This is a genomic window from Mitsuaria sp. MSU3D (assembly GCF_056867975.1).
The window spans coordinates 6,348,337-6,404,240 of record NZ_CP200314.1 but is presented as its reverse complement, the minus strand read 5'-3'; the positions used below and the strand labels follow the sequence as shown (position 1 = coordinate 6,404,240).

The window sequence follows — 55,904 nt, the reverse complement described above, 5'->3', positions numbered from 1 at the left end:
GTGCAGCACGAGGAAACGCGTGATCTGGCTGCCGGCCAGGCGCTCGTCCTGGGCGAGGTCGGCGTTGACCTTCTCGACGCAGTCCTTGATCAAGCCGAGCACCTCCGCCTTGCCGGCCAGGTCGGTGTAGCCGGCGTAGGCGAGGTTGCGGCGCTCGGCCCAGTTGCCGACGGCCTCGAAGTCGATGTTGATGAAGGCGCAGACGCGGTCGCGGCCATCGCCGAAGGCCACCGCCTCCTTCACGAAGGCGAAGAACTTCAGCTTGTTCTCGACGTACTTGGGCGCGAACATCGCGCCGTCATGCGCGCCGCCGCGCAGCCGGCCGACGTCCTTGGCGCGGTCGATGATCTTCAGATGGCCGCCCGCGTCGAGGAAGCCCGCATCGCCGGTGCGATACCAGCCGTCGGCGCCGAGCACCTCGGCCGTCGCCTCCGGGTTCTTGTAGTAGCCCTGGAGCAGGCCCGGCGAACGCACCAGGATCTCGCCGTTGTCCGCGAGCTTGATCTCGACGCCATCGATGGGCACGCCGACGGTGTCGGACTTGGCCTCGTGGTCCGGCTGCAGGCAGACGAAGACGGCGGTCTCGGTCGAGCCGTAGAGCTGCTTCAGGTTGATGCCGATCGAGCGGTAGAAGCTGAAGAGATCGGGGCCGATGGCCTCGCCCGCCGTGTAGGCCACGCGCACCCGCGAGAAGCCCAGCGCGTTGCGCAGCGGGCCGTAGATCGCGAGGTCGCCGAGGCGGTACTTGAAGCGCTCCCAGCCGCCGACCGGCTTGCCGTCCATCAGCGCCGGGCCGACGCGGTTCGCCAGCGCCATCGCCTTCGCGAACAGCCAGCGCTTGGGCGCGCCGGCGTCCTCCATGCGGATCATCACGCTGGTGAGCAGGCCCTCGAAAACGCGCGGCGGCGCGAAGTAGTAGGTCGGACCGATCTCCTTGAGGTCGATGCTGACGGTGCTGGCCGACTCGGGGCAGTTGACGACGTAGCCGCAGGCCAGCCACTGCGCGTAGCTGAAGACGTTCTGGCCGATCCAGGCGCAGGGCAGGTAGGCGAGGACCTCCTCGTCGGCGCTGAGCTTGTCGAAGCGCGCGCCGGCCTGGGCGCGGTCGATCAGCGAGGTGTGCGTGTGCACGACACCCTTCGGATGGCCGGTGGTGCCGGAGGTGAAGAACATCGCCGCCACGTCGCCGGCGCGGCCCGCGTCGACTTCGCGTTCGAACCAGCCGGGATGCCGCAGCGCATGCGCGCGGCCGTCGTCGCACAGGCCGTCGATCGAGGCGAGTCCGTCCGCGGCGTAATGGCGCAGGCCGCGGGGATCGTCGAACCAGATGCGCCGCAGCGCGGGGCATTGATCGCGGATCTCGAGCAGCTTGTCGACCTGCTCCTGGTCCTCGACGACGACGAAGGCGACGTCGGCGTTCTGCAGCGGGTACGCGAATTCGGCGGCGACGGCGTCCTGGTACAGCGGCACCGGAATCGCGCCCAGCGACTGCGCCGCGAGCATCGAGGCATAGAGCCGGGGCCGGTTCTCGCCGATCACGACGAGGTGCTGGCCGCGCGTCATGCCGGCGGCGGCGAAGCCATGCGCGAGGTCGCGCACGAGCGCCGCCAGCGCCGCCCAGTCGAGCGTCTGCCAGATGCCGAGCTCCTTCTCGCGCAGCGCCGGCGCATGGGGGCGCTGGGCGGCGTGAGCGAGCAGCAGGCGGGGGAAGGTCTGTTCCACCGTCGTCTCCTTTGTGCTTCCCCGCTGTCGCCTCTCTGATGGAGGCGCTCTGGCCGCGGGGTTGCGCCGACTGTAGGCCGGCTCTTTGACGTCGTGTTGTCGTTGCGACGACAGTCCTAGGGAGACTTCGGGGGAGCGTTTTCCCGGATCAGGCGGGCGTTCTCTCGATGGCGTCCGCGCGTGCCTGGTGCCCGACGGGCTGTTGCGGCACGGACGCGATGGTCAGGGCCGGGAGTCCGCGACGAGGCCCGAGCCCAGGCCAGGAGAGCCCGAGAAGACGCGGGGCTTCGGCGGTCCGAATGGCGGTGCACAGCCCGCGGAAGTCTCCCTGCAGCTCGGCCAGAGCGTCCGGCTTCTTCAGGTCGACGCGCCAGCGATCGTGGAACGACCTGAGCCGGCGCCCGATGAGCCAGTCGTTGCCTTCCTTGCAGCGCTGTGTGAGTTTGCCGATCAGGTATCCGAACTGGGGGACGTTACCGGGAATGACGATCTCATCCGGACACGGCGACTCCGGTTGGGTCCCGTCGCTGGTCAAGTCCTTGACGGCGATCGACAGCATGCAACGGTTCAGGGACATCAATTCGTCGAGATAGCGCTGGCGCCTCTGCGTGGAAGCGCCGGGATCTTCACTTCGCGACTCCTGCGCCGCCTTCAGCAGCACCCCGGCCCGCTCCACGAAGAATCTGAGACCGCAGTGTTCGCTCTTCATGAGACGGTCGACCGTCTCCTTGACCACGATCGAGTGAGCGGCCTGCGCCTTGATCGCGGTCAGGACGTCCTCAGCGGAAGCGAGCAGCTTCGGGGCGTGCCGATCCAGCAGCGCGTCGGTCTGCCTGGTGATGTCATTCAGCTGCGAGCGGACCTCGGCGTGGTACTGGTCCTTGGCAAGCTGGTCCTCGGACGTCCACCGGCTGACCGGGATGGTGGCGCCAACAGCGATTGGAAAAGAAGGCGTCGTCGTTATTGCAGAAAACATCAGGCCACACGTCAAAAAGGTAAGAAGCTGCGCTAGTGAACTGGGTTGTCAAACAGGTTCCTGCTCCGTGTTTCCCCCAGGGCACCGCGTCAGGTTCCTGTCATGCGCCGGCGCGATGAACGGGGGATGGCCCCGACCCCCGACACCGTTGTCCACGCCGCGCCAGGTTCCCCCCTGCATGCGGCCCTGCAGACGCCCCTCTCGGGGGCTGTGCCGACGCAGCCGATCCGCTTGCGCGCGCGGGCCGCGAGCGCGCAGGAGATGAGCGCCATTCCGTGGCTGAAGGCGATCGAACCCGAACTGCGCGAACGCGTCGCCTCCAGCATCCAGGTGGCGGAGGTCGAGGTCGGCGAGCGGATCTGCCGCATCGGGCGCGAGGCCAACTTCTGGTTCGGCGTCATCGACGGACTGCTGAAGATGAGCAACGACGAGGCGGCGGCGCGGCAGGTCACCTTCACCGGCGTGCCGCCGGGCGGCTGGTTCGGCGAGGGCACGCTGCTCAAGCGCGAGGCCTACCGCTACAACATCCAGGCGCTGCGGCGCAGCGTGGTGGCGGGGCTGCCGCTGGAGAGCTTCCACGAACTGCTGGCCACCAGCCTGGCCTTCAACCGCTACGTGCTCAACCAGCTCAACGAGCGGCTGGGCCAGTTCATCGCCGCGCGCGAGATCGACCGCCAGAGCGACCCCGACCTGCGCGTGGCGCGCAACCTGGCGGCGCTGTTCCACCCGCAGCTCTACCCCGGGGTGAACGGACTGCTGCGCATCACGCAGCAGGAACTGGGACACCTGGTGGGGCTCTCGCGCCAGCGCGTCAACGAGGCGCTGCGCCACCTGCAGGAACAGCGCCTCATCGCCGTCGAGTACGGCGGGCTCAGGGTGCTCGATCTGGCGGGGTTGAGGGTGTATCCGCAGCAGTAGCGATGTGCTCGTCTGACCGGTCGACGATGGACTCGACAACGACGGTCGAGGCAGTCGGCCTCACGCCCCGAACGGTGTCGCTTCCGGCGGTTCCGGCGGCAGCGCCGCGTACTGGCCCGCGTTGATCTCGTAGAGCAGGCTCGCCGCCTCGCCCGGGCAGTCGGCGACCGAGCCGGTCAATCGCAGGCCGACACGCTCCAGCGTCTTGCGCGCCGCCGTGTTGCCCGGCGCCAGCAGCGCGTGCACCGACGTCGCATGCAGGCTCTCGAAGGCCAGCGTCAGCGCCGCGGTCGCCATCTCCGCCGCATAGCCCCGGCCCCAGTGATCGGACAGGAAGTGGAACTCCAGCAGCAGCGCCGGCGCGCCGCAGATGCGGCCCCGGCTCAAGCCGCCGAAACCGATCGCGCCCAGCGAGGGCTGCTCCCGCAGCGCCACCGCCCACGGCCCCAGGCCGTCGCGCGTCCACAGCGCGCGCCAGAGCTCCAGCCGCTCCGACGCGGCCGGACCACCCGCGTCGAATCGACGATTCGCGGGATCGGTCAGCAGGTCGCGGAAGGCGCGTGCATCCGCCGCGGCAGGCGGACGCAGGCTCAGCCGGCGGGTTGCGGTGAGCCGCTCGACGGCGGGGATGGAGATGAAGGGCGCAAGCATAGGGTTAACCCGCAAATTATGCGCCCAACCCGGATTTCAAGTGCAGCGTCGACCGGGCGGTCGGTGACAGGCCCGGACTTGCGTCACGAAACGTGACCAAGCGCATGGAACCGCGGAAGCTTCGAGCCCGTCGCGCGCCAATCGCCCACCTTGTGTCCGCATCACAGGGGGATGCCCCTCGCGAGGGCGGTGCCGACAGCCCGCGGACAGGTCGGACAGGCCCCGCTCGCATAGCATTCCCGGCATCCGCGGGTCTCGCGGGGGGACCTCTCCCCCAACGGGTCCCGTCCCTCAGGACGACGCGGCGCCCGGCGCCGCAGGAACGAGAGCCTCGTGATGAAGCTGCTGGTCATCGAAGACAACCCGGACATCGTCGCGAACCTGTTCGCCTACCTCGAGCCGATGGGCTACGCGCTGGACGTGGCCCGCAACGGCCTGGGCGGGCTGGCGCAGGCCGCCGCCGGCTCCTACGACGCGATCGTGCTGGACCTGACCCTGCCCGGCCTGGACGGCCTGGATGTCGCCCGGCGCCTGCGCAAGGACTTCCGCCGCCCCACCCCCATCCTCATGCTGACCGCCCGCGACACGATCGCCGACAAGGTCACCGGCTTCGAGAGCGGCGCCGACGACTACCTCGTCAAGCCCTTCTCCCTGGTCGAGCTGGAGATCCGCCTCAAGGCGCTGATGCGGCGCTCGCATGGCCTGAACCTCAGTTCGGCGGTCAGCTACGCCGACGTCAGCTTCGATCCCGACACGCTCGAAGCCACCCGCGCCGGCAAGCCGCTGCAGCTGACGCCCACCGGCTACAAGCTGCTGTCCGCGCTGCTGCGCGAAGCGCCCAAGCTGGTCCGCCGCGAGGACCTCGAGCGCGAGGTCTGGGGCAACGATCCGCCCGACAGCGACGCGCTGCGCACCCACATCCACGCGCTGCGCGCGGCGCTGGACAAGCCCTTCCCCGTCCCGCTGCTGAAGACCCATCCGGGCATCGGCTACCGGCTGGTGTCGCCCGATGCGGGATGAGCCGCGGCGCGACCCCGGCGATCCACGCGGCCACCCTCGTGGCGAAGCCCGCGCCGGCCGCTCGACGGCCGCGCCGACCACGCTGCGCACGCGCGTGGCCGCCGCCTTCCTGCTGCTGACGCTGCTGGTCTGCGGCGCCTTCGCGGTCGCCGCGGTGCGCATCGCCTCGAGCATCGAGGACCGCCTCGTCGACCAGCGCCTGGACCGCACCGCCGACGAGCTGATCGCCCGCGAGAAGCAGGGCCTGGAAGCCGACCTGCCGCCCAGCGTCACGCTCTACAAGGGCGATGCCATCCCGCAGGCACTGCGCGGCAAGCCGCCGGGCAAGTACACGCTGCCGCAGGAGGACGCCACCTTCACCGCCCTGGTCCGCGACGACCTCGGGACGGTCTTCGTGCTGACCGACCGCGACGAGGATTTCGCCAAGATCGAGGCGGGCGTCTACGGCCTGCTCGGCCTGGCCTTCGTCTGCTGCCTGGGACTGGCGCTGTTCCTGGCGCAACTGACCGCGAGCCGCATCGTCGCCCCGGTCACCGCGCTGGCCCGCGCCGTCGAGACCGACACCGCGCCGCGCGAATATCCGCTGCTGGACTCGACCGACGAACTGGGCGTGCTGTCGCGTGCGTTCGCGGCCAAGACCGAGGCGCAGCAGCGCTACCTGGACCGCGAGCGCTGGTTCACCGGCGATGTCAGCCATGAGTTGAGAACGCCGCTGGCTGTGATGCTGGGCGCCGCCGAAATCCTGAAAGCGCGGCTGCACGATCGCGACGACATGGTCGAACTGGCCGAGCGCATCCGGCGCACCGCGGCCGACACCAGCGAGCGCGTCGTCGCGATGCTGCTGCTGTCGCGCGACCCGGCCAGCATCGGCGCGCCGCCGACCGCGCTGCTGCCGCTGCTGCGCCAGGAGATGGAACGCTGCCGGCCGCTGCTCAAGGGCAAGGAGGTCGAGATGACGCTGCATGCCGCGTCCGCCGACGCCGGCCTGGAAGTGCCCGCGCGGCCCGAGCTCGCGGCCATCGCGCTGGGCAACCTGATCCGCAACGCCTGCCAGTTCACCGACCAGGGCCGCGTCGACATCCGGCTCGAGGCCGGCCGCGTGGTCATCGAGGACACCGGCATCGGCATCCCGCCGGCGGTGCGCGACCGGATCTTCGACCGCTTCATGCAGGTCGACCCGGCGGGCGCCGGCAGCGCGGGCCTGGGCCTGGCCATCGTCAAGCGCGTCGCCGAGCACCTGGGCTGGACCGTCAGCCTGGAAGCGCCGGCCCGTGGGGGTACGCGATTCGTACTCGCTTTTCCCACGTCGCCCGCCTCCGCCGAGGTGCCGGCCGGCCATCGGGACATTCTCCCGACTTGAGTTGAAACAGCCCTGGACGGGGCTGTCGTCCTCCTATACTGTATGCACATACAGTGATCTCACGCCGGTTCCTCAACCGGCGTTTTTGTCTCTCGACGACGCCCGCCATGCCTGCCCTGTCCGCCCCTCTCGCCCCACTTCCGCCTGCCGTGGCGGAGGCGATCTGGCGCGGCGACGCGCTGGGCCGCGGCACCGACACCGTCTGGCCGAGCGGCTTCGACGCGCTGGACGCCGAGCTGCCCGGGGGCGGCTGGCCCGGACGCCAGTTGACCGAAGTGCTGCTGCCGCAGTTCTCGCTGGCCGAATGGCGGTTGGCGGGACCGTCGCTCCGACGCGTCGTCGCCGACGGTGCCGCGGTGGCGATGGTCGGACCGCCCAAGCGCCCCCACCTGCCCGGCCTGATGCACCTGGGGCTGGATGAGCGCCACCTCGTCTGGATCGACGCGCGCGCGCCGTCGGAGCGGCTCTGGTGCACCGAACAGCTGATCAAGTCCAATGCCGCCGGCGCGGTGCTGGCCTGGCTGCCGCAAGCCGCGCCCGAGCAGTTGCGGCGGCTACAGGTGCTGGCGCAGTCGTTCGAAGGACCGGTGTTCCTGTTCCGGCCGCTGGCGGCCCGTCATGACCCGTCGCCGGCGCCGCTGCGGGTGCTGGCGACGATCGATGTCGACTGGGCCCTGGACGTCCAGATCCTCAAGCGCAAAGGCCCCGCCCACGAGACCCCGCTGCGGCTGGCCTCGATCCCCGGCGGGCTCGAGCATGTCCTGACCCCGCGCGTGATGCGGCCCAGCACGATGCGCCCGGTGGCGCCGATGACGGTGCCGGTCGCCGACGTGGCCGACACCGTCAACGAGTCGGCCGGCAAGGGCCAGGGCAGTGCCGGGCCCCTGCTCGAAACGGTGTCCGAATCCCTCCACGAGCCCGTGGCGCTCACCCTGTTCCCGGAGTTCTCCCATGTTGTGGGTCGCACTGATCCTGCCGCCTCGTCCGCCGGCACCGTTTGAGGACCCGTCGACCGCGCCGCCGCCGCATCCCTGGGGGATCTGCGCGGAGACGCAGGCGGGCCTGGCGGTGTGGTGCCTGCAGTTCACGCCGCGCGTGGCGCTGATGGAGGACGCCGTCGTGATGGAGGTCGAGGCCAGCCTGCGGCTGTTCCGCGGCCTGCCCGCGCTGAAGGCGCGCCTGAGCGACGAAGCGCCCGACCTGGGCGCCGTGGGCATCGGCTGGGCGCCGTCGGCCACCGCCGCGCTGGTACTGGCGCGTTGCGGCGTGCTTGACCTCGGCGGGCGGCTGTTGCAGGCGGTGCTGGACCCGTTGCCGCTGCAGGCGCTGAGCGCCGGCGCGGAACACGCGGAACCGTTGAGCCGCGCCGGCATCAACACACTGGGCCAGTTGCGGGCGCTGCCGCGCGGCGGCATCAGCCGCCGCTTCGGCGCGGCGCTGCTGACGATGCTGGACCAGGCCTACGGCCTGCGGCCCGAGGCGCACGCCTGGGTCGCGCTGCCCGAGGACTTCCACGCCCGCGTCGAGCTCCCCTGCCGCGAGGACCACGCGCCCGCGCTGCTGCTGGGCACGCGGCCGCTGCTGATGCGGCTGTGCGGCTGGCTGGCGGCGCGCCATGCGGGCGCCACCGGCGTCACGCTGCACTGGGTGCACGACTCGATGCGCGCCAAGGACGCCGGCGAAGGCGGTTGCCTCACGATCCGCACCGCCGAGCCGATCCGCGAGCTCGAACACTTCTGCCGGCTGATGGCCGAGCATCTGGCCAAGACCCAGTTGCTGGCGCCGGTCGGTGAACTGCGGCTGGAGGCGGTCGGCGTGCAGGCGCTGGTGGAGGACAGCGGCTCCCTGCTGCCCGACGTGGTGCGCACCGGCGAGACGCTGTACCTGACCCTGGAACGCATCGCCGCGCGGCTCGGTCCTGAGCGGGTGCAGCAGCCGGTCCTGGGTGACGATCACCGACCCGAATGGCAGACGCGCTGGCGAACCTGCGGCGACGGCCGGACGGCCTCCCGCCGCAAGGGTCGGCAGGCGGCGGTGCGCGCGCCGGCCGTGCCGGAGCCCGCCTTCCTGCTCGACCCGCCGCTGCGGCTGGCGGTGCGCGAGCACCGGCCGCACTACCAGGGCCCGTTGACGCTGCTGGTCGGGCCGGATCGCATCGAGGGCGGCTGGTGGGACCGCATCCCCGACACGAAGGCGCACCGCAAGGTCACCCGCGACTACTGGATCGCCGTCAACGAGAACGCCGGCGTGCTGGCCGTCTATCAGGAACGGCTGAGCGGGACGGGCAACGGCGACGACGACAAGTCCGCCGTGCAGGCGTGGTTCCTGCACGGGATGTATGCCTGATCAGGCACCCTCCGTTCGTACAGGCCGCTCACCATGTCCGCCCTCCCTGGCGCCTCGGTCCTTCCCGACTACGCCGAACTGCGCTGCCTCAGCAACTTCAGCTTCCTGAAGGGGGCGAGCTGGCCCGAGGAACTGGTCGTGCGCGCCAAGGAGCTCGGCTACGCCGCGCTCGCGATCACCGACGAGTGCAGCATGGCCGGCATGGTGCGCGCGCACGTGGCCGCGAAGCAGCACGGCATGAAGCTGCTGGTGGGCAGCCAGTTCCTCATTGAACCCAGCGGCGCCTCAGGGCGCGCCTCAGGCGCCTCAGGCGCCTCAGGCGCGTTGGGCACGTCGGGCGCGTTGGGCGCGTTGGGCGAGCAGGATGCGGGGGACGAAGGCCCGTTCACGCTGGTGGTGCTGGCCTGCAGCCTGAACGGCTACGGCAACCTGTGTCAGTTCATCTCGCGGCTGCGGCGCTCGGCCGAGAAGGGCACCTACCACTGCACGCGGGCCGACATCGGCCCGCAGACGCTGGACGACTGCGTCGTGATCGCCTGCCCCGACCGACATGCGACGCCGGCGCAATTGCTGTCGATGGCGCGCTGGCTGTTGTCGCGCTTCACCGGGCGTTGCTGGCTGGGCATCGACCAGCCCCAGCACGCCGACGACGAGATCCGCCTGCTGCGCCTGCGCGAGGCCGGCGCGCTGACCGAGATCCCGCTGGTGGCCGTGGGCGACGTCACCATGCATGTGCGCAGCCGCAAGCCGCTGCAGGACGTGCTGACGGCCACACGCCTGGGCAAGCCGCTGACCGAGTGCGGCCAGGCGCTGGACCGCAACGCCGAGCGCCACCTGCGCCACCGCAGCCGCCTCGCGCTCAGCTTCCCGGCCGACCTGCTCGCCGAGACGCTGCGCGTCGTCGAGTGTTGCGAATTCAGCCTCGACGAACTGCGCTACCACTACCCGTCCGAGGTCGTGCCCGACGGCCAGACGCCGGCCAGTCATCTGCGCCGTCTGACCTACGAGGGCGCGGGCCGTCGCTGGCCCGAGGGCGTGCCGGCCGCGGCCAGCGAGCAGATCGAGCGCGAGCTCGCACTGATCGAGGAACTGCGCTACGAGCACTACTTCCTGACGGTGGCCGACATCGTCCAGTTCGCGCGTTCGCAGGGCATCCTGTGCCAGGGCCGCGGCAGCGCGGCGAACTCCATCGTCTGCTACTGCACGCACGTGACCGAGGTGGACCCGGCGCGGATGCAGGTCCTGTTCGAGCGCTTCATCAGCAAGGAACGCAACGAGCCGCCGGACATCGACATCGACTTCGAACACGAGCGCCGCGAGGAGGTCATCCAGTACCTCTACCGCAAGTACACGCGCGAACGCGCGGCGCTGGCGGCGGTGGTGATCTCCTACCGCGTGAAGAGCGCGCTGCGCGACGTCGGCAAGGCACTGGGCTTCGAGCCCGAGGTGCTGGACACGCTGTGCGGCAACCACCAGTGGTGGGACGGCCAGACCATCGATGCCGAGCGGCTGCGCGAGTCCGGGCTCGAGGCCGACGACCTCGCGGTGCGCCAACTGGTCGAGATCACGTCGGAGCTGCTGGGCTTCCCGCGACACCTGTCGCAGCACCCGGGCGGCTTCGTGCTGACGCACGGGCCGCTGACGCGCATGGTGCCGGTGGAGAACGCCTCGATGCCGGACCGCACCGTCATCGAGTGGGACAAGGACGACCTCGACGCGGTGGGCTTGCTCAAGGTCGACGTGCTGGGGCTGGGCATGCTCACGGCGATCCGCAAGACGCTGGACTTCGTCGGCAAGCGCGAGCGCTATCCGTTCGAGCTGAAGGACATCCCGGACGGGGACGACGAGACCTACAAAATGATCCAGCGTGCCGAGACCATCGGCGTGTTCCAGATCGAGAGCCGCGCGCAGCGCAGCATGCTGCCGCGGCTGAAACCGAAGGAGTTCTACGACCTGGTCATCGAGGTGGCGATCGTGCGTCCCGGGCCGATCCAGGGCGGCATGGTGCACCCCTACCTGCAGCGACGTCAGGGCTTCGAGGAGGTCGTTTATCCGCAGGGACTGGAAACGGTCCTGAAGCGCACGCTGGGCGTCCCGGTCTTCCAGGAGCAGGTGATGCAGATTGCGATGATCGCGGCCGGATTCTCAGGCGGCGAGGCCGACGAACTGCGACGCTCGATGGCCGCGTGGAAGCGCAAGGGCAACCTGGACAAGTACCGCGCGAAACTGATCGACGGGATGCGGGAACGGAACTATCCGGTGTCTTTTGCCGAGCAGATCTTCGAGCAGGTGAAGGGCTTCTCGGAATACGGCTTCCCGGAGTCGCACGCGGCCTCGTTCGCGCTGCTGGTCTACACGAGCAGCTGGCTGAAGCGGCACCGGTCAGCCGAGTTCCTGGCGGGACTGCTGAACGCGCAACCGCTGGGCTTCTATTCGCCGAGCCAACTGGTGCAGGAGGCCAGACGCAAGGGTGTCGAGGTGCTGCCGCCGGACGTGATGCACAGCGACTGGGACTGCACGCTGGAGCGCGCGGATGGGCGTGTCATCCGCCCGACGCAGCGCGGCGCGGCCGCCGACACGATCGATGCGATGCCACTGGATGAGGACGGCATCGTCGTGGAAGACGATGGCGACCCCTACCTCGACGCAGAGGAAGCGCTCGCGGCCGACGCGGCGCCGGTGAAGGTGCGGCTGGGATTGCGGCTGGTCAAGGGACTGCAGCAGGCCTCGGCGGCGCTGATCTGCCGGGAGCGTCGGAACGGCCCGTTCAACGACGCGGAGGACCTGGCGCGACGCACCGGACTGAACCAGCAGCAGATGACGATGCTGGCGGCGGGCGATGCGTTGACCAGCATCAGCGGCCACCGCCGCCAGCAGATGTGGGATGCGGCCGCGCAGCATGCGCCGCCGCCGCTGCTGGCTTCTGCGCCGGTGCAGGAGGATTTCCTCGCGCTGCCGCAGGCGCCGGAGGGCGAGGAGATCGTCTTCGACTACGCGTCGCTGGGCCTGACGCTGCGCCGCCACCCGCTGTCGCTGCTGCGGCCGCTGCTGCGCGAACAGCGCTGGATGTCGGCCGAGGAACTGAACGAATTGCCCGACGGCCGACCGGCACGCGGCTGCGGGATCGTGACGGTCAAGCAGCAGCCGGCGACGGCCAAGGGCACGATCTTCATTTCCCTGGAAGACGAGACCGGCGACATCCAGGTCATCGTCCACCGCGCGCTGTGGCAGCGGCAGCGGCACGTCATGCTGCACTCGCGCCTGATGGCGGTGAAGGGCAAGTGGCAGCGCAGCGGCGACGTGCGCAACCTGATCGCCGGACACCTGCAAGACCTGACCCCGATGCTGGGACGGTTGAGGACGGAGAGCCGGGATTTTCATTGATCCGGCTCCGCCAGCATCCTCTCACCGGATGGACTGTCCACGGCATTCCCCAACGAAACGAGCTTGCGCATGGCTTGCTTGTCAAACGTCATGAACACTTCACCGCCTGCAAGACGACCTTCGCAAGCAATGGCGCCGTCAGCAAAATCTCCGCCCAGATCAAGCATCGACAGACCTGCGGCGACAGCCAGTCGATCCACCTTGACGGCGGGTTTCTCCACGACGCTACGAATCGCTTCGGCGATGTCCTCGCACGCGAACTTGTAGGATCGTCCCAGCACCCAAGCGAATTCGCAGAGGCATGCGACGGTCACGATGACCAATTGCGCCTCAACGAGGAGTCTTGCAGCGGCACGAGCCTGATCGAGATCATCCAGAACAGCGATCCTCACCAGGACATTCGTGTCCACCGTGATCCTCATTTTCCCCCGCCCATCCACGTGCGATCGTCTCGCTCATCTCCTCGATGGACACCGGACCGGCGCGGCCCCTCGGCACGTTGGCAAGGATGCCGTAAAGATCGCTGATGTCACCGGAGCGCGGACCGCGCAACACACAGCAACCGTCCAGCAGAAGATCGATTTCGATCTGTTCTCCGGGCTTCACCTTCATCTGTTGCAGGACCAGCGGGTCCAACTGGATGGTCCTCCTTTGCGACACGGTCATCGGCAACAGGTCGATCGTCAAGACGCTCATGACACGCGCTCCTTCGAAATCCGTTTAAGGACTGAAAGCCTAGCTCTGGGCCGCACTGAAAAACCGCCTCTCCCTCTGACTTCCGTCAATGGTGGGAGAGATCGCAGCCCATCCCCCGGATGTAGGTCCCGTCCGACGAACACATGCGACCTTGTGGGGATGCCCGTGGAACGCGGCTTGCGGAAAGATCGACTCAACTGTCCTTCTGCCGACCTCGCCGCCGACCTCGCAGGTCACGCCGGAAAGGCGGCCTCAAGACCATGAAGAAGATCGCCGCCCTTCCCGATGCGATGCCCGTCCCGGCACCAGTCATCTGTTCCCCGTCCTGGGCCCTGCTCGGCATCGAGCCGCTGCGTGCCGCGATGGAATACGCCAGCTGCCGCATGATGGACCGCAGCGGCCATCCGCCCGGTGACGGACACCCCGTCATCGTGTTCCCCGGCCTGACCGCGGACGCGCAGTCGATCGCGCCGCTGGTGGGCTTCTGCCACGGGCTCGGTTATGCGGCGCGCGACTGGGGACGCGGCATCAACACCGGTCCCACCGGCGACATCGACCTGTGGCTCGACACACTCGCCGCCGACATCGAGGCGCTCGTCGCCGGACAGTCGCAGCCGGTGTCGCTGGTGGGCTGGAGTCTCGGCGGCATCTATGCGCGCGAGATCGCCAAGCGCATCTCGCTGCCGGTGCGCCAGGTCATCACGATCGGCACGCCGATCACCGGCGAGGCGACGCAGACCAACGTCAGCCTGATCTACCGCTGGGTCAACGGCAGGCTGCCGGTGCTCGACGACGATTTCAAGTCGCGCCTCATCGCCGCGCCGCATGTGCCGACGACCTCGATCTACAGCCGCAGCGACGGCGTCGTCGCGTGGCAGGCCTGCGTGCAGCCGGAGGACCATCCGATGGTCGAGAACGTCGAGGTCGACGGCAGCCATTGCGGCCTGGTCTGGAATCCCGCCGTCCTCAAGGTCGTGGCGGATCGGCTGTCGCATGCGCCGGATACATGGCGTCGATACGGCGAAAGCACCGAGCCCGCAGCCATGACCGCCACTCGGTCGATGAACTGAACACCGACTGATGTCACCCGCTGGACGAACGGAGGGCCGCTGAAGGAAATGGCGAACCGGACCAGGTTGAGCCGGACTCATGGCCCTTCCTCATCAACCGTCCTTGTCCATGTCGTTTCCTCTCCCGACCCTTGAAGCCTTCGTCATCAATCCGCTGAGCGGGGACGTGTTCGTCCAGAGCATGGCGAAGTACGCACCCGCCGAGAAGCTGGCCGCCGAACTTTTCCGACGCCCCATGCCGGACACCTTGAAGGGCAAGGCGGCCCACATCGAGGATTGCGCCCGGTACGTCCAGGACCATACCGAATTGGCCGAGTGCCCACGCTTTGCGCCGAAGCTGGCGACGCGCTTCGATCAACTGCGGACCCAGCTCAAGTCCTGCACCGACGGCCTGCAGACGCTGCGCATGGCGCGGGAAGCAAAGTCCATGGTGGCCTCACTTGTCTTGAGGCTCGCTCCCGCCGGCGACGTCAAGATCAAGCCCTATGGCACCCCGCCGGGCAACATCCCCGAGATGCTGGACTTCCTTGACTACCCTTACAACGTCCAGGCCCTGGCCGTCGATCACATGCGCCCGGACGCGCTCGACATCATCACCGCGCTGTTCAACCAGTCGTTGGAGCAATCGAGGGAATTCCTGGAAGACAGTGACTTCGGTCCTTCACCCGACGCCCTCATCCTTGCCGCCGAGAACGGCCAGTCTTTCGATTCGGTGCGGCGAAAGATGTTGAATTCGGGGGCGAGCGCCTCTCTCCATAGCGGTCGTCACAACAGTTGTTACGACGTCGAGTACGGTTGATCCGAGAAGGGCTCTGGGCACCGCGCTCATCGCCCTGCGGACATCGCGCGACCGCAGGCTTGCGGTCGCGCGGTGATCATCTGATCAACGCGATCAGGATGATGATGGGAATGGGCACGCCCAGGAAAAAGAGCAGCAACGATCGCATGTGAGTTCTCCTTGTCTCAGTCGATGAGGTCGCGCTGCCGGCCGCCGAAGGTGGCCAGCAGGCTCGCGGTGAATGCGCCGATCAGCAGCGCGACAACCATCCACAACGCCGTCGTCAGCGCCGTCTTGCGAGCGGCGTCGGCGGCTTCACGGGCACGGGTCTCCAGGGCTTGCGCCTCGGCGCGAGCCCGCTGCAGCGTCTCGGTGACGCGCCGCTCCGCCTCCGCTGGCGTCAGGCCTGTACGCTGCGCCACCAGTTGTCCAGCAGCGCGCGTGTCTTCCGGCGACAGCGTCCCGCCATCGCGCAACGCACGCACGAGGAGGCGATTCAACGACGCCGAAGACTGCTCGTCCGCATGGACCATCGAGGCATCCGGCCACGCGCGCAGCGTCGCCGGATTGGCCTCGGCGGGCGCCGCGGAAGACGTCGATGCCGTTGTCGGCGCCGTCGCCGCGGGCCGCAGCAGCGTGTCCACGTAGTAGCCGAAATCACCGCTCCCCAGCGCGGTCCGCGCGGTTCCCGAAGAACTGCCCTTCACGCCGGACTCATCCGCCGCAGTCCCAGCAGCAGCTGTCGCAGCCGCCGCCCCTGTGGCCGCGGTCCCGGCCGCCAACGCCGCGCCCTTCACGCCGATCCCGGCGATCGCGCCGACCGAGGCGGTCAGCACGGCGGCGGTGAACAGCGTGGCCACGGCCCACGACAGCAGGCCATGGGCCGTGTCGCGGAAATGAACCTCGTCCGCATCGGTATCGCGCCATCGCACGCGCAGCCGGCCGGCGAGATAACCGCCGAGTCCGGACGCCGCCAATTGCGTGAACGCGAGCCAGACGATGCCCGCCACGCCCAGCGTCGCGGCGCTAGCGCCGTCGCCGGCCCAGGGCGACGCGGCGGCCAGTCCCAACCCCGCGCCGAGCAGCAGCAGGATCAACGACAGCGCCGCCGCGGCAGCGGCGCCGGCCAGCACCGCGCCCCATGACACTGCGGAAGTCGACGCGCGGGGCGCGACAATTCCGCCGACATCGGCCTCGCCTGGATACCAGGCCTCATTCTTTGCCACCATGGCAGTCCCCTCGAGTTGTGATGGACAGCTACAGGCAAGGGGCGGGCCTGACGTTTCGTTACCCTCCTCTCCACCATCCGCCGGCCGACACCCAGATCCGCACGTCGGCACGTCGGCAGGTCAGCAGAAGGTCCACGGTCAACTGTGAGCAGTCAGCAATCAGCGGGTCAGCGGGTCAGCGGGTCAGCGGGTCAGCGGGTCAGCGGATCAGCGGATCAGCGGTGAACAGGCCGGCCCCGCGTAACCTACGCACGTAACGCCCGTTACGCCGATGCCGTCACACCGCCGAAGCACCCGGCGCAGAATGCGCCTCCAATGACCGCTCCCGCCGCCTCCCTCGTCGCTGCCGCTCCGGCCGCCGACCTGCCCTTGCATCGCATCCAGTTGCTGCCGCAGGGACTGCGCATCGACGGACTGCCCGAACTGCGCGGCCGGCTGCTGCCGCGCCTGCTCGCCGCGCTGCTGCAGGCGCACGAGCAAGGACTGGCGCGCATCGACAGCCCGTGCTCGCGCGCCGAGCTGCGCGAGCGCATCGCCGGCATGGCCGAGCTGCACCGCACGCAGGTCTGGCGCGCGCTCGCGCTGCTCGACGACGGACCGCTGGCCGCGCTGATCGAGGCCAGCGCCCGCAGCAGCGGCCCGTTCTGGCTCAACGCCGCGCTGCTGCCGAGCTGCCGCTTCGAGATCGACGGTGAACCCGCCACCGGCGAAGCCCTCGCCCGATGGCTCGGCCAGCAGCGCCCGGTGCGCGCGCCAGCCGCCGCGCCGCTGCTCCCGCTGGCCTACGCCGAGGCGCTCGCCCGCGCCGACTACCTGCTCGACCGCGGCGAGCTCTATCCCGCCCGCCTCGCGTTGCAGCAGGCCGCGCCGCACGTACCGCCGGGAGACGCCGCCGCCGCCGCCGCGCTCGGCCTGCGCCGCGCCCGCATCGCGCGCCGGCTCGGCGACTGGGCCGCGCTGCAGGACGAGCTGCGCGACCTCGGTCAGACGCTCAACAACAGCCGCCTGCCGCGCTTGGAGCGGCGTCAACTGCGCGCCCGCGTCGCGATCCTCGCGGCCTGGCACTGGTTCGGCAGCCTCGGCCAGGCGGCGCCCGCGCTGGAGAAGCTCGACGAGGTCGATCCCGACGTGCTCGCCGCCGACTCCACGCTGCGCTGCGACCACGGCAACCTGCGCGGCATCGTGCTGCGCGACCTCGCCATCGCCCGCGGCGACGCGGCGCTCGCGACGCAGTCGCTGGCCAGCCTCGGCGACGCGCTGCGCAGCGCCTCGCTGGCCGGACTGCCCGACGCGCTCCAGGTCTGCGCCGCCAATCTGTCCAACGCGCTCGGCCGGCTTGTCGAGGCCGACCTGCTGCCCGCCGACGGGCCGGGCATCGAGGACGCGCTGCGCTGGCTGCTGCTCAGCGACGCGCTCTGCGCGCGCTGGCAACTGGGGCGCAGCTCGCTGCTGAACACCATCTTCCTGCTGCGGCTCGCGGCGCTCGGACACCTGGACTTCGCGGCGCTCCAGCGACTGGCCACCACGCAAGGCCTGCCCCTGCCGGCCACGTCATTCGGCGACCTCGCGGCGCAGCGCTGGGCCTCCTGCCGGGCGCGGCAGTCGCAGATCCCGGCTGATCAGCGCTGTGCGTTCCTGTTGCTGTGGGCGCGGCATGCGCTCGATGAAGGTGATGCGTTCAGCGCCACCGACCTCGTGCGGCAAGCCAGGCTGCAGGCGCGCAAGCTGCGCGATGAAGGGGCCAGGCGGCGCTATCTCGACGAGGCCGAGGCGTTGATGCCGCAGTCGCGGCAGGCGTGAGGTCCTTTGAACACGGCGGGAGGTCGAGCGCGGGCACTCCACGACGTGGGGGGCATCGCCTCCGCGAACCCCCCACATCATTCCGGCCCCGGCAGCACTCGCTGTGATCGGGCCTTGGCGGAACGGAAGGCACGGGAAGCACGGGAAGCACGGGAAGCACGGGAGCAGCGGGCGCAACAGGCGGACCGGGCGCAACGGGCGTAACGGCACTTCGATGCGTTCGAGCTCGGGGGACTTCGCACACTGGCGGCATCCCTCACAGACCGGAGACCGCCATGTCCTTTCCACGCCTGATGGCGAGCGCCCTGCTCGCCTGCCTCGCCCTCACGGCCTGCCGCGCATCGATCGCGCAGTCGCCGTCCACCGCCTCGGGCGCCGTCGCCGCCGTGCCCGCCGATCAGCGCGAGCGCTGGGAAACCCGGCCCGAGCTGCAACGCCACTTCACCGGGCTCGGGACGAAGGGCACGCTCGTGCTGTTCGACACCCGCGCGCATCGCTGGATTGCGTCGGACAGTGTTCGCGCCTTCGAAGGCTTCCTGCCGGCGTCGACCTTCAAGATCCCGATGTCGCTGATCGCGCTGGAGACCGGCGCCGCCGTGGACGAGACACAAGCCTTCAAGTGGGACGGCACGAAGCGCCGCATCGAGGACTGGAATCGCGACCAGACGCTCGCCTCGGCCTACCAGGTGTCGGCGGTGTGGGTGTTCCAGTCGCTGGCGCGGCAGATCGGCCAGCCGACGGTGCAGCAGTTCGTGCGCGACTTCCGCTACGGCAATGCCGTCGCCGGTCCGATCGGCGACCGCTTCTGGCTCGACGGCGACATGCGCATCTCGGCGGTCGGCCAGATCGAGTTCCTGCGGCGCGTGCATGACCGCGCGCTGCCGCTGTCCGACCGCACCTACGACATCGCGCGCCAGGTGATGTTGCGGGACCAGGGTCCCGGCTGGCGCCTGTACGCCAAGACCGGCTGGGCCGACAGCACCAGGCCGGGCCTCGGCTGGTTCGTCGGCTGGGTGGAGCAGGACCGCGACGCGCGTCCCGTCTACTTCGCCCTGAACATGGACATGACCGATCCCGCCTTCTCCCCGAAACGGGCGGAGATCGTCCATCAGGTCCTGCGCTCGATGGGCGCGCTCGAAGAGCGATGACCGATACTTCCGGATCGTCATAGATCCTGGATTGGACGCCCCGATGAAGACCCGTTCCCTTGCCCGCCTGGCACTTGTTCCCGCCCTGCTGCTGACCGCCGGTCTGGCGCAGGCCCAGGTCGTCGTCGCCGACGCCTGGGTGCGCGCGACGGTGCCGCAGCAGAAGTCGACGGGCGCCTTCATGCAGATCAAGTCGCCGACGGACGTGAAGCTGATCTCGGTCAGCACGCCGGCGGCCGGCGTGGCCGAGGTGCATGAGATGGCGATGGACGGCGACGTGATGCGCATGCGGCCGGTGACCGCGCTGGCGGTGTCGGCAGGCAAGCCGGTGGAACTGAAGCCCGGCGGTTATCACGTGATGCTGATGGACCTGAAGGGCCCGCTGAAGACTGGCGACGCGGTGCCGCTGACCTTCGTGTTCGAGAGCGCGGACAAGTCCCGCTCGACGGTCACCGTCCAGGCCCCGGCAAGGACTGGCCCCGTCGTGTCGCCCGATGCCAAGGACCCGCACGCGGGTCACGGCGACCACAAGCATTGAACGGCTGCCGAGCGGCGCGCTCCTGCGCTCTCCTGGCGCGTCAGCGCCTGAGGCCCTCCGCCAGGTGATCCACCAGCGCCTTCAGCCGTTGCGGCAGGAATCGCTGGCTGGGCATCAGCGCATGCAGCGGCATCGGCCGCCCGACCCAGTCCGGCAGGACCTCGACCAGCGCGCCGCTCGCCAGGCTGTCGCGGATGTCGAGGCAGCTCTTGTAGGTCAGTCCCCGCCCTTCGAGGGCCCACTGATGGGCGATGCCGCCATCGTCCGCCGTGCGGCGCCCCTGCACCGTCACGTCCAGCGGCGCCGCCTGCATCGCGTCGCGTCGCCAGAAGCGCCATTCGCGCTCCAGCCGGTCGCCGATCTTGAAGCGGATGCACTCATGCTGCGTGAGTTCCCCGGGATGGGACGGCCGGCCGTGCCGCTTCAGGTAGTCCGGCGAGGCCACCAGCAGCCGGCGTCCGTCATGGAGCTTGCGCGCGACCAGCCGTGAGTCGGCCAGCTCGCCATACCGCAGGGCCAGGTCGACTTCGTCGCGCACGACGTCCTGCAGCGCATCGCCCACGTTGAGCTGCAGCTCGACCCCGGGATGCCAGTCGAGGAAATCATCCAGCAGCGGCAGCACGATGCGCCGCGTCAGGTCGCTGGACGCGCTGACGCGGATCCGCCCGCGCAGCGCCGTCGCCCCGCGCCCCTTGGCGGAAGCCTCGTCGCCGCCCTCCGAGACCAGCGCGAGGCCTTCATCAAGCAGCTCGAGCGCGCGCTGCGCGTAGTCCCTCAGCCGTTCGCCGGCGGCGGTCAGCCGCAGCGCCCGGGTGCTGCGCTCGGCGAGCCGCACGCCCAGCCGCGCCTCCAGCTTCTTCAGCATCGCGCTGGCCGCCGCGGGCGTGATGCCCATCTGCCGCGACGCCGCCGTCAGGCTGCCGCCGCGCGCGCATTCGATCAGCAGGCGCAGTTCGGCGGTGTTCTCGATGTCCATGGCGGCTCCCTCCGGCGATCTTCAATCCCGCGTTGAAACTGATAGCGATTCAGCGCTCTTCATTGATTCTGCCGGAAGGCTCACCATTCGTTCCCACAGCATCCCGCTACCTCCGTCTTTCCCCACCTTTTCCCTTCCATCCGAACCTCCAGGAGTCCCGCCATGAAAGCCGTCGGCTACTTCAAGTCCCTGCCCATCACCGAGGCCGAGTCGCTCATCGACCTCGAACTGCCCACGCCCGCCCCCGGTCCGAAGGACCTGCTGGTCGAGGTCGCCGCCATCGCCGTCAATCCGGTCGATACCAAGATCCGCGTGCGCCGTGCCAGCGCCGACGGCACGACGCCCGTGATCCTCGGCTGGGACGCCGTCGGCACGGTCCGCGCGATCGGACCGGAGGTGACCGGCTTCGCCGTCGGCGATCGCGTCTGGTATGCCGGCGACATCACGCGTCCCGGCAGCAACGCGCAGTTCCAGAGCGTCGACCATCGCATCGCCGCGAAGGCGCCGGCCTCGCTCAGCGACGCCGAAGCCGCCGCGCTGCCGTTGACCGCCATCACCGCCTGGGAGCTGCTGTTCGACCGTCTGCAGGTGCAGCAGCAGCCGGAGCGTCCGGTCAGCCTGCTGGTGACCGGCGCGGCCGGCGGCGTGGGCTCGATCCTGGTCCAGCTGGCGCGCCGGTACGACCACCTGACGGTCATCGGCACCAGTTCCGAGCCGGACGGTGAAGGCGGCAAGTGGCTCCAGGCGCTGGGCGCGCACCACGTGATCAACCATCGCGAACCGATCGCCCCGCAGATCGCCGCGCTGCAGAAGCACGGTGTGCCGCCGCTGCGCTACGTCACCAGCCTCACCCACACGCCGCAGCACTTCCAGGGGTTCGTCGAGGCGCTGGAGCCGCAGGGCAAGCTGGCGATGATCGACGACTTCGGCCCGAACGACCTGGACGTGATGGCGCTCAAGGGCAAGTCGCTGTCGCTGCACTGGGAACTGATGTTCACGCGCAGCATGCATGCGACGCACGACATCGCCGCGCAAGGCCGCCTGCTGAGCGAGGTCGCGGCCCTGGTCGACGCCGGGAAGATCCGCACCACGCTGTCCGACGTCGTCGGCCCGATCACCGCCGAGACCCTCAAGCGCGCTCACGCGCTGCAGGAGAGTCAGCGCCAACGTGGCAAGCTGGTGCTGCAGGGTTGGCCTCTCTGAGCCTCGTGCGCTGTACGGCCTGCGTTGCGCGCATGCCGCACTTCCTGTCACGACTGTGACGTCTTACCGCCCCGGCCCGCCGGGGCGTTTTCATTCGTGGGGACTTCCGGGAAAACCTCCAGTGCGCGCGCCCTCCGCGCAGGCGATACCTCCGGACTCGGACGCCACCAAGCAGTTCGGGCGACAAAGTCAACGAACGGCCGACCACGGCCACGAAGAACAAGAGGGATCGTCATGAACATCCGCAAGGTCCTGGCCGGCGCCCTGGTCGCCGTGCTGCCGGCCGCATGGCTGTGCGCCGCCGCGCCCGCCGCCGCCGCCACCATCGGGGTCATCCTGCCGGGCAGTTATCCAAGCGCCGAGCAGGCCGAGGAACTCCAGCTCGGCATGACGCTGGCACTCAAGACCTGGCCCGGCGACGCCGCGCCCAAGCTGATCGTCAAGGACAGCGGCTGCGACGCCCGCAAGGCGGACGCCATCTCCCAGGAGTTCATCAAGGCCAAGGTCGACGTCGTGCTGGGCAACTGGTGCGAGATCAATGCCGGCGCGGACGCGCTGCGGGCCGCGGGCATCCCGTTCATCTCCAGCAACGCGGAGCGGATGAAGGCCCAGGACCTGCAGCTGCAGCTGGGCCGTATCGAACTCAATGCCGGCGAGAAGATCGCCGCCGACCTGCGCCGCCAGACCGGCCTGCGGATCAGCGCGCGGACCTCGTGCTGGATGGACTTCGACGCGACGCTGTCGGAGCGCGTCGACGCCGTGCTATGCCCGGTCCTGACGATCGACCGCGGCCGCTGGGACCAGGTGGCCAACACCTACGGGGCCGCGTTCCGCAAGCCGTTCACGGCCTCGGCCGCGCGCGGTTACGCGGCGATGGAAGTGGCGCTGAACTATCTGCGCCGCGCCAAGGGCATGAAGCCCGCGGCCGCGCTGAAGGAAACCCAGTCGATGGCGACGCTGCTCGGCCCGGTGCCCGCGCTGGACGCGCCCGCCCCGACGACAGCGTTGCAGCTGGTCTTCAAGCACGAGCTGCCCAAGCTCAATCCGCAGCAGTCACAGACGCTGGACAAGCTGGTCAAGACCAAGGGCTGCGGCTGCCCGGGCGGGACGCTGCGCAACGGCTGCCCGCGCGACTCGGGCCCGTGGGGCGAGCTGCCCTTCGTCGTGCGCGGCGGCGGCACGCCCGCGGCCTGCGCAAAGCCGATCGGGGTGCTGGAGCTCTAACCGGGCACCGCCCACGGCGCGCCCTGCGTGTTCATTCGGGCGCCAGGCTCACGGCGCGCACAGATCACTTCAGCAACAGAGAAGCCAGACGCATCGCGATCTCGATCAGCGTGGGCGGCGAACCGTCCGAGGACGAGGGCCAACCCGACGACGACCAGTCGCGCCCGCCATCACGGCGGCCCTCGCGACGCTCGTTCTCCGCGTCGTAGCGCTTCTCGTACTTGCCCTTCCAGAACAGGCCGTGCTTGCCGCCGGCCGGATCGCGCTGCTCGAAGTTATAGGAGGCCAGCCGCGCGCGGCGCTCGCGCTCGAGCTGTTCGTCGGCCTCCTGTCCATCGTGTTCGAGGGCGTCGAGCAAGGGTCCCAGGTCGTCCATCGACGGCGCGACGACCGTGTGATGGCAACGCCCGCAGCGCGTCTCGCGCGTCGGGTCCATCGGCGCGCCGCAACCGCGGCAGGACCAGCCGACCGGCTTGCCGCCGTTGGGCATCAGCAGCGGCTCCGACGGCGAGCGCCTGCGCAGCGCATTCGCCAGGCGCGGCATGTCCACCATCAGCAGCGGGCTCTTGCACCAGGTGCAGTCCTCGCTCTTGCCGTCCGCCGGGCCGCCACAACTCAGGCACGACAGCGTGCGCTTCTCGGCCTGCAGCGCGTAGCGCTCGCCGGGCAGCAGGGGACGGACCAGGCCGCGCTCGGCCAGCATGCCGGCCTGGCTGTGCAGATGGCCGCCGCAGCTGCCGCACTCCAGCACCGGGAAGCGCCCGTAGCGCGTGAGGTTGCGAACCTCTTTCAGCGCCTTCGCGCACAGCGGGCAGGCGCGATTCGGCTGATGCGGCCGGTCGCTTCGGCGCAGGCGATTCAGGTCGCGCAACAGCTGGATCCACGCGGCCGTCGAGAGATGCACCGACTCGCGCGCGTCGAACCAGACCAGGCCGCAGGGCTCGCAATGATCGATGTCGACCGTCGCCGGCGCGTGGTGGCCGGGCAGGCTCACATGGCGCATCGGCGCACGGCATTGCGGACAGTCGATGAACGCGCCCTTGCGCAGCGGCAGCTCCCCCGCCATCGCCAGCGGCGGCAGGGCCGGGGACGGATCAGTCAGCGGCTGGGGCACGGTGTCGGGGAATTCGTCGCCGGGGTGGCGGCCCCGCGACGAGGTCGGCAAAGAGGGCGGCAAGGACATGGCCAATATTCTGGTCCCTGCACCCATCGCCCCGATGGGGGGTTGCGGGTCAGGTCGAAGTCAGCGTGAGGCACGACACGCCGCCTATAGTCCGGTTCTCGGCGAGCGACGGGCCTCAGATCCCTCGCCCCACGACGACAAGGAATGCCCATGGTCAAGAAGCAACAGAAGACGGCCGCGCCCCAGCCCGCGCAAGGCCGCCGCAAGGATGCCGGGTCCGCCTCGCCAGACTCGGCCAAGGCGGCCAAGGCGGTCAAAGCATCCAAGGCCAAGGCGGCCGAAGCGGCGGACACGCCGTTCGCGGAGCAGGTGAAGACCTCGGCGCAGCAGATCTGGTCGGCCGGGCTGGCGGCGTTCGCGAAGGCGCAGGACCAGGGCACCGCCACCGTCGGCAAGGCCGAGGCGACGCTCGACGCCACCGCGCGCCGCATGAGCGATCTGGCCGGCGAAGTCGGCTCGCGTGCCGGCCAGCATTGGGACAAGCTGGAATCGATCTTCGAGGATCGCGTGGCGCGCGCGCTCACACGGCTGGGCGTGCCGGCGGCGGACGACGTCGCGCAGTTGAAGGAACGCATCGGGGCGCTGTCCGCGGAAGTCGCGATGTTGCGTGCCGCGCAGGCCGGCGTGGCGCCCAAGCCGGCGACCAAGCCCAGCCCGAAGCGCCCGGCGACGAAGTCCGCGAAGGCCACGAACGCCACGAAGGGCGGCAAGCGCACCACCTGACCCCGGCGCGCCGCGCTGCGGCGTGCACTGCGTCACGAAACGCATCGCCATCCCCATCGCCCAGGGGGATGGCACCCGCGAGACGGTCTCGAACAATTCGACACAAGCGCAGACGCTCCTGCGCACCTCTTGTCGAACTTCCCGAGCCTGTCCCATGAAGCGCCTCCTCGCCGCCGTCCTCTTCGCCGCCCCGCTGGTCGCCCTGGCGGCCCCGGTGAACCTGATCAACAACGGCAGCTTCGAATCGAACGCGATCGGCAACGGCAGCTACAGCATCGTCGGCAGCACCGCCGGCTGGACCGTCGGCCCGAACGGCCTGGAGATCCGCAACAACGTCGCGGGCAGCGCGTTCAGCGGCGGCAACTACGTCGAGCTCGACACCACCGGCAACAGCTGGATCAGCCAGACGCTGAACACCGTGGCGGGCGCGACCTACACGCTGTCGTTCTCCTACGCCAACCGCCCCGACTTCCGCAGCGCCGCCAGCAACGGCATCGACTGGAGCATCGGCGGCCTGAGCGGCCTGGTCGGCAACAACACGACCACCACCTGGCAGACCCTGACCACCACCTTCACCGGCACCGGCAGCCCGATGACGCTGCGCTTCGCCGCGGCGGGCATCAGCGATTCCTACGGCACCTCGCTGGACAACGTCAGCGTCAGCGCCGTGCCGGAACCGCAGAGCATCGTGCTGCTGCTGGCCGGCCTCGGGATGATGGGCTTCGTCGTGCGCCGCAAGGCCGCCGGCAAGGCCTGACCCCGCCAGGGGCGAGCTGTCATCCAGCATTCGAGTCCTCGACGACTCGTTGGGAGCGCCGTGGGTAGAGACCGCGGACGCGCAAGGAGAAAAGGGCACCCCACGCGGGGTGCCCTTTTCCATTGGCGAAGCGGCGTCGCGTCAGCCCAGGTAGCGCGCTTCCAGGTGGCGGCGGAAGTGCGCCGGGTTCAGCGCCTCGCCGCTGGCGCGCTGCACCAGCTCCGGCGTCTCCCAGCGGCTGCCTTGCGACCACACGCGGGCCTTCAGCCAGTCGAAGACCGGCGTGAGTTCGCCGCGCGTGATCTCCGCGTCCAGGGTGGGCCGCTCGCGGCGCATCGTCGCGAACCACTGCGCCGCGTACATCGCGCCCAGCGTGTAGCAGGGGAAGTAGCCGTAGAGCCCGCAGCCCCAGTGCACGTCCTGCATGCAGCCGTCCTTGTAGTTGCCGCGCGTGTCCAGGCCCAGCAGTTCCTGCATCTTGGCGTCCCACAGCGCGGGGATGTCCTCGACCTCGATCTCACCTTCGATCAACGGGCGTTCGATCTCGTAGCGCAGGATCACGTGCGCCGGGTAGGTCACCTCGTCGGCGTCCACGCGGATGTAGCCCGGCGCGACGCGCGTCATCAGCTTGTGCAGGTTGTCCGCGGCGAATCCCGGCTGCTGGCCGAGATGACGCTCCACCAGCGGCTGCAGCAGTCCGGCGAAGCCGGGATGCGAGGCCAGCTGCATCTCGAAGGACAGGCTCTGGCTCTCGTGCAGGCCCATCGATCGCGCGCCGGCCACCGGCAGGCCGAGCCACTCGCGCGGCAGGTTCTGCTCGTAGCGGCCGTGGCCGGTCTCGTGGATGGTGCCGGTGAGGCTCTGCAGGAAGCCGTCGTCGCGATAACGCGTCGTCATCCGCACGTCCTCCGGCACGCCGCCGCAGAACGGATGGGCGCTCTCGTCGAGGCGACCCGCCTCGAAGTCGAAGCCCAGCAGCTTCATCGCATCCAGGCCCAGCGCGCGTTGCGACGCGGCGGGGAACGGCCCTTGCGGATGGATCACGCTGTCGGTCGCCTGGCGCGCCATCACCTGCCGGATCAGGCCGGGCAGCCACTGGCGCAGATCGCCGAAGACGCGGTCGATGTCGGCCGAACGCATGCCGGGCTCGTAGTGGTCGAGCAGCGCGTCGTAGCGACTCAGGCCCGAATCATCGGACAGGCATTGCGCCTCTTCCCGCGCGTAGCGGACGACCGGGCGCAGGTTCTCGACGTAGCCGGTCCAGTCATTGGCGGCGCGCTGATGGCGCCACTCATGCTCGCAATGCGAGTTGGCCAGCGAGCGCGCCTCCACGAGCCGCTGCGGCACCGCGTTCGCCGAGCGCCACACGCGGCGCATCTCGCGCAGCGAGGCGCGCTGGAAGTCGTCGAGCGGCTCCTGCGCCGCGTCGTCGAGCAGTTGGCGCAGCGCCGGGTCGGTGCCCAGCTGGTGCAGCAGCCCGCCCATCTCGGCGAGCGATTCGGCGCGGGCCTGCGCGCCACGCGCCGGCATGAAGGCGGACTGGTCCCACGAGGCGATCGCCTGCAGGTGGGACAGACGATGGATGCGCTGGTGGCGCTGGCACAGGGCGTCGTACGCCGGGGTGCTGGGGGTGCTCATGGGGGGTCTCCTCTTGGGTCCCGGAATTGTGCCGGGAAGCCCAACCCACCCGCGGCCGACGCGGCTCACTCAAAAATGGCGATGCCGATGGCGGTCATGAGCAGGTAGCGCATGAATTTGCCCACCGCCATGTAGGCCACGCAAGGCCAGAACGGCAGACGCAGCCAGCCCGCGAGGGCGCATAGCGGATCACCGACGATGGGCAGCCAGCTCATCAGGCAGGTCCTGGCGCCGAAGCGACGCAGCCAGCCGAGCACGCGCTGGTCCCGCGGCGTGTGGTGCACGGCGGCTTCGTACGCGCGTTCCGCGCCGTAGCCCATCCACCAGGTGATCGCGCCGCCGATCGTGTTGCCGGCCGTGGCCACGAGGATCGCGGGCCAGAAGAGCTCCGGCTTCGCGTGCACCAGCAGCAGCACGACGGGCTCCGATCCCATCGGCAGCAAGGTCGCCGAGACCAGCGCGATGACGAACACCGCGCCCAGCCCCACCTGCGGGAGAGATAGGGTCTCCAGCATCAGGTGAATCATCTGTTGCAGCCAAGCTTCCATGCGTGGGATTATCTGAAGACCATGTCCTTGCGCCGCCTTGCCGTCTCGTCGTTCACGTTGATCGGCCTGACCGTCGCCGGGTCGGGGCCCGGCGGGCCGCCGCAGTGGGGTGTCGTCGCGATGGCGCAGACCGCGCCGCCGCAGTCCGCCCCACAGGCAAGCGCGGCGCCCGGGCCGTCGACGTCCCCGCAGACTTCCCCGGCACCGATCGCCGGCTGCCCGATGCTGATCGCGTCCGGCAATCCTCAGTATCCCCCCTACCTCTGGCGCGATCCGACGGACGAGCAGAAGCTGGTGGGGGCCAATGCGGACATGATGCAGTGGTTCGCCGCGGAGATCGGCATCCCGATCGAGACCCGCTACGTCGGGCCGTGGGGCCGTGTGCAGGAGGAGATGCGCGCGGGCCGCATCGACCTGATCGCGGGCGCCTTCTTCACGCTGCCGCGTACCGAGTACATGGACTACTTCCACCCCGCGTTCCGCGAGACGCGCAGCGTCATCTGGACGCGGACCGCGGCGCCGGTCGCGTACAAGCGTTGGAGCGACCTCGCGCCCAAGCAGGGCGTGACGGTGATCAACAACAGCTTCGGCGTCGAGTTCGACAACTACGCCCGCCAGTCGCTGAAGATCAGCCAGGTCGCGAGCATCGAGCAGGCGATCCTGATGCTGCAGCGCGGCCGCGCCGACTACATGATCTATGAGGACACGCCGGCCGAGGCCTATGCCGCGCGCAACGGCGGTCCGGCGATCCAGCCGCTGATGCCGGCGATCGCGCGCGAGGGCCTGTACGTGACGCTGTCGCACCGCTCGCGTTGCAACTCGCCGGAGCTCCGGGGCCGCATCGCCCGCGCGGTCTACAAGCTGTCGCAGGACCGCGTGATGAACCGCTTCGTCGAGCAGGGCTTCATGCTCTGGCGCAAGCAGCCGTCGCTCTGACGGGAACTGGGAACGGGCGGGTCGGGGGCGGTATACTTCTGCCTCTTTTTTGTGCAACCGCCCCACTGTTCCCGATGCCCACGCCGCTGCCCGGCCCTCTCACGCTGGGTCCCTACGTCCTGCCGAACCGTCTGTTCGTCGCCCCCATGGCGGGTGTGACCGACCGGCCCTTCCGCGTGCTGTGCAAGAAGCTCGGCGCGGGGTATGCGGTGAGCGAGATGGTGACCTCGCGCAAGGACTTGTGGAACAGCCTGAAGACCTCGCGCCGCGCGAACCATGAGGGCGAGTCGGCGCCGATCTCCGTGCAGATCGCCGGGACGGAGGCGTCGATGATGGCCGAGGCCGCCGCGTACAACGTGGACCGTGGCGCGCAGATCATCGACATCAACATGGGCTGCCCGGCCAAGAAGGTCTGCAACAAGTGGGCCGGTTCGGCGCTGATGCAGGACGAGGCGCTGGCGCTGGAGATCGTCGAGGCGGTGGTGGCCGCGTGCGCGCCGCGCGGCGTGCCGGTCACGCTGAAGATGCGCACCGGCTGGTGCCAGGCGGAGAAGAACGCGGTGGCGCTGGCGCGCGCGGCGGAGTCCGCCGGTATCGCGATGGTCACCGTGCACGGCCGCACGCGCGAGCAGGGCTACAGCGGCCGCGCCGAGTACGACACGATCGCCGCGGTGAAGGCGGCGTTGCGCATCCCGGTCGTCGCCAACGGCGACATCGACACGCCGCTCAAGGCGCGCGAGGTGCTGGCCGCCACCGGCGCGGACGCGATCATGGTCGGCCGCGCGGCGCAGGGCCGCCCGTGGATCTTCGCGGAGATCGCGCACTTCCTGGCCACCGGCGAGGAACTGCCCGCACCGCGCATCGCCGACGCCAAGGGCTGGCTGATCGAGCACCTGCACGACCACTACGCGCTGTATGGTGAACTGACCGGCATGCGCAGCGCGCGCAAGCACATCGGCTGGGCCGTGCGCGCGCTGCCCGGCGGCGAGGACTTCCGCCGCCGCATGAACACCCTCGAGAGTTGCGACGACCAGGTCCGCGCGCTGACGGACTGGCTCGACGCGCTGGCGGACGACCATGACCGGCTGCCCTACCTGCCGGCGAACGACGACAGCCTCGAAGACGACAACACTGACGCAGCCGCCGCCGCGAACGACGAACAACACCAAGACCAAGAAAGAAGGCTGACGGCATGACGCCCAAACCGATCGACTCCTGCATCCGCGAAAACCTGGAGGTCTACTTCCGCGACCTCGGCGGCGAAGTCCCGCACTCGATGCACGAGATGCTGATCCGCCTTGTCGAGAAGCCGCTGCTGGAAGTGGTGATGCAGCACAGCGACGGCAACCAGAGCAAGGCCGCCGAGTGGCTCGGCATCAACAGAAACACGCTGCGCCGCAAGCTCGTCGAACATAAATTGATCTGAGCCCCGCGCGCCGAACCGAATCCCCTTTAGAGAGCTCCCATGGCCCAACTCACCGCCCTGATCTCGGTCTCCGACAAGACCGGCATCGTCGATTTCGCCAAGGCGCTGCACGCGCTGAACGTGCGTCTGCTGTCCACCGGCGGCACCGCCAAGCTGCTGGCAGACGCCGGCCTGCCGGTGACCGAGGTCGCGCAGCACACCGGCTTCCCGGAGATGCTGGACGGCCGCGTGAAGACGCTGCATCCGAAGATCCACGGCGGCCTGCTGGCCCGCCGCGATCTGCCCGAGCACGTCGCCGCGATCCAGCAGCACGGCATCGACACGATCGACATCCTGGCGGTCAACCTGTACCCGTTCGAAGCCACCGTCGCCAAGCCCGGCTGCACGCTGGAGGACGCCATCGAGAACATCGACATCGGCGGTCCGGCGATGGTCCGCAGCGCGGCCAAGAACTGGAAGGACGTGACGGTGCTGACCGACGCGTCGCAGTACGCGCAGGTGCTCGAGGAGCTGAAGGCCGACGGCAAGACCAGCGACAAGACGCGCTTCGCCGCATCGGTGGCCGCCTTCAACCGCATCGCGCAGTACGACGCCGCGATCAGCAACTACCTGAGCGCGCGCCTGGAAGACGGCTCGCTGTCCGAGTACCCCGCGCAGATGAACAGCAGCTTCATCAAGGTGCAGGACCTGCGCTACGGCGAGAACTCGCACCAGACCGCCGCGCTCTACCGCGACCTGCATCCGGCGCCCGGCTCGCTGGTGACCGGCAAGCAGCTGCAGGGCAAGGAACTGAGCTACAACAACATCGCCGACGCGGACGCCGCGTGGGAATGCGTGAAGAGCTTCGACGCACCGGCCTGCGTGATCATCAAGCACGCGAACCCCTGCGGCGTGGCCGTGGCGGCGAACGCGGCCGAGGCTTACGCGAAGGCCTTCAAGACTGACCCCACCAGCGCCTTCGGCGGCATCATCGCCTTCAACCGCGAGGTGGACCGCGCCGCCGCGGAGCTGGTGTCCAAGCAGTTCGTCGAGGTGCTGATGGCGCCGTCCTTCAGCGCCGAGGCGCGCGAGGTCTTCAAGGGCAAAGTCAACGTGCGCCTGCTCGAGATCGCGCTGCCGCCGGGCGGCGCGCGTCCCTGGGACCAGGGCCGCAACGCGCAGGACGTCAAGCGCGTCGGCTCGGGGCTGCTGGTGCAGACCGCCGACAACCACTTCCTGACGAAGGCCGACCTGAAGGTCGTCACGACGCTGCAGCCGACGGCGCAGCAGCTGGACGACCTGATGTTCGCGTGGACCGTCGCGCAGTACGTGAAGAGCAACGCGATCGTCTTCTGCGGCGGTGGCATGACCCTGGGTGTCGGCGCCGGCCAGATGAGCCGCATCGATTCGGCGCGCATCGCGTCGATCAAGGCGGAGAACGCCGGCCTGCCGCTCACGGGCTCGGCCGTGGCGAGCGACGCGTTCTTCCCGTTCCGCGACGGCCTGGACGTGCTGGCCGACGCGGGCGCCTCCTGCGTGATCCAGCCGGGCGGCTCGATGCGCGACGAGGAAGTCATCGCCGCCGCCAACGAGCGCGGCATCGCGATGGTGTTCACGGGCGTGCGCCACTTCCGTCATTGAGTGCGAGCGCGCCTTCACCGTCGCGTGAAGGCGTCGTCAAACACACATCCGACCCTCGCCCCACGATGGCCCCGCGACGGCCTTGCCGTCGCGCGGGGACAACTGCGGAAAGAAATGTGACATGTTCGCGGCGCTGGCGATCGGGTTTCCCCTGATCCCGGTGCTACCTTGCGCCCCGGCACCGTTCTGGTGCTGTTGTTCAAGAGCAAGCAAACATGAAAAAGATCTCCGCCATTGCCGCCGCCCTCCTGCTGGCCGGCGCCGCCCAAGCCCAAGCACCGAAGCCAGAGCTGTACGGTGAGGTGGGCTACAGCTTCATCACCATCGACGCCGGCGGCACCGACCTGGAGCCGGGCCTGCTGCGCGGCCTCGTGGGCTGGAACGTGCACCCCTACCTGGCCGTCGAAGGCATGCTGGCCACCGGCGTCAAGGACGACAAGACCTTCGGCGTCAAGACCAAGGTCTCGAACGCCTACGGCGTGTACCTGAAGCCGAAGTACGACTTCGGCAACGGCTTCGAAGTGTTCGGCCGCCTGGGCTACGTGCACACGAAGATCAAGTCCAGCTTCGGCAACGAGTCCGGTTCCGACAGCGACGGCGACGTGTCGTACGGCGTTGGCGTGAGCTACTCCTTCAACAAGCAGTGGTACGGCGCGCTGGACTACACCAGCTACTACAACAAGGACAGCGTCAAGGCGACCGGCGTGACGCTGGGCGTCGGCTACCGCTTCTGATCGCCGCGATCGCCTCGCGGCGATCCGGACGGGCTCCTCGGAGCCCGCGAGACAAAGCCCGGCTCCGGCCGGGCTTTTGCGTTACTGGGGCGAGTTGCCATCGACCTCCATGCAGATGGCCAGTTGACACGCCGTGATCTCCTGCCCGTCCAGAGCAAGTCGAGACAGCGTCAACGCCGCTGGCTCGCCACTCCGAAGCGCCCGTCGATAGGCGTTGAAAGCTCGGAGGAACCCTGCGGAGTGATCGACGAAGAGCGCCGAGAGAAAGCCGTCCGGGTGCTGGAGATCGATCCCCACCCGTCGGAGCGCGAGTCTGCGAAAGTCCTTCAAGTTCTTGGTCAGGAGATGGACCACGTCTTCTGACTCGCGCGGAACAAGCGCCATGGCGCACGCCGCCACGTGGGCATCCTTCATGGAGCGGACAGCGTGCTTCGCCCCGATGAGTTCTCGCTGAATATCCTCGGCATTCACCTCGGCCTCTGGCAGCGAAAGTCGCATCAAGACCTCGTTCTGGTGAGCATGCGCGAGATCCCTTCGTCGTCCCGAACGCACGAGGGCTCGACTCATCTCCGACAGGATGTCCGCACTCCAGCGGAGCTCGATGAGTCCTTCGTAGTCGAGATGAATGAGCAAAGCCCGTGTGGTCCCACCGAACAGCGTATCTGCGTCGGCAACGACGGGCACGCTGATCGCATCAGTCACAGATCCACGGCCTCATACTCTTCGCCGACCGACTGACCCAGCTGCTGCAGCGCGTCCCACTGCTGGCGCCGGGCACGCTTCTGCCAAGCCAGCAGATCCGACTTCAGCACCCGGCGTTGATTCCCCACCCGTTGGAACAGAGGGATCTCCCCCGCATCGATCCGGGCCGTCAAGTACGGCCGCGACACTTTCACGAGGTTCGCCGCCTGTTGCGTGGTCAGCACCATGTCTTCACCATCCTTCTTTGTCTTTGAACGTGTTGCAGGGTCAGGTTTTGCTGCGGGTCTGAGCAACTGGGCACCGAGCACCTGCTCGAAGGCCTGCCTGACCAGCTTCTCCTTCGCCGCGGAGAGCGGCACATGCCGCCTGACCGCGTCGACGAGTGGCCCTACGTCGAGAACAAGGCTGGACGAGGAAACCGACTTGATCGTTGCCATGGCTGTGAGCTGAAAGTCTAAGGACACTCGAAATTCTCGCAATACTCGAAATGCGTCAAGTGACTGACGCGGATTAGTCATTGGTCTCTACTCGGGATCGCACGGCCTGGGCGCGGCCGCGGAGCGGGCGTACGCTTGCTCCCATTCAAGAACGACAAGGCGGAGACACCCCATGGACCAAGCCCTGCACGAGCGCCTGCACCTTGTGTTGGAGCAGCAGCGCGCCGCGTTCGATCGCGAGCGGATGCCGACCTGTGCGCAGCGCCGGGACCGTCTGGCGCGGCTGCTGCGGATGAGCGTCGAGCACGCGGAGGCGCTTGCCGACGCGATGTCCCGCGACTTCGGCCACCGCTCGCGGCACGAGAGCCTGCTGGCCGATCTGTTCACCGTGCAGTCAGGCGCCCGGCATGCGATGCGGCATCTCAGGCGCTGGATGGCCGTCAAGCGCGCCCCGACCGCCCTGCACTTCCTGCCCGCCGGCAACCGGCTGATGCCGCAACCGCTCGGCGTGGTCGGCATCGTCTCGCCGTGGAACTATCCGTACTACCTCGCGATGGCGCCCGCGCTCGCGGCGCTGGCCGCCGGCAATCGCGTGATGATCAAGCCGTCGGAGCTGACGCCGGCCACCTCGGCGCTGATGGCCAGGCTCGTCGCCCAGCACTTCGCGCCCGACGAGATGACCGTCGTCACCGGCGATGCGGAGGTCGGCAAGGCCTTCACGCAACTGCCCTTCGACCATCTGTTCTTCACCGGCTCGACGCCCGTGGGTCGTCTGGTCGCGCAGGCCGCGGCGCAACGCCTGACCCCGGTCACGCTCGAACTCGGCGGCAAGTCGCCGGCGATCGTCGACCGCAGCGCCGACCTCGGGCGCACCGCCGAGCGCATCGCCTTCGGCAAGCTGCTCAACGCCGGACAGACCTGCGTCGCGCCGGATTACGTGCTGGCACCGAAGGAGCTCGTGCAACCGCTGGCCGATGCGATCGTGGCCGCCGTGCGTCGGCTGTATCCCCGCATCGAAGGCAATCCGGACTACACCGCCATCGTCAGTCCGCGCCATCACGCGCGGCTGAAGGGCCTGCTGGAAGACGCGCAAGCCCGCGGCGCGGCGCTGCGACCCACGCACGACGACGCGCCCGCGGACCGTCGCCTGGTCCCGACGCTGCTGCTCGACACCACCCCCGAGATGGCGGTCATGCGCGAGGAGATCTTCGGCCCGCTGCTGCCGATCGTGCCGTACGGTCATCCGTCCGAGGCGATCGCGCACGTCAACGGCGGCGACCGGCCCCTGGCCTTGTACTGGTTCGGCGAGGACAAGGCCGCGCGCGACGACGTGCTCGCCCGCACCCATGCCGGCGGTGTCACGGTCAACGACTGCATCTGGCACCTGGGCCAGGAGGAACAGCCCTTCGGCGGCGTCGGCGCCAGCGGCATGGGCGCGTACCACGGCGTCTGGGGCTTCAACACCTTCAGCAAGCTCAAGCCGGTGTTCCTGCAGTCGCGCTTCGCCGGCACGAAGCTGTTCCATCCGCCGTACGGCGCGACCTTCGACCGCCTGCTCGGCCTGCTGAAGAAGATCGCATGAGCGCGGCGGACGGAAGCGATGCCGACATCCTGATCGTCGGCGGCGGCTCCGCGGGCGCGGTGCTCGCGAGCCGGCTCAGCGAGGATCCCGGCTGTCGCGTGCTGCTGCTCGAAGCGGGAGGCCGGGGCGACAGCTGGGTCACGACCACGCCCTTCGCCGGGGTGCTGCAGGTCGCCGCGAAGCTCAACAACTGGGGTTTCCAGACCGAGCCGCAGTCCGGCCTGAACGGCCGGCGCGGCTACCAGCCGCGCGGCAAGGCGCTGGGCGGATCGTCCGCCATCAACGCGATGGTCTACACGCGCGGACACCGCAGCGATTACGACGCATGGGCCGCGGCCGGCAACGTCGGCTGGGGCTACGACGACCTGTTGCCCTTCTTCATCCAGGCCGAGCGCAACGAGCGCTTCGGCGCCCCGTGGCACGGGCAGGACGGCCCGTTGCGCGTCGGGGACCTGCGCACCGATTCGCCGATCCACGCGGCGTGGCGGGCGGCGGCGCGGGAGTCGGGCCACGCGGTCCTCGAGGATTTCAACGGCGCCGACCTCGAGGGTCTCGGCGTCTATCAGGTCACGCAGCACGAGGGCGAGCGGTGGAGCGTCGCGCGCGCCTATCTCGAACCGCATCTGGGCCAGCGGCCCAATCTGCGCGTGGAGACCGGCGTGCGCGCGTTGTCGCTGGTGCTCGACGAGCGGCGCGCGGTTGGCGTCGAGGTGCTGCAAGGCGGCCTTCGACGTACGTTGCGGGCGAGGCGCGAAGTCATTGTCTGCGCCGGCGCGCTGCAGTCGCCGCAGTTGCTGATGCTGTCGGGCATCGGCGACGGCGCGCAGCTGCAGGCGCACGGCATCGCGGTGCGGCACCACCTGCCCGGCGTCGGTCGCAACCTGCACGACCATCCGGACTTCGTCTTCGGTTATGAGTCCGATTGCCTCGATCTCGCGGGCATCTCCGCGCGCGGCAGCGCCCGCTTCGTCGGACAGCTGCAGCGCTATCGCCGCGAACGGCGCGGGCTCGTGACCAGCAATTTCGCCGAATGCGGCGGCTTCCTGTCGACGCGCCCCGGCCTGCCCGCGCCGAACGTGCAACTGCACCTGGTCGTGGCGCTGGTCGAGGACCACGCGCGCAAGCTGCGGCTGGGGCATGGGCTGTCGTGTCACGTGTGCCTGCTCAGGCCACGCAGCCGCGGCGCGCTGACGCTTGCCAGCGCCGATCCGCTGGCCGCGCCGAGGATCGATCCGGCCTTCCTGCAGGACGCCGAGGACGTGCGGGAATTGATCGAGGGCTACAAGCTCACGCGCGATCTGATGCGTGCGCCGTCGATGAAGGCGTTCTGGAAGAACGAGACCTGGAGCGCCGGCGTGGACGCGGACGCCGACATCGAGGCGCTGCTGCGCCGACGCGTCGACACGGTCTACCACCCGGTCGGCTCGTGTCGCATGGGCAACGACGACCTGGCCGTCGTCGACGACCACCTGCGCGTGCGAGGCATCGAGGGCTTGCGCGTCGTGGACGCATCGATCATGCCGAGCGTGGTCAGCGGCAACACGAACGCGCCAGTGGTGGCGATCGCGGAGAAGGCGACACAGTTGATCCGCGCTGAATGAGGAAGCCTCCCTGCGCAGGGCGGGGCGTCAGCCGCTGACCGGGCCGGTCGTGGCCGTCAGATCACCGAGGCGTTGAGCGTGAACTGAAGTGACGTCGTCGGGCTGAGATTGAGGAAGCTGTCGGTCAACTGCACGAGCACGTGCTTGTCGCCATCCGCGCCGAATGCCGAGCCCGGAATCTCTCCGCCGCTCTGCCAGTCCGACCAGTGCTGACCGTTGTCGATGCTGTAGTGGACATACTCTCCGGCCTTGAGCCCTGAGACCAGCACGGTCCCATCCGCAGTGATGCGGTCCGCGTGATACGGACCGGTGTCATTCTTCAGCGTCACGTCCGGCGCGTTGGGCGCAATCGTGTCCGCCCGCACGGTCAGCACGCGGGTCGACGTGTTGCCGGCCTTGTCGGACGCCGTGATCAGCAAGGTGCTCTGTGCCGGCGTGTTGCTGGTCTGTCCCGCGCTGAAGTAGTCCGCGGCCCAACTGGCCCCGCCATCCGCGCCAAAGGCGTAACTGGAGCCGCCGATCCTCACATCGACGACGTCACTGCCGTGGGTCGCCACCGTGACGCCGCTCTGTCCATTGAGTTGCAGGAGCGAGTCGCTCGCGAAGGGGGCATTGGGGGCCGTCACCTCGATCACGGGCGGCGTCGCGTCCAAGGACAACTGCACCGTGTCCGCCGCCCCGGCATTGCCCGCGGCATCGACCTGCCGGACCTCGACGGTATTGGCACCCTCATCCAGGACACGCGTCGCCAGCTGTGTACCATGGCCTTCGCGCCAATGCTCGTCACCGTTGACCTTGAACTCCCAGCTCGCACCCGGCTCGAGCCCGTCGACCGAGACATAGCCGCTGGCATTGATCAGATTGTCCGGCGCCGCGACGCCGCCCTGCCTGTGGACGCTCGCGAGCACGGCGTCCGGTGCGACGCTGTCGACGGTGACCGCCAACGATTCGACGTCGCTCACATTGCCGGCGAGGTCAGTCTGGCGCACGTCGACGGTCTGGTGGCCTTCATGCAGCGCACCGGCCGCCAACGAATCTCCGGTCCCGGCCTTCCAGTCGCCGCCGTCGATCCGGTATTCCCAGGTCGCGGTGTCCTCCAGCCGATGAACCAGCAGGCTGCCCTGTCCGTTGATCGCCGGCAGGCCGGTGCTGGTCGCCAGGTCGGGACGGTCCGGCGCCAGACTGTCGCGCGTGACGGTGATCGAGCTCACGGCGCTGTCGTGGCCGGAGGCGTCCGTCTGCATCAGCGCCACGTCATTGCGACCTTCGACCAGATAGGTCGCCGCCAGCTGCGAGCCGCTGCCGACGTGCCAGTCACCCTCGCCGTTGATGCGGTACTTCCAGGTCGCGTCGGTCTCAAGGTTGTCGAGAACGACCGATCCCTGAAGTGGCACCAGATCGCCATGGCCACCGTCGAGGTGGGCATGCAGCATGTCCGGCGCATGCAGATCCTGGCGGACCGTCAGTGTCGCGGCGGCACCCGGGTTGCCGGCCGCATCGACCTGCAGCACGTCGAGCCGGTTCTCGCCATTCGACAGCGCGGTCGCGGGAATGCGCCCGTCCTGCCCTTCGATCCAATCGCCCTGCCCGTTCACGCGGAACTTCCAGCTCGCGCCGGCTTCAATGCCCGAGACGTTGATGAAGTCCTTCGTGTTCAGCAGGTCGGTGCCGCTGCTGGTCTGCAGCACCGGCGCGTCCGGCGGCGTGAGGTCGAGCGTCACGGTCAGATGGCTCAGCGGACCATGCTCGCCGCCGGCGTCGACCTGGAAGGCCTCGACCTTGTTCAGGCCCGCGACGAGCACGCTCCCCGGCACCTCGCCGCCCGTGCCCTGGACCCAGTCGGCCGCGTCGTTCACCCGGTAGAACCAGGTCGCGCCCGGCGCGAGGCCGGAGACGGCGATCGTGCCGTCATTGCTCAGCCCGTCGTTCGACGCACTGCCTGAACTGCCGTTGTCGTGCGCCAGCGTCAGCGTCGGCGCGAGCACCTCGTCGTGGACCCGCACCGCGAGCGTGGCGACGTCGCCGCGGCGGCCTTGATCGTCGAGCTCCGCGACCATCACCGCGTGCACGCCGCGGTTCAAGGTGGCGGCATCGATGCGGCTGCCCTGGCCGGCGTGCCAGGTGTTGTCCCCGTCGATGCGGTACACCCACGCGCCGCCCGGCGAGGCGAGCGCGACATCGACATGTCCCGCGCCATCGATCGTGTCCTTGCCGGAGCTGGTGGACAGCCGCGGCGCCGCAGGCAGCGGGGCTTCCGGCGGTGCGGGGGGTGCCGGCGGGGACGGCGGCGGCGTGGGCGCCGACGGCGTGGCGGCGGCCGAGGCGCGGCTGTCGCTGGCATGGCTGTCGCTGCCGTGGCCGCCCGCGCTCGCGACGCCGGCCAGCAGGACCCCGGCGCCGGCGATCATCCACGGCCACACGGCATCGTGGTGGCAATCCTCCTCCGTGCCGTCGCTGTGGACCTCGCGGCAGGAGTCCGCCTGGTGCGTCGCCGCGTCCGCGTCCGCGTCGGCGCCCGCCACCTTGGCCGGGTCCTCCGTCGCCGCAGGCGGTGCCTCCGCGGACGCCGTCGAGGCGTCGGTCGAGCCGTCCGCCTCGTTCCCGCCGTCCGACGCCTCCAGCGGAGCGGCCTCGTCGGGCTGGTGGCCTCGGGGCCTGCGGGTGGCGCCGGATGCAGGCGCGCCGGCGGACAGGGACACGGCGGACAGGGACACGGCGAACAGGGACACGGCGGACAGGGACGCGGCGGGCAGGGCAAGGTCCGCCACCGGCGTCGTGGTGGGCACGGGCGGCATCCCGATCGTGGTCTTGCTGGCTGGGGCAGGAGTGGAGGTCGTCATCGGCGTGCTGCGTAACCGGAAAGGACAGAAGACTCCCAGTGTCTTGTCATACGCCCGCCGGAGACGATGACCGGTTCTTGCAAGATTTCCAACGAAACCGACTTACTTGAGTTGAACCCCTCGTTGAGTAGAGCCATCGTGGCGTGGAACCCTCGTTGAATGGAGTCATCGTCTCCGGTGTCGGCGCAGACGGGTCCTGGGCCGATCGAGACTCCGAGCCGCCCCACCCGCAGTCCGGGATAATCCGTCCCATGGTCCTTGCCGAAATCACCGGCCTGTTCCTGTCCTGGCTGGCGCGCCTGATCACCGGCGCGCAGGGACACTGGAAAGGCTGTCCCCCGACGTCCGAACAACGCATCTACTTCGCCAACCATCAGAGCCACTTCGACTGGGTGCTGATCTGGGCCTCGCTGCCCGGCGAACTCCGCGCCCGCACCCGCCCGATCGCGGCGCGCGACTACTGGACCAGTTCCGCGCTCAAGACCTGGCTCACGAGCGCCGTGTTCAACGCGGTCTACGTGAGCCGCACGCGCGCGACACCCGACGAGGATCCGCTCGAGCCGCTGGTCGACACGCTGCAGGGCGGCGACTCGCTGGTCATCTTCCCGGAGGGCACGCGCTCCAACAAGGGCGCGCCGCAGGCCTTCAAGGCCGGCCTCTACCACCTGTCCGAGCAGTTCCCCGACGTGCAGCTCATCCCCACCTGGATCGACAACGTCCAGCGCGTCATGCCCAAGGGCGAGATCGTGCCGGTGCCCATCCTGTGCACCGTCACCTTCGGCGCGCCGATCCGGATCGAACCCGGCGAGGACAAGCGCGCCTTCCTGGAACGCGCGCGCTCGGCGGTGATGGCGCTGCGTCCCGGAGGATGGAAGGAATGAGGTGGCTCAAGTCATTGAACAGCGGCGAGCAGGTCGCCTTCCTGTTCGTCGTGCTGTTCGGCGCGCTGCTGCTGGTGAGCATCGGCTCGGTGCTGTGGTCGCTGCGCGAGCGCCCCGACGACCAGCAGGAAGCCTGGCAGGCGCGCTGGGCCAGGTTCCGGCACGAGCTCAACATGGTCTGGGTCGGCGCCTGCCTGTTCTGGGCCGCGTGGGTGTCCGGGCCGGTGGGCGCGACGCTGCTGTTCGCCGTGTTCTCGTTCCTGGCCTTCCGCGAGTTCATCACGCTGCTGCACACCCGCCGCGCCGATCACCGCGGGCTGATCATGGCCTTCTTCGTGATCCTGCCGCTGCAGTACGTGCTGGTGGGCACGCGCCACTTCGACCTGTTCTCGGTGCTGATCCCGGTCTACGGTTTCCTGGCGATCCCGGTGGCCAGCGCGCTGGCGGACGACCCGGGTCGCTTCCTGGAGCGCAATTCGAAGATCCAGTGGGGCATCATGGTCTGCGTCTACGGCCTGTCGCACGCGCCGGCGCTGCTGCTGCTCGAGTTTCCGAAGTACGAGGGCCGCGGCGCCTTCCTGCTGTTCTTCCTGGTGGCCGTGGTGGCCTGCGGACAGATCGCGCAGGCGATCGCGACCAGCCGCTTCCGCGCCAAGCCGGTGGCGCGCCGCATCAGCCGCTCGTTCACGATGAAGGCGTGGTGGATCGGCGCGTTCACGGCGGCGCTCGTGGGCGCGCTGCTCTACTGGATCACGCCGTTCAAGGCGGGCCAGGCGGCGATCGCCGCGTTCGTCGCGGCGGGCTGCGGCAGTTTCGGCGTGTTCGTGATGCAGGCGCTCAAGCGCGACGCGGGCATCAACGCCTGGGGCAATCGCAGCGCGATCACCGGCGCGGTCGGCCTGCTGGACCGCATCGCGGTGATGTGCTTCGCGGCGCCGGTGTTCTTCCATTCGGTGCGGTGGTATTTCCGCGCCGGCACTTGACCCTTGAAGGAGGCGACGGCATGCGCATCCTCGGCATCGACCCCGGCTTGCAGACGACCGGCTTTGGCGTCATCGACGCGGACGGGCCGCGGCTGGCGTACGTGGCCAGCGGCACGATCAAGACCAACGCGCTGCCGACCGGCGACCTGCCGGGCCGGCTGAAGATCCTCTACGACGGCATCCGCGAGGTGGTGTCGCGTTACCAGCCGACCTGCGCGGCGGTGGAGATCATCTTCGTCAACGTGAACCCGCAGTCGACGCTGCTGCTGGGGCAGGCGCGCGGCGCGGCGCTGACGGCGCTGGTGTCCTGCGACCTGCACGTGTCGGAGTACACCGCGGTGCAGATGAAGAAGGCGATCACCGGGCACGGCGGCGCGGCGAAGTCGCAGGTGCAGGCGATGGTGGCGCGGCTGCTGAAGCTGCCCGGCGAACCGGGCAAGGACGCGGCGGATGCGCTGGGCATCGCGATCATGGACGCGCATGCCCGCGTGTCCTTCGAGGCGATGGGCAAGCAGACGACGCTGCAGCGTCGGCAGCACGCGCAGTTCAAGGGCTCGCGGACGTATTGAGCGCGGCGGCCCGGTTCAGGGTTCGTCGTGCCAGTAGTCGAGGTCGCCCTCGCCCACCTTGCGGATGGCCTCGAACGGTTGGGTCGCGTTGGCGGGCACGTGTTCGGCCATGAACTTGTTCGAGTCCGGATAGACGCAGATCTCCGGCTGTTCCATCGTGCTGACGGAGAGGTAGCGGATCGGCGCGTCCGAGGTGTTGATGATGTGATGCGGGTACTCGGGGCCCGCGGGGATGAAGATCACGTCGCCGGCCTTGATCGGCAGACGCTCGCCGGCGACGCGCAGCGTGCCGGTGCCCTCGAGGATGATGAACATCTCCTCCTGCGCGTAGTGCAGGTGGTACGGGCAGGTGGTCTTGCCGGGCTCGACGATGTCGTAGGACGCGCCGAGCTTGCGCGCGGCGGTCCCGCGCGCCAGACGCGCGGAGCGCGCCTCGTACATCGGCTCGCGCTTGAACGAGGTCAGCTCGGCCTCGTGGAAATTGCGGATCAGCTGGGCGGCTAGCGCCTGGGCGCGGTCGGTCATGCGGGGGTCTCCTGGCAATCCTGACAAACTGAAGTGGCGGGTGCCACGCGTTCCGGTAGTCGCAGACTAGCTTTGAAACCGCTCCCCTACCAATCCATGCCGCAGACCATGGGGACATCGCTGACTAGCATTGATTGCTCCCGACCTTCAGGAGCACCCATGCCTCAACCATTCCAGATCGACGTCAACCACGACCCCGAAGCCGAGGTCTGGATCGCCCAATCATCCAAGGTGCCAGGACTTGCCATCGAGGCCGGCGACCTTGTGACGCTCGACGATCGACTGCAGCAGATCGTCCCCGAACTGCTCGAAGCCAACGGCTGTGCCGCCGGCCCCCAGAAGCGATGGACTTACCTGCTGAGGCTCAGCGCGTGATCATCACGCCGTCGTCGCCGTGCCCGCGCCGTAGCGGTTCGGCTGGCTCGGCTGGACGAGCCAGTAGATCATCACGATCCAGCCGATCAGCGGGATGATGCCGATCAGCTGCCACCAGCCGCTGCGGTCGATGTCGTGCAGCCGGCGCGCCGCGACGGCAAAGGACGGCAGCAGCGTCAGCAGCGAAAAGACCAGGCTCAGCTTGTCCGAGAACACGCTCAGGATCGCCGAGCCCAGCACCAGGAAGAGCACGAACCACCAGTACTCGGACCGGCTCGCGGTGCCGTTGAAGTCCGCGTACTTGCGCAGGCAGGTCTGGATCGAATCGCCGAAATTCATGGCACTCCCTCTTTCTCGTGTGAACATGGACGTCCCCGGATCGGGGACCGCCGGATCGTAAGGGCCTGCCCCCGACGTGGCGATCCCTCCGAGGGTGGACGAAAGTCAGTTGGAATAAGTGGCCCTCCCACCGTGTTCATGCAATACCCCCCACCTGACTTCAACCCAGGAGACTCCGCATGACGAAGACCCTCACGCTGACCGCCGCCGCCATCCTGATGGCCGCCGCCGGCCTCGCCGCCGCGCAGTCGGCCCCCGCGACCGCCAAGGGCGACGCGCTGGTCGGCCCGAACGAGATGACGCTCTACACCTTCGACAAGGACACCGCCGGCAGCGGCAAAAGCGTGTGCAACGGCGGCTGCGCCACGAACTGGCCGCCATTGATGGCCCGCGCCGAGGACAAGGCCTCCGGCGACTGGTCCGTCATCACCCGCGACGACGGCTCCAAGCAATGGGCCTACAAGGGCAAGCCGCTGTACTTCTGGGTCAAGGACACCAAGCCGGGCGAACGCAGCGGTGACGGCGTCAACCAGGTCTGGCACGCTGCAAAGCCATAAACGGCCTGGCTCGCAGACCGTCTCGCCCATGCCTCTGGTCCTCGACGAAGCGCTGCCGCTGCTTCCCCGCCTGCGCCGCCACGCGCGGCTGCTGTGCGGCGACCATGCCCGGGCGGACGACCTGCTGCAGGACACGCTGGAACGCGCCGCCCGCAAGGGCGCGCTGTTCCATGCCGAGCCGGGGCCCGCGCGCCAGGATGCGCTGCGCAACTGGCTGCTGACGCTGATGCACCGCCTCTACCTGAACCAGCGGCGCGACGCCAGCGAGGCGATGCACGACTCGCTCGACGAGGACGATACCCCGCAGCCGACGATCGAGGAGCCGCAGCAGCGCGTCGCCCTGCGGCTGGACCTCGAACGGGCGCTGGCCGCGCTGCCGGCGGCCTCGCGCGAGATCCTGCTGCTGGTCTGCGTCGAGGAACTGAGCTACCAGGACGCCGCCCGCGTGCTGGACGTGCCGGTGGGCACGGTGATGTCGCGGCTGTCGCGCGCCCGCGACCGGCTGCGCCTGTCGATGGACGGCGCCGCATCGGGCCGCCCGCCGCTGCGGGTGGTGAAATGAGCGCCGCATCATGACGCCCGACGACATCGACTTCGACGAATCCACCCTCCACGCCTACGTGGACGGACAACTGCCGCCCGAACGCGCCGCGCAGGTCGCGGACTGGCTGCTGCGCCACCCGCGCGCCGCGCAGCAGGTGCTCGGCTGGCGCGAACAGCGCGAGTCGCTGAAGGCGCTGCATCGCGACTGGCTCGACGAGCCCGTGCCGGCGTCGCTCACGACCGCACTGCGCCCGCCGGCGGCCAATGCCTCACGCTGGCCGCGCGCCTGGGCGGCGGCACTGCTGCTGACCCTCGGCCTGGGAGCCGGCGCCGCGGGCGGCTGGGGCGGTCATGCCTGGTGGTACGGCAAGAAGGAAGCCGCCGCAATGGCCGCCGCCGATGCGGCCGCGCGCGCCGCCGGCCGCGATCCTTCAATTCCGGAATACGTCCGCGACGCCGCCATCGCGCATGCCGTCTACCAGCCCGAGAAACGCCATCCGGTCGAGGTCGGCGCCGACCAGGCCGATCACCTGATGCAATGGCTGAGCAAGCGGCTCGGCCAGCCGCTCTACGCGCCGGTCCTGCGCGACTACGGCTGGAAGCTGGTCGGCGGCCGCCTGCTGCCTGCCGGCGACGATGCATCCGTCGGCGCGGCGCTGGCCCGCGCGCAGTTCATGTACGAGAACGAGGCCGGCGAACGCTTCACGCTCTACGTCAGCACCGGCGCGAGTTCGCCGGAGGCGCCGGTGGCCTTCCGCCTGATGCGGCGTGTCGAGGCGGGCCAGACCACGCGCAGCCTGTACTGGATCGACGGGAAGCTGGCCTACGCGCTCAGCGGCAGCTTCGACGAGCGGCGCCTGCGCGTGCTCGCCGATCTGGTCCACGCGCGCATCGGCATGATCGCGCGGGCGGCCTCCGCGCCGTGAGGCTCGCCCGGACCATGGCCCTGACCTTCCGGCGGTCAGGACCCGGCGGGCACAATGCGCGGCCATGTCGTCGTCCCTCTCTCGCCTGATCGTCGGCCACATCCGCGGCCACTGGCGGCCCTACGCAGCCAGCGCGCTGATGCTCAGCACCATCGCCGTCCTGACGGTCTGGATCCCGCGGCAGGTGGGCCACGTCGTCGACGCGCTGGTCTCGCACCGCCTCGCCGGCTGGGACCTGATCGGACAACTGGGCCTGCTCGTGCTGGCCGGCCTCGCGATCTATCTGCTGCGCGTCGGCTGGCGCCTGGCGCTGTTCCGCACCGCCTACGAGCTCGGCCGTCAGCTGCGCATGCGGCTGTACGCGCAACTGACGAATCAGGGCCCCGCGTTCTTCCACGCCCAGCGCACCGGCGACCTGATGGCGCTGGCGACCAACGACGTCGACGCCATCGAGATGGCCGCGGGCGAGGCGCTGCTCGCCGCCTTCGACGGCTCGCTGACGCTGATCCTGGTGCTCGGCATGATGACGATCGGCGTCGACTGGCGCCTGGGGCTGGCCGCGCTGGTGCCCTTCCCGTTCATGGCCTACGCCTTCTGGCGCATCTCGACGCGGATCCACGTCGCCTCCTCCGATTCGCTGAAGCGTTTCTCCGCGCTGAACCAGCAGGTGCAGGACAGCCTCGCCGGCGTGCGCACCGTGCGCGCGCTCGGCCTCGTGCGGCGCAGTCGCGAGCAGTTCGGCGACCTGGCCCGCGACGCCGGCGACGCCGCCTACCAGGCGCAGCGCTGGGAAGCGATGTTCGAGCCGGCCGTCGGCCTGTCGCTCGGCGCGGCGACGGTGATCGCGCTCGGCGTCGGTGCGTGGCTCGTCGGCACGGACGTCATCAGCATCGGCCAGTTGACCGCGTTCACGATGTACCTCGGCCAGTTGATCTGGCCGATGTTCGCCGCGGGCTGGGTGCTGTCGCTGCTGGAACGCGGACGCGCCGCCTGGTCGCGGCTGCAACCCGTGCTGGATGCACCGGTCAGCCTGGTGGACACCGGGACGAGCGACGTCCCCGCGCACGCCGGCATCACGTGGGAGCACGTGTCCTTCCGCTACCCCGGCATGACGCAGCCGACGCTCGAGGACATCGCGCTGACGCTGCCGCCGGGCCGCACGCTGGGCATCGTCGGCGCGACGGGATCGGGCAAGTCCACGTTGCTGCGTCTGCTGCTCAGGCAGTACGAGCCCGACGCTGGCACCGTGCGCCTGGGCGGCATCCCCGCGCCGCAGATCCGCCTCGAGGCGCTGCGGCGCGCGCTCGCCTGGGTGCCGCAGGAACCCTTCCTGTTCTCGGCCTCGGTCGCGGACAACATCGCCCTCGCCCGCCCGGACGCGACGCGCGAGCAGATCCTGGCCGTGGCCGAACTCGCCGCCGTGCACGACGACATCGCGCGGCTGCCGCTGGGCTACGACACGCTGGTCGGCGAACGTGGCGTCACCTTGTCCGGCGGCCAGCGCCAGCGCATCGCGATCGCGCGGGCGCTGCTGGCCGAGGCGCCGGTGCTGCTGCTGGACGATGCGCTGTCGGCCGTCGACAGCGGCACCGAGTCGCAGATCCTCGACCACTGGCGCGAGTTGCGCCAACGGCATCCCGAGCGCAGCCTCGCCGTGGTCAGCCATCGCTTGTCGGCGGTCATGGAGGCCGATGAGATCGTCGTGTTGAAGCAGGGCCGCATCGTCGAACGTGGCCGTCATGACGAGTTGCTCGTACTGGGCGGCTGGTATGCCGGCCAGTGGCGCTATCAACAACTGGAGGCCAGCCTTGACGCCGCCTGAGACCGCGTCCGGCAAGGACGGCAAGAACTCGCACAACGCGAAGCTCGCGAAGGACGCTCAGAACGACCACTCGCCGCGCGAAGCGCTGGCCCTGCTGGCGCAGGCCGCCGCGCCGGAGCGCCGCGGCCTGGTGAAGGGACTGGGCTGGCTGGTGGTCGCGGCGTCGCTGGAGGCGATCGGCCCCATCCTCGGCAAGCACTTCATCGATGCGCACGTGCTGACGCGCAACTTCGAGCTCGGCCCGATGGCGCTGCTGCTGGGGTCCATGCTGCTCGCCGGCTGGACTGCCAGCCTGCTGCGTTACGCGCAACTGCGCCGCATGGCCTCGGTCGCGCGGCGCTCGGTGCTGCGCCTGCGCGAGCAGGTCTATGCGCACGTGCTGGCGCAGCCGATGGCCTTCTTCGACCGCAGCATCACCGGCCAGTTGCTGAGCCGGATCACCAACGACACCGACGCGGTCAACAACCTGTACCGGCAGGTGCTGTTCGTGATGCTGGACTCGACCATCGTCGTGGCCGGCGCGCTGGTCGCGATGGCGTGGCTGGACTGGCGGCTGATGCTGATCGTGCTGGCGCTGGTGCCGGCGAGCTCCGGGATCATCTGGCTCTACCAGCGCGCGAGCAGCGGCCCGGTGCAGCGGGCCCGCGCGCTGCGCGCCGAGCTCAACGCGCAGATGGCCGAGAGCATGGCCGGCATGGCAATGCTGCAGTCGGCCGGCGCGGCGCAGCGCTTCGCGGCGCGCTACGAGACCGCCAACCGCGCGCAGCTCGACGCACGCGTGCAGGAGCTGCGCGCCAACGCGTGGCTGCTGCGTCCGGCGCTGGACCTGCTCAACGTGCTGCTGATCGTCACGGTGATCTACGGTTTCGGGCTGCGCGAGCTGTCGGGCCTGGAGGTGGGGCTGCTGTATGCGTTCCTCGCCTACATCGCGCGCGTGGTCGAGCCCCTGATCCAGATCACGATGCAGTTCAGCCAACTGCAGCAGGCCCTGGTGGCCGCGTCGCGCGTGCGCGCGCTGCTGCGCGAGCCCTGCGAGCCCCGGTCGTACCGGCCCGACCTCGTGGTCGGCCCGGGCGCGATCCGCTTCGAGCACCTGCAGTTCGCCTACAAGCCCGAGCAGCCGGTGCTGCGCGACCTGGACCTCGACATCCCGGCCGGCAGCTTCGTCGGCATCGCGGGCCACACGGGCTCGGGCAAGTCGACGCTGCTGGCGCTGCTGCTGCGCTTCTACCAACCGCAGCAGGGCCGGATCCTGATCGACGGACAGCCGCTCGACCAGTTGCCCGACGAGACCTTCCATGCGGCGCTCGGCCTGGTGCCGCAGGAGCCGTACCTGATCGCCGGCAGCGTGCGCGAGAACATCCGCATGGGGCGCGCGATCTCCGACGAGAAGATCGAGGCGGCGGCCCGCGCGTCGCGCGCGCATGAGTTCCTCAGCGCGCTGCCGCAGGGCTACGACAGCCGCCTGGGCGACGGCGGGCTGGCGGTGTCGACGGGGCAGAAGCAGCTGATCGCGCTGGCCCGCGCGCTGGCCGGCGATCCGCGCATCCTGCTGCTGGACGAGGCGACGGCCAACATCGACAGCGCCACGGAAGCGCAGGTCGGCGAGGCACTGCGCGCGCTGCGCGGGAAGGTCACGGTCATCGCCATCGCGCACCGCCTGTCGACCATCCGCGAAGCCGATCAGATCGTGGTGCTGAACCACGGTCATCTCGACGAGCGCGGCACGCACGACGAGCTGATGGCGATCGACGGCGGGATCTATCAGCGGCTGGTGCAGTTGCAGGCGCTGGAGGAGTAATGCTCCCGCCCTGAAAGTGCGAAGGCCGCTCGATGAGCGGCCTTCTTCGTTGGAGGAGGAGCGCGGAGCTCGGCTACACCAGCAGCACCAAACGCTCCAGGATCAGCACCGCGAAGAACCCGATGCCGGCGATCACGGTCCACTTGATCAGCAGGATGCCGCGGCGGCGCCAGATCGGCTGCCTCGTGCCGATGTAGACGGCGAAGCAAAGGAGGCCACCAGCCAGCAGCAGCGCGAAGACGAGGCGGAAGACGAGCACCTTCAGCGATCCGACGCGCTCACCACGCCGGCGCCAGCTCGGCGAACCCCGCCGGCGCGTCGCGCTCGTCCTCGAAGGTCACGATCTCGTACGCCTCGGCGTCCGACAGCAGTTCGCGCAGCAGCAGGTTGTTCAGCGCGTGTCCGCCCTTGAACGAGGTGTACGCCGCCAGCAGCGGATGCCCCACGACCTGCATGTCGCCGATCGCGTCCAGGATCTTGTGCTTCACGAACTCGTCGTCGTAGCGCAGGCCCTCGGCGTTCAGCACGCGGTAGTCGTCGACCACGATCGCGTTGTCCATGCTGCCGCCCAAGGTCAGCCCGCGCGAACGCATCAGCTCGATGTCCTTGGTCATGCCGAAGGTGCGCGCCCGCGCGATCTCGCGCTTGTACTGGCCGCTGCCCATGTCGAAGACATACTGCTGGCCCGTCGCCGACACCGCCGGGTTGTCGAACTCGATCTGGAAGCTCAGCGTGTAGCCGTGGTGCGGCACCAGCTTCGCCCACATCAGGCTCTTGCCCTCGCCCTTGCGCACCTCCACCGGCTTCTTCACCCGCAGGAACTGCTTGGGCGCGTTCTGCAGCTCGATGCCTGCGGACTGCAGCAGGAAGACGTAGCTCGCTGCCGATCCGTCCAGCACCGGGACCTCGTCCGCGTTGATGTCGATCAGCAGGTTGTCCAGGCCCAGGCCCGCGCAGGCCGAGAGCAGATGCTCGATCGTCTGCACCTTGGGCTGCCCCGGATCGCCCTGCGGGCTGATCGTCGTGGCCATGCGCGTGTCGCAGACGCTGTGCGTGTTCACCGGGATGTCGACGGGCTGGGCCAGGTCGACGCGCCGGAACACGATGCCCGTGCCGGGCGCGGCCGGGCGCAGCGTGATCTCCACCTTCTGGCCGCTGTGGATGCCGACCCCGACCGCACGGGTCAGCGATTTGATGGTGCGTTGCTTGATCATGGACGTATTGTCCCAAAACGGGGTCAACCCTGCTGGGCGCCGGCCTGGATCACGGCCTCATGGTCGGCCCGCGCCACCGGCAGTCTCAGCGTCACCACGGTGCCGTGCCCGGGGCTGCTGTCCACGCGCAGCAATCCGCCCAGCACCTTCGCGCGGCGCTGCAGGCCGCGCAGCCCGCGGCCCTGCGCGATCGACGCCACGTCGAAGCCCTCGCCGTCGTCCTCGACACGGATCTCCACGCGCTTGCCGAGGTCGCGCGTCACCACCCGCACCCGCGACGCTCTCGCATGCTTCAGCGCGTTGGTCAGCGCCTCCTGCATCAGGCGCAGCACGTGCAGCGCGTCGGGCGGTTCCAGCCACTCCAGCGGCGGCAGGTCGTGCACGTCCCATTCCAGCTTGAGCCCGCCGAGCTGCAGCCGCTTGCCCAGGCGGTAGCGCATGGTCGCCAGCAGCGACACGATGTCGTGGCCCACCGGCTCCAGCGAGTCGATCACCAGGCGCAGGTCGTCGACGCATTCGCGCAGCACGGTCACGACCTGATCCTGCGGCATCGAGCCCTGCTCCACCGCCACCATCGCCGACAGCAGCGACGAGCCCAGCCCGTCGTGCATGTCCTGCATGATCCGCTGCCGCTCCAGCAGCAGCGCCTGCTGGCGCTCGACCTCGCGCAGCTTGTCGTGCTGCGCGCTCAGTTGCACGCTCTGCTCCTGCAGCCGCTGCGCGAGTTCCCCGTTGGCGCGCTCCACCCCGCGCAGCGCCTCGATGTAGCGGAACTGCACCGCGTACAGGAAGCTCGCCAGGATCACCAGGGTCGCGAACGGCATCAGGTAGATGTGCTCCGGCCACCACCAGCCCGCGAGCAGGCCCAGGTCGTGCACGCCCAGCACGACGCCGATCACCAGCGCGGCGGCCATCACGCGCAGCTCGCGCGTGCCCTGGCGCCAGGCCACGCTGGCCACGAAGCCGGTGCCCGCCAGGCCCACGACCGCATTGCAGATGTGCAGCAGCACCAGCGCGTCGAAACCGTTGCCCCACAGCGGCATCGACGCGAGGCTCGACACCAGCACGAAGAGCCCGATGCCGCGCTCGAAACGCGTGAAGCGCTGCCGCGCGAAGCGCAGCGCGAAGAGGAAGGTCAGCAGCATCACCCACGACATCGAGGCGTGCGTGACCCACCAGAACCATTCGAGCGCGTCGCGCGTGCGCGGCAGGTCCAGGTGGTAGTGGAGGTTGCGCACCAGCCACGCCACCGTCGCCAGCGAGAACAGCAGGTAGGACGGGTCCTCGCGCCGCTTCACCCACAGCACGAGTGCGAAGAGCCCCAGCGTCACCAGCGTCAGCCCGGTCGCCTGCGGCACGCCGATCTGCAGCACCCAGCGCCGGTCGTGGCGCGGCTCGAGGTCCTCGCGCGCGCCCAGCCACACGCTGGACACGGAGTAGTAGCCGGCCTGCATCACGGGGACCGCGATGATCACCTCGATCTCGCGCGCCTGCTGGATCTCGGTCAGCGCCGACGGCAGCACCACCCACAGCGGCCGCACCCATTGCTCGCGCGCGCCGGACTGGTTGTCGAAGACCGGCCGCCAGCCGTCGTCGGTCTTCACCAGCACCGCCGCCGCCAGCGCCACCAGGCGCGGCATGTAGAGCGCGACGCTGGTCGGCCAGCGGCCGTTCGGCGCGGCGTAGCGGACGCGGTACCAGCGCATCTGGAAGCGCACGTCGCTCGTGTCCTGGGTCGCTTCGCGCTGCTGCACCTCGGGCAGCCGGATCCGCTGCCACGCCGCCGGGTCCTCCGGCGGCAGCAGTCCCCGCGGCAGCGCGCCGTTCGCGCCGTCCATGACACGCAATGAGCGCCACCAGGCCTTCAGCTGATCCTGCGTCCAGTCGCTGGTGGCGACCTCCGCCTCGGTCGCGCGCTGCGCGCCGGCGAGCGGCGCCGCCTCAGGCACCGGCCGTGCCGGTCCGAGCGGCGACGCTTGCAAGACCTGCGCGGGGGGTGCCGCGCCGGTCGCCTGCGCGGGCTGTCCGCCTTGCGCTCGGCCCATTTCGGGCATGAACGCGAACAGCGCCAGCACCAGGCTGGCCAGCAGCGCGATCAACAGCGGTGTCGACGGGCGCGACGCCCACGCCCGCCGCGCACGCGCGGCCGGCAGTGCCGACGTCGTTTTCCCAACCTCACCGTGGACCATGCATTCGCTCTGTCTTGTGATCGCGCGCCAGTGTGCCGAAGTTCACCGAGTGGCACGAGCGTTCATTTGCAACAGACGCCCCGCATCCCTCAAATGCGCGGCCACGGGAAGAAAAAGGCCGTGTCCTTTTCGGGACACGGCCTTGAAGCTGATGGCGTCGAGAGCGTTCGGTCTCAGTCCGCCTGCTTGCGCAGGAAGGCCGGGATCTCGATCTCGTCCATGCCGTTGGACGACAGGGCCTCGACCTTCGCCGCGGCCGTGCGGCCATGGCGCCAGACGCTCGGCACGCTCATGCCGCCGAAGTCCGTCGCCGACATCGGCGCCGCCGCTGGCGTGCCTTGCGCGGCGGCCGAACCCGGCATCACCACCGGCTGCGTCAGCACCGGCATGTTGTCGGTGCCGGTGCGCAGCTGCGGCTGCTGCACGACGAGCTGCGGCTGCTGGCGCGCCGCGGCGCGCTGGCTCAGGCCGGTCGCGATCACGGTGACGCGCAGCTGGTCGCCCAGCGATTCGTCGTAGGCCGTGCCGTAGATGATGTGCGCGTCTTCAGCGGCGTAGCGCTTGATCGCGGTCATCGCGTTGCGGCTCTCGGCCAGCTTGAAGTTGTTGCGGCTGGCCGCGATCAGCACCAGCACGCCGCGCGCGCCGGACAGATCGATGCCTTCCAGCAGCGGGCAGGCCACGGCGCCTTCCGCCGCCTTGGACGCGCGGTCCGGACCGGCCGCGACCGCCGTGCCCATCATCGCCTTGCCCGGCTCGCTCATCACGGTCTTGACGTCTTCGAAGTCGACGTTGACCAGGCCCGGCATGTGGATGATGTCGGAGATGCCGCCGACCGCGTTCTTCAGCACGTCGTTGGCGTGCGCGAAGGCCTGGTCCTGCGTGACGTCGTCGCCCAGCACTTCCAGCAGCTTGTCGTTGAGCACGACGATCAGCGAGTCCACGTTCGCCTCGAGTTCCTGCAGGCCCAGGTCCGCGGCCTTGCCGCGGCGGTTGCCTTCGAACTCGAACGGCTTGGTGACGACGCCCACCGTCAGGATGCCCATTTCCTTGGCCACGCGGGCGATCACGGGCGCCGCGCCGGTGCCGGTCCCGCCGCCCATGCCGGCGGTGATGAACAGCATGTGCGCGCCGGTGATGGATTCGCGGATGCGCGCCTCGGCTTCCTCGGCGGCGGTTTTGCCGACCTCGGGTTTCGCACCGGCGCCCAGGCCGGTATGGCCCAGTTGCAGGAGTTGATCGGCCTTGGAGCGATTCAGGGCTTGGGCATCCGTGTTGGCCACGATGAATTCCACGCCCTGGACACCTTGGCTGATCATGTGCTCGACCGCGTTGCCGCCGCCGCCGCCCACGCCGATCACCTTGATCTGGGTGCCTTGATCAAACTCTTCGATCATCTCGATCGCCATATCAAACCTCCTGTCCATATTGTGCAGTTGCCATCAGCAAAATAGAAGTGGGATCCACCCTTTTTTAGGGTGCAAAACCCTCAAACGTCGTAAAGAAAGCGTGAGCCGGTCAGTGCCAGCTTCTTAGAAATTCCCCAGGAACCAGTCCTTGGCGCGACCGAACAAGGTCTTCACGGACCCCGCCTGCTGCGCCGCCTTGAATCCCCGTGTGCGCGACAGCCGCGCTTCCTCCAACAATCCCATCACGGTGGCCGAACGGGGATTGGCCACCATGTCGAACAACGCGCCGTTGTAGGTCGGATTTCCCCGGCGCACCGGTTTCAGGAAAATATCCTCGGCCAGTTCCACCATCCCCGGCATCACCGACGAACCGCCCGACAGGACGATTCCGGAGGACAACAGTTCCTCGTAGCCGGATTCCCGGATGACCTGGTGGACGAGGGAGAAGATTTCCTCGACACGAGGTTCGATCACCCCGGCCAAAGCCTGCTTGGAGAGCATCCGGGGTGCCCGGTCGCCCAAACCCGGCACTTCGACCTGATCCGCCGGATCGGCCAGCAATTGCTTGGCCACGCCATGCTCGACCTTGATTTCCTCCGCATCCTTGGTCGGGGTGCGCAGCGCCATCGCGATATCGCTGGTAATCAGGTCGCCGGCGATCGGAATCACCGCGGTATGGCGGATCGAACCGCCGGTAAAAATGGCCACGTCGGTCGTGCCGGCACCGATGTCGACCAGCGCCACGCCCAGGTCGCGCTCGTCGGAAGTGAGTGCCGCCAAACTGGAAGCGCTAGGGTTGAGCACGAGTTGCTCGACTTCCAGCCCGCAGCGGCGCACGCACTTGACGATGTTCTCCGCCGCGCTCTGGGCGCCGGTCACGATATGGACCTTGACCTCCAGCCGGCCGCCGCTCATGCCGATCGGTTCTTTCACCTCATGGCCGTCGATCACGAATTCCTGGGGTTCGACCAGCAGCAGGCGCTGGTCGTTCGGAATATTGATGGCCTTGGCGGTTTCCACGACCCGGGCGACATCCACCGGCGTGACTTCCTTGTCCCGCACGATGACCATCCCGGTCGAGTTCTGACCGCGGATATGGCTGCCGGTAATCCCGGTGTAAACCCTCGAGATCCGGCAGTCGGCCATCATTTCGGCCTCTTTCAAGGCCTGCTGGATGGACTGGACGGTGGCGTCGATATTGACCACGACCCCGCGCTTGAGCCCGTGACTGGGCGCGACGCCCAGACCGGCGATGCGCAATTGGCCGTCCCCCATCACCTCGGCCACCACCGCCATGATCTTGGCGGTGCCGATGTCCAACCCGACGACCAAATCCTTGTATTCCTTGGCCATGCCTGTCCTCAATTCTTCTTGGCGCCCTTGGGCGCAGTGGTAACCGTCGTCACGCCCGCGAGCCGGACCGCATATCCGGATTCGTGGCGGAGGTCCGCCGATACCAGCGAGGTGCGGTAGCGGGCGGTGATCTGGGGAATGCTGGCGATGAATTGGCCATACCGGGCGACGACCTCGGCCTCGCTGCCGCGGCCGAGTTCGACGATCGCGCCCTTTTCCAGCGTCGCCTTCCAGGAGCCGCGGCCGGACAAATCCAGCCGGGCGACACCCTCGTCCAGTTTTCCGTGGGTCAGCGGGTCGAGTTGCCGCCACATCGCCAGCATCGCGGCCGAGGATTTCGCCGGACCGGCCAGGGTGGGCAGATCCTCGTCCTCGACGTCGCCGAGATTCGCCTCGAAGACCTCGCCGAAACTGTTGACCAGCCGGGTATCGACGACCGCCTCGCTGTCGGCGTCCGCGTTTTCGGCCTTGGTTTCCCAATAGGCGGCGGGGCGGTGTTCCTCGAGCGCGACGACCAGGTGCAGCGGCCAGACGCGGCGCACCGTCGCGTGGCGCACCCAGGGCACCGCCTCGAAGGCGGCGCGCGCCTGCTGCAGGTTCATCGTCAGGAAGTTGCCGCTCAGCCGCGGCAGCGCATTCGCCCGCAGCGACG

At 69.2% G+C, this 55,904-nt stretch carries 52 protein-coding genes (2 of these 52 only partly in view); 31 read left to right on the top strand and 21 right to left on the bottom strand.

The annotated features are described in order from the left end of the window. Both AC1VNM_RS28215 and AC1VNM_RS28210 read right to left on the bottom strand, forming a co-directional pair. On the bottom strand, positions 1–1,722 hold the 5' portion of the coding sequence (locus AC1VNM_RS28215) for an AMP-dependent synthetase/ligase (RefSeq protein WP_483109110.1). 225 nt of this gene lie to the left of the window's left edge; the window shows 1,722 of its 1,947 coding nt (coding positions 1–1,722); it begins with the start codon at positions 1,720–1,722; its stop codon lies off the left edge, out of view. 148 nt (positions 1,723–1,870) lie between these two features. Further along, complete coding sequence (locus tag AC1VNM_RS28210) at positions 1,871–2,698, bottom strand: hypothetical protein (RefSeq protein ID WP_483109109.1); 828 nt, start codon at positions 2,696–2,698, stop codon at positions 1,871–1,873. Positions 2,699–2,959: 261 nt separating this feature from the next. Between AC1VNM_RS28210 and AC1VNM_RS28205 the strand changes: the two genes are divergently transcribed. Continuing rightward, positions 2,960–3,616, top strand: a complete 657-nt coding sequence (locus tag AC1VNM_RS28205; RefSeq protein WP_377161525.1) for a Crp/Fnr family transcriptional regulator — start codon at positions 2,960–2,962, stop codon at positions 3,614–3,616. 60 nt (positions 3,617–3,676) lie between these two features. Here AC1VNM_RS28205 and AC1VNM_RS28200 read toward each other — a convergent pair whose 3' ends face one another. Further along, positions 3,677–4,267, bottom strand: coding sequence for a GNAT family N-acetyltransferase (locus AC1VNM_RS28200; protein ID WP_377157050.1), 591 nt, complete (start codon positions 4,265–4,267; stop codon positions 3,677–3,679). Between the two features lie 336 nt (positions 4,268–4,603). Between AC1VNM_RS28200 and AC1VNM_RS28195 the strand changes: the two genes are divergently transcribed. From AC1VNM_RS28195 to AC1VNM_RS28175, 5 genes are all read left to right on the top strand, one after another. After that, complete coding sequence (locus tag AC1VNM_RS28195) at positions 4,604–5,287, top strand: response regulator transcription factor (RefSeq protein WP_088406092.1); 684 nt, start codon at positions 4,604–4,606, stop codon at positions 5,285–5,287. Further along, a complete protein-coding gene (locus tag AC1VNM_RS28190; RefSeq protein ID WP_483109108.1) occupies positions 5,277–6,647 on the top strand; it encodes a sensor histidine kinase in 1,371 nt (456 codons plus the stop codon). Before AC1VNM_RS28195 ends, AC1VNM_RS28190 begins: the two co-directional genes overlap by 11 nt. Positions 6,648–6,754: 107 nt before the next feature. Next, complete coding sequence (gene imuA, locus AC1VNM_RS28185; protein ID WP_483109107.1) at positions 6,755–7,648, top strand: translesion DNA synthesis-associated protein ImuA; 894 nt, start codon at positions 6,755–6,757, stop codon at positions 7,646–7,648. Continuing rightward, positions 7,599–8,993, top strand: coding sequence for a Y-family DNA polymerase (locus AC1VNM_RS28180; protein ID WP_377157055.1), 1,395 nt, complete (start codon positions 7,599–7,601; stop codon positions 8,991–8,993). The genes imuA and AC1VNM_RS28180 overlap by 50 nt, the downstream gene beginning before the upstream one ends. A 33-nt stretch (positions 8,994–9,026) precedes the next feature. After that, entirely contained in the window at positions 9,027–12,377 is a 3,351-nt protein-coding gene (locus AC1VNM_RS28175) for an error-prone DNA polymerase (RefSeq protein WP_483109106.1), read from the top strand. Here the strand turns inward: AC1VNM_RS28175 and AC1VNM_RS28170 are convergent. Together AC1VNM_RS28170 and AC1VNM_RS28165 are read right to left on the bottom strand one after the other, a co-directional pair. Continuing rightward, positions 12,371–12,787 carry a type II toxin-antitoxin system VapC family toxin gene (locus AC1VNM_RS28170; RefSeq protein ID WP_483109105.1) on the bottom strand — a complete coding sequence of 139 codons (417 nt, stop codon included), beginning with the start codon at positions 12,785–12,787 and terminating at the stop codon, positions 12,371–12,373. The two genes, AC1VNM_RS28175 and AC1VNM_RS28170, sit on opposite strands and share 7 nt — an antisense overlap. Continuing rightward, positions 12,747–13,073 (bottom strand): AbrB/MazE/SpoVT family DNA-binding domain-containing protein, encoded by a 327-nt coding sequence (locus AC1VNM_RS28165; RefSeq protein ID WP_483109104.1) that lies wholly within the window; start codon positions 13,071–13,073, stop codon positions 12,747–12,749. Before AC1VNM_RS28165 ends, AC1VNM_RS28170 begins: the two co-directional genes overlap by 41 nt. Before the next feature lie 260 nt (positions 13,074–13,333). Here AC1VNM_RS28165 and AC1VNM_RS28160 point away from each other — a divergent pair, with 260 nt between their 5' ends. Then, on the top strand, positions 13,334–14,143 hold the full coding sequence (locus tag AC1VNM_RS28160) for a hypothetical protein (RefSeq protein WP_483109103.1): 810 nt from the start codon (positions 13,334–13,336) through the stop codon (positions 14,141–14,143). Between the two features lie 79 nt (positions 14,144–14,222). Beyond that, on the top strand, positions 14,223–14,942 hold the full coding sequence (locus AC1VNM_RS28155) for a hypothetical protein (RefSeq protein WP_483109102.1): 720 nt from the start codon (positions 14,223–14,225) through the stop codon (positions 14,940–14,942). A gap of 164 nt (positions 14,943–15,106) precedes the next feature. On the opposite strand, the gene AC1VNM_RS28150 is transcribed toward AC1VNM_RS28155, so the two are convergent. Then, positions 15,107–16,150: a hypothetical protein gene (locus tag AC1VNM_RS28150; RefSeq protein WP_483109101.1), complete on the bottom strand. Its 1,044-nt coding sequence runs from the start codon at positions 16,148–16,150 to the stop codon at positions 15,107–15,109. 315 nt (positions 16,151–16,465) lie between these two features. Between AC1VNM_RS28150 and AC1VNM_RS28145 the strand changes: the two genes are divergently transcribed. The 3 genes from AC1VNM_RS28145 to AC1VNM_RS28135 all read left to right on the top strand — a co-directional run bounded on the left by AC1VNM_RS28145 (position 16,466) and on the right by AC1VNM_RS28135 (position 19,636). Then, positions 16,466–17,950, top strand: coding sequence for a hypothetical protein (locus tag AC1VNM_RS28145; RefSeq protein WP_483109100.1), 1,485 nt, complete (start codon positions 16,466–16,468; stop codon positions 17,948–17,950). A 275-nt stretch (positions 17,951–18,225) separates the two neighbouring features. Next, positions 18,226–19,098: a class D beta-lactamase gene (gene blaOXA / locus AC1VNM_RS28140; protein WP_483109099.1), complete on the top strand. Its 873-nt coding sequence runs from the start codon at positions 18,226–18,228 to the stop codon at positions 19,096–19,098. Between the two features lie 43 nt (positions 19,099–19,141). Further along, positions 19,142–19,636: a copper chaperone PCu(A)C gene (locus tag AC1VNM_RS28135; protein ID WP_483109098.1), complete on the top strand. Its 495-nt coding sequence runs from the start codon at positions 19,142–19,144 to the stop codon at positions 19,634–19,636. A gap of 40 nt (positions 19,637–19,676) precedes the next feature. Here AC1VNM_RS28135 and AC1VNM_RS28130 read toward each other — a convergent pair whose 3' ends face one another. After that, positions 19,677–20,612: a LysR family transcriptional regulator gene (locus AC1VNM_RS28130; RefSeq protein ID WP_377157069.1), complete on the bottom strand. Its 936-nt coding sequence runs from the start codon at positions 20,610–20,612 to the stop codon at positions 19,677–19,679. Positions 20,613–20,774: 162 nt separating this feature from the next. On the opposite strand from AC1VNM_RS28130, the gene AC1VNM_RS28125 reads away from it, so the two are divergent. Continuing rightward, complete coding sequence (locus AC1VNM_RS28125) at positions 20,775–21,815, top strand: zinc-binding alcohol dehydrogenase family protein (RefSeq protein WP_483109097.1); 1,041 nt, start codon at positions 20,775–20,777, stop codon at positions 21,813–21,815. 234 nt (positions 21,816–22,049) lie between these two features. Beyond that, positions 22,050–23,039 carry a hypothetical protein gene (locus AC1VNM_RS28120; RefSeq protein ID WP_483109096.1) on the top strand — a complete coding sequence of 330 codons (990 nt, stop codon included), beginning with the start codon at positions 22,050–22,052 and terminating at the stop codon, positions 23,037–23,039. Positions 23,040–23,103: 64 nt separating this feature from the next. Here the strand turns inward: AC1VNM_RS28120 and AC1VNM_RS28115 are convergent, their stop codons facing one another. Beyond that, the gene (locus AC1VNM_RS28115) at positions 23,104–24,222 is read right to left on the bottom strand and encodes a TFIIB-type zinc ribbon-containing protein (protein WP_483109095.1); all 1,119 of its coding nucleotides are present in this window, start codon (positions 24,220–24,222) and stop codon (positions 23,104–23,106) included. Between the two features lie 150 nt (positions 24,223–24,372). Here AC1VNM_RS28115 and AC1VNM_RS28110 point away from each other — a divergent pair, with 150 nt between their 5' ends. Both AC1VNM_RS28110 and AC1VNM_RS28105 read left to right on the top strand, forming a co-directional pair. Next, entirely contained in the window at positions 24,373–24,945 is a 573-nt protein-coding gene (locus AC1VNM_RS28110) for a phasin family protein (protein ID WP_483109094.1), read from the top strand. 154 nt (positions 24,946–25,099) lie between these two features. Continuing rightward, entirely contained in the window at positions 25,100–25,702 is a 603-nt protein-coding gene (locus AC1VNM_RS28105) for a DUF642 domain-containing protein (protein ID WP_483109093.1), read from the top strand. 141 nt (positions 25,703–25,843) lie between these two features. Here the strand turns inward: AC1VNM_RS28105 and AC1VNM_RS28100 are convergent, their stop codons facing one another. Then, on the bottom strand, positions 25,844–27,340 hold the full coding sequence (locus tag AC1VNM_RS28100) for a carboxypeptidase M32 (protein WP_377157079.1): 1,497 nt from the start codon (positions 27,338–27,340) through the stop codon (positions 25,844–25,846). 65 nt (positions 27,341–27,405) lie between these two features. Continuing rightward, a complete protein-coding gene (locus AC1VNM_RS28095; RefSeq protein WP_431102026.1) occupies positions 27,406–27,888 on the bottom strand; it encodes a YqaA family protein in 483 nt (160 codons plus the stop codon). Positions 27,889–27,909: 21 nt separating this feature from the next. Between AC1VNM_RS28095 and AC1VNM_RS28090 the strand changes: the two genes are divergently transcribed. The 5 genes from AC1VNM_RS28090 to AC1VNM_RS28070 all read left to right on the top strand — a co-directional run bounded on the left by AC1VNM_RS28090 (position 27,910) and on the right by AC1VNM_RS28070 (position 32,604). After that, complete coding sequence (locus AC1VNM_RS28090) at positions 27,910–28,824, top strand: substrate-binding periplasmic protein (protein ID WP_483109092.1); 915 nt, start codon at positions 27,910–27,912, stop codon at positions 28,822–28,824. Between the two features lie 74 nt (positions 28,825–28,898). Continuing rightward, positions 28,899–30,020: a tRNA dihydrouridine synthase DusB gene (gene dusB / locus AC1VNM_RS28085; RefSeq protein WP_483109091.1), complete on the top strand. Its 1,122-nt coding sequence runs from the start codon at positions 28,899–28,901 to the stop codon at positions 30,018–30,020. Then, the gene (locus tag AC1VNM_RS28080) at positions 30,017–30,250 is read left to right on the top strand and encodes a helix-turn-helix domain-containing protein (RefSeq protein WP_088406111.1); all 234 of its coding nucleotides are present in this window, start codon (positions 30,017–30,019) and stop codon (positions 30,248–30,250) included. The genes dusB and AC1VNM_RS28080 overlap by 4 nt, the downstream gene beginning before the upstream one ends. A gap of 39 nt (positions 30,251–30,289) precedes the next feature. Then, positions 30,290–31,870, top strand: a complete 1,581-nt coding sequence (gene purH, locus AC1VNM_RS28075) for a bifunctional phosphoribosylaminoimidazolecarboxamide formyltransferase/IMP cyclohydrolase (protein ID WP_377157086.1) — start codon at positions 30,290–30,292, stop codon at positions 31,868–31,870. A 215-nt stretch (positions 31,871–32,085) separates the two neighbouring features. After that, positions 32,086–32,604 (top strand): porin family protein, encoded by a 519-nt coding sequence (locus AC1VNM_RS28070; RefSeq protein WP_483109090.1) that lies wholly within the window; start codon positions 32,086–32,088, stop codon positions 32,602–32,604. 81 nt (positions 32,605–32,685) lie between these two features. On the opposite strand, the gene AC1VNM_RS28065 is transcribed toward AC1VNM_RS28070, so the two are convergent. Then, positions 32,686–33,306: a PIN domain-containing protein gene (locus AC1VNM_RS28065; protein WP_483109089.1), complete on the bottom strand. Its 621-nt coding sequence runs from the start codon at positions 33,304–33,306 to the stop codon at positions 32,686–32,688. After that, the gene (locus tag AC1VNM_RS28060; protein WP_483109088.1) at positions 33,303–33,743 is read right to left on the bottom strand and encodes a helix-turn-helix domain-containing protein; all 441 of its coding nucleotides are present in this window, start codon (positions 33,741–33,743) and stop codon (positions 33,303–33,305) included. The genes AC1VNM_RS28065 and AC1VNM_RS28060 overlap by 4 nt, the downstream gene beginning before the upstream one ends. Positions 33,744–33,915: 172 nt before the next feature. Here AC1VNM_RS28060 and AC1VNM_RS28055 point away from each other — a divergent pair, with 172 nt between their 5' ends. Then, positions 33,916–35,325, top strand: coding sequence for a coniferyl aldehyde dehydrogenase (locus AC1VNM_RS28055; RefSeq protein ID WP_483109087.1), 1,410 nt, complete (start codon positions 33,916–33,918; stop codon positions 35,323–35,325). Continuing rightward, entirely contained in the window at positions 35,322–36,926 is a 1,605-nt protein-coding gene (locus AC1VNM_RS28050) for a GMC family oxidoreductase (RefSeq protein WP_483109086.1), read from the top strand. The genes AC1VNM_RS28055 and AC1VNM_RS28050 overlap by 4 nt, the downstream gene beginning before the upstream one ends. Positions 36,927–36,982: 56 nt before the next feature. On the opposite strand, the gene AC1VNM_RS28045 is transcribed toward AC1VNM_RS28050, so the two are convergent. Then, on the bottom strand, positions 36,983–39,766 hold the full coding sequence (locus AC1VNM_RS28045; RefSeq protein ID WP_483109085.1) for a hypothetical protein: 2,784 nt from the start codon (positions 39,764–39,766) through the stop codon (positions 36,983–36,985). 251 nt (positions 39,767–40,017) lie between these two features. On the opposite strand from AC1VNM_RS28045, the gene AC1VNM_RS28040 reads away from it, so the two are divergent. Genes AC1VNM_RS28040 through ruvC form a run of 3 tightly spaced genes read left to right on the top strand, consistent with a single transcriptional unit; the run spans position 40,018 to position 42,199 of the window. Further along, the gene (locus tag AC1VNM_RS28040; RefSeq protein ID WP_377157097.1) at positions 40,018–40,647 is read left to right on the top strand and encodes a lysophospholipid acyltransferase family protein; all 630 of its coding nucleotides are present in this window, start codon (positions 40,018–40,020) and stop codon (positions 40,645–40,647) included. After that, complete coding sequence (locus AC1VNM_RS28035) at positions 40,644–41,630, top strand: phosphatidate cytidylyltransferase (protein WP_431102018.1); 987 nt, start codon at positions 40,644–40,646, stop codon at positions 41,628–41,630. Before AC1VNM_RS28040 ends, AC1VNM_RS28035 begins: the two co-directional genes overlap by 4 nt. A 20-nt stretch (positions 41,631–41,650) precedes the next feature. Beyond that, a complete protein-coding gene (gene ruvC / locus AC1VNM_RS28030) occupies positions 41,651–42,199 on the top strand; it encodes a crossover junction endodeoxyribonuclease RuvC (RefSeq protein WP_331616849.1) in 549 nt (182 codons plus the stop codon). Between the two features lie 15 nt (positions 42,200–42,214). Here ruvC and AC1VNM_RS28025 read toward each other — a convergent pair whose 3' ends face one another. Then, positions 42,215–42,724, bottom strand: a complete 510-nt coding sequence (locus AC1VNM_RS28025) for a cupin domain-containing protein (RefSeq protein ID WP_377157101.1) — start codon at positions 42,722–42,724, stop codon at positions 42,215–42,217. Positions 42,725–42,883: 159 nt separating this feature from the next. On the opposite strand from AC1VNM_RS28025, the gene AC1VNM_RS28020 reads away from it, so the two are divergent. Further along, positions 42,884–43,099 carry a DUF1902 domain-containing protein gene (locus AC1VNM_RS28020; RefSeq protein WP_483109084.1) on the top strand — a complete coding sequence of 72 codons (216 nt, stop codon included), beginning with the start codon at positions 42,884–42,886 and terminating at the stop codon, positions 43,097–43,099. A 3-nt stretch (positions 43,100–43,102) separates the two neighbouring features. Here the strand turns inward: AC1VNM_RS28020 and AC1VNM_RS28015 are convergent, their stop codons facing one another. Then, positions 43,103–43,438 (bottom strand): DUF805 domain-containing protein, encoded by a 336-nt coding sequence (locus AC1VNM_RS28015; protein ID WP_377157105.1) that lies wholly within the window; start codon positions 43,436–43,438, stop codon positions 43,103–43,105. Positions 43,439–43,617: 179 nt separating this feature from the next. Between AC1VNM_RS28015 and AC1VNM_RS28010 the strand changes: the two genes are divergently transcribed. The 5 genes from AC1VNM_RS28010 to AC1VNM_RS27990 all read left to right on the top strand — a co-directional run bounded on the left by AC1VNM_RS28010 (position 43,618) and on the right by AC1VNM_RS27990 (position 49,087). After that, complete coding sequence (locus AC1VNM_RS28010) at positions 43,618–43,995, top strand: COG4315 family predicted lipoprotein (RefSeq protein ID WP_483109083.1); 378 nt, start codon at positions 43,618–43,620, stop codon at positions 43,993–43,995. Between the two features lie 28 nt (positions 43,996–44,023). Further along, positions 44,024–44,557: an RNA polymerase sigma factor gene (locus AC1VNM_RS28005; protein WP_483109082.1), complete on the top strand. Its 534-nt coding sequence runs from the start codon at positions 44,024–44,026 to the stop codon at positions 44,555–44,557. A 10-nt stretch (positions 44,558–44,567) separates the two neighbouring features. After that, the gene (locus AC1VNM_RS28000; protein WP_483109081.1) at positions 44,568–45,464 is read left to right on the top strand and encodes an anti-sigma factor family protein; all 897 of its coding nucleotides are present in this window, start codon (positions 44,568–44,570) and stop codon (positions 45,462–45,464) included. Between the two features lie 64 nt (positions 45,465–45,528). After that, positions 45,529–47,286: an ABC transporter ATP-binding protein gene (locus tag AC1VNM_RS27995; protein WP_483109080.1), complete on the top strand. Its 1,758-nt coding sequence runs from the start codon at positions 45,529–45,531 to the stop codon at positions 47,284–47,286. Continuing rightward, the gene (locus tag AC1VNM_RS27990; protein ID WP_483109079.1) at positions 47,273–49,087 is read left to right on the top strand and encodes an ABC transporter ATP-binding protein; all 1,815 of its coding nucleotides are present in this window, start codon (positions 47,273–47,275) and stop codon (positions 49,085–49,087) included. The genes AC1VNM_RS27995 and AC1VNM_RS27990 overlap by 14 nt, the downstream gene beginning before the upstream one ends. A gap of 73 nt (positions 49,088–49,160) precedes the next feature. On the opposite strand, the gene AC1VNM_RS27985 is transcribed toward AC1VNM_RS27990, so the two are convergent. The 6 genes from AC1VNM_RS27985 to AC1VNM_RS27960 form a co-directional block, all read right to left on the bottom strand. Then, the gene (locus tag AC1VNM_RS27985) at positions 49,161–49,346 is read right to left on the bottom strand and encodes a hypothetical protein (RefSeq protein ID WP_483109078.1); all 186 of its coding nucleotides are present in this window, start codon (positions 49,344–49,346) and stop codon (positions 49,161–49,163) included. Between the two features lie 19 nt (positions 49,347–49,365). Further along, complete coding sequence (lpxC, locus tag AC1VNM_RS27980; RefSeq protein WP_483109077.1) at positions 49,366–50,301, bottom strand: UDP-3-O-acyl-N-acetylglucosamine deacetylase; 936 nt, start codon at positions 50,299–50,301, stop codon at positions 49,366–49,368. A gap of 23 nt (positions 50,302–50,324) precedes the next feature. Beyond that, positions 50,325–52,490, bottom strand: a complete 2,166-nt coding sequence (locus AC1VNM_RS27975; protein ID WP_377157120.1) for a sensor histidine kinase — start codon at positions 52,488–52,490, stop codon at positions 50,325–50,327. 173 nt (positions 52,491–52,663) lie between these two features. Continuing rightward, the gene (ftsZ, locus tag AC1VNM_RS27970) at positions 52,664–53,899 is read right to left on the bottom strand and encodes a cell division protein FtsZ (protein WP_377157122.1); all 1,236 of its coding nucleotides are present in this window, start codon (positions 53,897–53,899) and stop codon (positions 52,664–52,666) included. A 123-nt stretch (positions 53,900–54,022) separates the two neighbouring features. Continuing rightward, positions 54,023–55,252, bottom strand: coding sequence for a cell division protein FtsA (gene ftsA / locus AC1VNM_RS27965; RefSeq protein ID WP_067276931.1), 1,230 nt, complete (start codon positions 55,250–55,252; stop codon positions 54,023–54,025). A gap of 8 nt (positions 55,253–55,260) precedes the next feature. Then, on the bottom strand, positions 55,261–55,904 hold the 3' portion of the coding sequence (locus AC1VNM_RS27960) for a cell division protein FtsQ/DivIB (protein WP_483109076.1). It continues 193 nt past the right edge of the window; only the last 644 of its 837 coding nucleotides appear in the window; the start codon falls outside the window, past its right edge; its stop codon occupies positions 55,261–55,263.

Coding starts and splice junctions, on each gene's coding strand:
- AC1VNM_RS28210 (WP_483109109.1), bottom strand. CDS start 2,698: ATGTTTTCTGCAATAACGACGACGCCTTCTTTTCCAATCGCTGTTGGC.
- AC1VNM_RS28205 (WP_377161525.1), top strand. CDS start 2,960: ATGAGCGCCATTCCGTGGCTGAAGGCGATCGAACCCGAACTGCGCGAA.
- AC1VNM_RS28200 (WP_377157050.1), bottom strand. CDS start 4,267: ATGCTTGCGCCCTTCATCTCCATCCCCGCCGTCGAGCGGCTCACCGCA.
- AC1VNM_RS28195 (WP_088406092.1), top strand. CDS start 4,604: ATGAAGCTGCTGGTCATCGAAGACAACCCGGACATCGTCGCGAACCTG.
- AC1VNM_RS28190 (WP_483109108.1), top strand. CDS start 5,277: ATGCGGGATGAGCCGCGGCGCGACCCCGGCGATCCACGCGGCCACCCT.
- imuA (WP_483109107.1), top strand. CDS start 6,755: ATGCCTGCCCTGTCCGCCCCTCTCGCCCCACTTCCGCCTGCCGTGGCG.
- AC1VNM_RS28180 (WP_377157055.1), top strand. CDS start 7,599: ATGTTGTGGGTCGCACTGATCCTGCCGCCTCGTCCGCCGGCACCGTTT.
- AC1VNM_RS28175 (WP_483109106.1), top strand. CDS start 9,027: ATGTCCGCCCTCCCTGGCGCCTCGGTCCTTCCCGACTACGCCGAACTG.
- AC1VNM_RS28165 (WP_483109104.1), bottom strand. CDS start 13,073: ATGAGCGTCTTGACGATCGACCTGTTGCCGATGACCGTGTCGCAAAGG.
- AC1VNM_RS28160 (WP_483109103.1), top strand. CDS start 13,334: ATGAAGAAGATCGCCGCCCTTCCCGATGCGATGCCCGTCCCGGCACCA.
- AC1VNM_RS28155 (WP_483109102.1), top strand. CDS start 14,223: ATGGCCCTTCCTCATCAACCGTCCTTGTCCATGTCGTTTCCTCTCCCG.
- AC1VNM_RS28150 (WP_483109101.1), bottom strand. CDS start 16,150: ATGGTGGCAAAGAATGAGGCCTGGTATCCAGGCGAGGCCGATGTCGGC.
- AC1VNM_RS28145 (WP_483109100.1), top strand. CDS start 16,466: ATGACCGCTCCCGCCGCCTCCCTCGTCGCTGCCGCTCCGGCCGCCGAC.
- blaOXA (WP_483109099.1), top strand. CDS start 18,226: ATGTCCTTTCCACGCCTGATGGCGAGCGCCCTGCTCGCCTGCCTCGCC.
- AC1VNM_RS28135 (WP_483109098.1), top strand. CDS start 19,142: ATGAAGACCCGTTCCCTTGCCCGCCTGGCACTTGTTCCCGCCCTGCTG.
- AC1VNM_RS28130 (WP_377157069.1), bottom strand. CDS start 20,612: ATGGACATCGAGAACACCGCCGAACTGCGCCTGCTGATCGAATGCGCG.
- AC1VNM_RS28125 (WP_483109097.1), top strand. CDS start 20,775: ATGAAAGCCGTCGGCTACTTCAAGTCCCTGCCCATCACCGAGGCCGAG.
- AC1VNM_RS28120 (WP_483109096.1), top strand. CDS start 22,050: ATGAACATCCGCAAGGTCCTGGCCGGCGCCCTGGTCGCCGTGCTGCCG.
- AC1VNM_RS28115 (WP_483109095.1), bottom strand. CDS start 24,222: ATGTCCTTGCCGCCCTCTTTGCCGACCTCGTCGCGGGGCCGCCACCCC.
- AC1VNM_RS28110 (WP_483109094.1), top strand. CDS start 24,373: ATGGTCAAGAAGCAACAGAAGACGGCCGCGCCCCAGCCCGCGCAAGGC.
- AC1VNM_RS28105 (WP_483109093.1), top strand. CDS start 25,100: ATGAAGCGCCTCCTCGCCGCCGTCCTCTTCGCCGCCCCGCTGGTCGCC.
- AC1VNM_RS28100 (WP_377157079.1), bottom strand. CDS start 27,340: ATGAGCACCCCCAGCACCCCGGCGTACGACGCCCTGTGCCAGCGCCAC.
- AC1VNM_RS28095 (WP_431102026.1), bottom strand. CDS start 27,888: ATGGAAGCTTGGCTGCAACAGATGATTCACCTGATGCTGGAGACCCTA.
- AC1VNM_RS28090 (WP_483109092.1), top strand. CDS start 27,910: ATGTCCTTGCGCCGCCTTGCCGTCTCGTCGTTCACGTTGATCGGCCTG.
- dusB (WP_483109091.1), top strand. CDS start 28,899: ATGCCCACGCCGCTGCCCGGCCCTCTCACGCTGGGTCCCTACGTCCTG.
- AC1VNM_RS28080 (WP_088406111.1), top strand. CDS start 30,017: ATGACGCCCAAACCGATCGACTCCTGCATCCGCGAAAACCTGGAGGTC.
- purH (WP_377157086.1), top strand. CDS start 30,290: ATGGCCCAACTCACCGCCCTGATCTCGGTCTCCGACAAGACCGGCATC.
- AC1VNM_RS28070 (WP_483109090.1), top strand. CDS start 32,086: ATGAAAAAGATCTCCGCCATTGCCGCCGCCCTCCTGCTGGCCGGCGCC.
- AC1VNM_RS28060 (WP_483109088.1), bottom strand. CDS start 33,743: ATGGCAACGATCAAGTCGGTTTCCTCGTCCAGCCTTGTTCTCGACGTA.
- AC1VNM_RS28055 (WP_483109087.1), top strand. CDS start 33,916: ATGGACCAAGCCCTGCACGAGCGCCTGCACCTTGTGTTGGAGCAGCAG.
- AC1VNM_RS28050 (WP_483109086.1), top strand. CDS start 35,322: ATGAGCGCGGCGGACGGAAGCGATGCCGACATCCTGATCGTCGGCGGC.
- AC1VNM_RS28045 (WP_483109085.1), bottom strand. CDS start 39,766: ATGACGACCTCCACTCCTGCCCCAGCCAGCAAGACCACGATCGGGATG.
- AC1VNM_RS28040 (WP_377157097.1), top strand. CDS start 40,018: ATGGTCCTTGCCGAAATCACCGGCCTGTTCCTGTCCTGGCTGGCGCGC.
- AC1VNM_RS28035 (WP_431102018.1), top strand. CDS start 40,644: ATGAGGTGGCTCAAGTCATTGAACAGCGGCGAGCAGGTCGCCTTCCTG.
- ruvC (WP_331616849.1), top strand. CDS start 41,651: ATGCGCATCCTCGGCATCGACCCCGGCTTGCAGACGACCGGCTTTGGC.
- AC1VNM_RS28025 (WP_377157101.1), bottom strand. CDS start 42,724: ATGACCGACCGCGCCCAGGCGCTAGCCGCCCAGCTGATCCGCAATTTC.
- AC1VNM_RS28020 (WP_483109084.1), top strand. CDS start 42,884: ATGCCTCAACCATTCCAGATCGACGTCAACCACGACCCCGAAGCCGAG.
- AC1VNM_RS28015 (WP_377157105.1), bottom strand. CDS start 43,438: ATGAATTTCGGCGATTCGATCCAGACCTGCCTGCGCAAGTACGCGGAC.
- AC1VNM_RS28010 (WP_483109083.1), top strand. CDS start 43,618: ATGACGAAGACCCTCACGCTGACCGCCGCCGCCATCCTGATGGCCGCC.
- AC1VNM_RS28005 (WP_483109082.1), top strand. CDS start 44,024: ATGCCTCTGGTCCTCGACGAAGCGCTGCCGCTGCTTCCCCGCCTGCGC.
- AC1VNM_RS28000 (WP_483109081.1), top strand. CDS start 44,568: ATGACGCCCGACGACATCGACTTCGACGAATCCACCCTCCACGCCTAC.
- AC1VNM_RS27995 (WP_483109080.1), top strand. CDS start 45,529: ATGTCGTCGTCCCTCTCTCGCCTGATCGTCGGCCACATCCGCGGCCAC.
- lpxC (WP_483109077.1), bottom strand. CDS start 50,301: ATGATCAAGCAACGCACCATCAAATCGCTGACCCGTGCGGTCGGGGTC.
- AC1VNM_RS27975 (WP_377157120.1), bottom strand. CDS start 52,490: ATGGTCCACGGTGAGGTTGGGAAAACGACGTCGGCACTGCCGGCCGCG.
- ftsZ (WP_377157122.1), bottom strand. CDS start 53,899: ATGGCGATCGAGATGATCGAAGAGTTTGATCAAGGCACCCAGATCAAG.
- ftsA (WP_067276931.1), bottom strand. CDS start 55,252: ATGGCCAAGGAATACAAGGATTTGGTCGTCGGGTTGGACATCGGCACC.